Origin of the sequence: Nonomuraea sp. NPDC050556, from assembly GCF_044457355.1 — a bacterium.
GTDB lineage: Bacteria > Actinomycetota > Actinomycetes > Streptosporangiales > Streptosporangiaceae > Nonomuraea.
The window spans coordinates 165,632-206,811 of record NZ_JBITGU010000008.1; the positions used below are offsets into that span (position 1 = coordinate 165,632).

At 70.3% G+C, this 41,180-nt stretch carries 46 protein-coding genes (1 of these 46 cut by a window edge); 24 read left to right on the plus strand and 22 right to left on the minus strand.

All coding sequences use genetic code 11. The features are described from left to right. Positions 1–356, minus strand: partial view of a LysR family transcriptional regulator gene (locus ACIBG8_RS52955; RefSeq protein ID WP_397351036.1) — the 5' portion only. It extends 577 nt beyond the left edge of the window; the window shows 356 of its 933 coding nt (coding positions 1–356); it begins with the start codon at positions 354–356; its stop codon lies beyond the left edge, outside the window. A 95-nt stretch (positions 357–451) separates the two neighbouring features. On the opposite strand from ACIBG8_RS52955, the gene ACIBG8_RS52960 reads away from it, so the two are divergent. Further along, the gene (locus ACIBG8_RS52960; protein WP_397351037.1) at positions 452–658 is read left to right on the plus strand and encodes a DUF6158 family protein; all 207 of its coding nucleotides are present in this window, start codon (positions 452–454) and stop codon (positions 656–658) included. Then, on the plus strand, positions 655–879 hold the full coding sequence (locus tag ACIBG8_RS52965; protein ID WP_397351038.1) for a hypothetical protein: 225 nt from the start codon (positions 655–657) through the stop codon (positions 877–879). Before ACIBG8_RS52960 ends, ACIBG8_RS52965 begins: the two co-directional genes overlap by 4 nt. Here the strand turns inward: ACIBG8_RS52965 and ACIBG8_RS52970 are convergent. The 3 genes from ACIBG8_RS52970 to ACIBG8_RS52980 are packed head-to-tail and all read right to left on the minus strand — an operon-like array spanning position 873 to position 3,840. After that, positions 873–1,973 (minus strand): hypothetical protein, encoded by a 1,101-nt coding sequence (locus ACIBG8_RS52970; RefSeq protein WP_397351039.1) that lies wholly within the window; start codon positions 1,971–1,973, stop codon positions 873–875. The two genes, ACIBG8_RS52965 and ACIBG8_RS52970, sit on opposite strands and share 7 nt — an antisense overlap. A 57-nt stretch (positions 1,974–2,030) precedes the next feature. After that, positions 2,031–2,732, minus strand: a complete 702-nt coding sequence (locus ACIBG8_RS52975; protein ID WP_397351041.1) for a response regulator — start codon at positions 2,730–2,732, stop codon at positions 2,031–2,033. Continuing rightward, on the minus strand, positions 2,722–3,840 hold the full coding sequence (locus ACIBG8_RS52980) for a sensor histidine kinase (protein ID WP_397351042.1): 1,119 nt from the start codon (positions 3,838–3,840) through the stop codon (positions 2,722–2,724). Before ACIBG8_RS52980 ends, ACIBG8_RS52975 begins: the two co-directional genes overlap by 11 nt. 199 nt (positions 3,841–4,039) lie before the next feature. Here ACIBG8_RS52980 and ACIBG8_RS52985 point away from each other — a divergent pair, with 199 nt between their 5' ends. From ACIBG8_RS52985 to ACIBG8_RS52995, 3 genes are read left to right on the plus strand one after another with little or no spacing between them, the layout of a single operon-like run. Next, positions 4,040–5,119 carry a sugar ABC transporter substrate-binding protein gene (locus ACIBG8_RS52985; protein WP_397351223.1) on the plus strand — a complete coding sequence of 360 codons (1,080 nt, stop codon included), beginning with the start codon at positions 4,040–4,042 and terminating at the stop codon, positions 5,117–5,119. A gap of 1 nt (position 5,120) precedes the next feature. Next, positions 5,121–5,891, plus strand: a complete 771-nt coding sequence (locus ACIBG8_RS52990) for an ATP-binding cassette domain-containing protein (RefSeq protein WP_397351043.1) — start codon at positions 5,121–5,123, stop codon at positions 5,889–5,891. After that, the gene (locus ACIBG8_RS52995) at positions 5,888–7,138 is read left to right on the plus strand and encodes a sugar ABC transporter permease (RefSeq protein WP_397351044.1); all 1,251 of its coding nucleotides are present in this window, start codon (positions 5,888–5,890) and stop codon (positions 7,136–7,138) included. The genes ACIBG8_RS52990 and ACIBG8_RS52995 overlap by 4 nt, the downstream gene beginning before the upstream one ends. A gap of 104 nt (positions 7,139–7,242) precedes the next feature. Here the strand turns inward: ACIBG8_RS52995 and ACIBG8_RS53000 are convergent, their stop codons facing one another. Beyond that, complete coding sequence (locus ACIBG8_RS53000; protein WP_397351045.1) at positions 7,243–9,765, minus strand: ATP-binding cassette domain-containing protein; 2,523 nt, start codon at positions 9,763–9,765, stop codon at positions 7,243–7,245. A gap of 18 nt (positions 9,766–9,783) precedes the next feature. Between ACIBG8_RS53000 and ACIBG8_RS53005 the strand changes: the two genes are divergently transcribed. Beyond that, positions 9,784–10,401, plus strand: a complete 618-nt coding sequence (locus ACIBG8_RS53005; protein WP_397351047.1) for a TetR/AcrR family transcriptional regulator — start codon at positions 9,784–9,786, stop codon at positions 10,399–10,401. On the opposite strand, the gene ACIBG8_RS53010 is transcribed toward ACIBG8_RS53005, so the two are convergent. Continuing rightward, positions 10,343–10,945, minus strand: coding sequence for an AAA family ATPase (locus ACIBG8_RS53010; RefSeq protein WP_397351048.1), 603 nt, complete (start codon positions 10,943–10,945; stop codon positions 10,343–10,345). The two genes, ACIBG8_RS53005 and ACIBG8_RS53010, sit on opposite strands and share 59 nt — an antisense overlap. Positions 10,946–11,173: 228 nt before the next feature. On the opposite strand from ACIBG8_RS53010, the gene secY reads away from it, so the two are divergent. After that, positions 11,174–12,463 (plus strand): preprotein translocase subunit SecY, encoded by a 1,290-nt coding sequence (secY, locus tag ACIBG8_RS53015; RefSeq protein WP_397351049.1) that lies wholly within the window; start codon positions 11,174–11,176, stop codon positions 12,461–12,463. A 685-nt stretch (positions 12,464–13,148) separates the two neighbouring features. Here secY and ACIBG8_RS53020 read toward each other — a convergent pair. From ACIBG8_RS53020 to ACIBG8_RS53035, 4 genes are read right to left on the minus strand one after another with little or no spacing between them, the layout of a single operon-like run. Beyond that, complete coding sequence (locus ACIBG8_RS53020; protein ID WP_397351050.1) at positions 13,149–13,835, minus strand: response regulator; 687 nt, start codon at positions 13,833–13,835, stop codon at positions 13,149–13,151. Continuing rightward, positions 13,832–15,433 (minus strand): sensor histidine kinase, encoded by a 1,602-nt coding sequence (locus ACIBG8_RS53025; protein ID WP_397351051.1) that lies wholly within the window; start codon positions 15,431–15,433, stop codon positions 13,832–13,834. Before ACIBG8_RS53025 ends, ACIBG8_RS53020 begins: the two co-directional genes overlap by 4 nt. Positions 15,434–15,469: 36 nt before the next feature. Next, positions 15,470–15,859 (minus strand): PPOX class F420-dependent oxidoreductase, encoded by a 390-nt coding sequence (locus ACIBG8_RS53030; protein WP_397351052.1) that lies wholly within the window; start codon positions 15,857–15,859, stop codon positions 15,470–15,472. Positions 15,860–15,876: 17 nt separating this feature from the next. Beyond that, positions 15,877–17,052, minus strand: coding sequence for an ROK family protein (locus ACIBG8_RS53035; protein ID WP_397351053.1), 1,176 nt, complete (start codon positions 17,050–17,052; stop codon positions 15,877–15,879). Positions 17,053–17,134: 82 nt separating this feature from the next. Here ACIBG8_RS53035 and ACIBG8_RS53040 point away from each other — a divergent pair, with 82 nt between their 5' ends. Continuing rightward, entirely contained in the window at positions 17,135–17,974 is an 840-nt protein-coding gene (locus tag ACIBG8_RS53040) for a sugar phosphate isomerase/epimerase family protein (RefSeq protein WP_397351054.1), read from the plus strand. Here the strand turns inward: ACIBG8_RS53040 and ACIBG8_RS53045 are convergent. After that, entirely contained in the window at positions 17,964–18,590 is a 627-nt protein-coding gene (locus tag ACIBG8_RS53045) for an NAD(P)-dependent oxidoreductase (RefSeq protein WP_397351055.1), read from the minus strand. The two genes, ACIBG8_RS53040 and ACIBG8_RS53045, sit on opposite strands and share 11 nt — an antisense overlap. A 63-nt stretch (positions 18,591–18,653) precedes the next feature. Here ACIBG8_RS53045 and ACIBG8_RS53050 point away from each other — a divergent pair, with 63 nt between their 5' ends. Beyond that, a complete protein-coding gene (locus ACIBG8_RS53050; RefSeq protein WP_397351056.1) occupies positions 18,654–18,998 on the plus strand; it encodes a winged helix-turn-helix transcriptional regulator in 345 nt (114 codons plus the stop codon). Here the strand turns inward: ACIBG8_RS53050 and ACIBG8_RS53055 are convergent. Then, complete coding sequence (locus ACIBG8_RS53055; protein ID WP_397351057.1) at positions 18,985–19,887, minus strand: phosphotriesterase; 903 nt, start codon at positions 19,885–19,887, stop codon at positions 18,985–18,987. The genes ACIBG8_RS53050 and ACIBG8_RS53055 overlap by 14 nt on opposite strands. 139 nt (positions 19,888–20,026) lie before the next feature. Here ACIBG8_RS53055 and ACIBG8_RS53060 point away from each other — a divergent pair, with 139 nt between their 5' ends. Together ACIBG8_RS53060 and ACIBG8_RS53065 are read left to right on the plus strand one after the other, a co-directional pair. Beyond that, positions 20,027–20,455 carry a TIGR02611 family protein gene (locus tag ACIBG8_RS53060; protein ID WP_397351058.1) on the plus strand — a complete coding sequence of 143 codons (429 nt, stop codon included), beginning with the start codon at positions 20,027–20,029 and terminating at the stop codon, positions 20,453–20,455. 46 nt (positions 20,456–20,501) lie between these two features. Continuing rightward, complete coding sequence (locus ACIBG8_RS53065) at positions 20,502–21,386, plus strand: TolB family protein (RefSeq protein WP_397351059.1); 885 nt, start codon at positions 20,502–20,504, stop codon at positions 21,384–21,386. Here the strand turns inward: ACIBG8_RS53065 and ACIBG8_RS53070 are convergent. Then, a complete protein-coding gene (locus ACIBG8_RS53070; RefSeq protein WP_397351060.1) occupies positions 21,377–21,697 on the minus strand; it encodes a GroES family chaperonin in 321 nt (106 codons plus the stop codon). The genes ACIBG8_RS53065 and ACIBG8_RS53070 overlap by 10 nt on opposite strands. 130 nt (positions 21,698–21,827) lie before the next feature. Here ACIBG8_RS53070 and ACIBG8_RS53075 point away from each other — a divergent pair, with 130 nt between their 5' ends. Genes ACIBG8_RS53075 through ACIBG8_RS53085 form a run of 3 tightly spaced genes read left to right on the plus strand, consistent with a single transcriptional unit; the run spans position 21,828 to position 23,934 of the window. Then, positions 21,828–22,682, plus strand: a complete 855-nt coding sequence (locus ACIBG8_RS53075; RefSeq protein ID WP_397351061.1) for an NAD-dependent epimerase/dehydratase family protein — start codon at positions 21,828–21,830, stop codon at positions 22,680–22,682. Next, the gene (locus ACIBG8_RS53080) at positions 22,679–23,365 is read left to right on the plus strand and encodes a spherulation-specific family 4 protein (protein ID WP_397351062.1); all 687 of its coding nucleotides are present in this window, start codon (positions 22,679–22,681) and stop codon (positions 23,363–23,365) included. The genes ACIBG8_RS53075 and ACIBG8_RS53080 overlap by 4 nt, the downstream gene beginning before the upstream one ends. 5 nt (positions 23,366–23,370) lie before the next feature. Next, a complete protein-coding gene (locus ACIBG8_RS53085) occupies positions 23,371–23,934 on the plus strand; it encodes a DUF1349 domain-containing protein (RefSeq protein ID WP_397351063.1) in 564 nt (187 codons plus the stop codon). Here ACIBG8_RS53085 and ACIBG8_RS53090 read toward each other — a convergent pair. Continuing rightward, positions 23,921–24,865: an endonuclease/exonuclease/phosphatase family protein gene (locus tag ACIBG8_RS53090; RefSeq protein ID WP_397351064.1), complete on the minus strand. Its 945-nt coding sequence runs from the start codon at positions 24,863–24,865 to the stop codon at positions 23,921–23,923. The genes ACIBG8_RS53085 and ACIBG8_RS53090 overlap by 14 nt on opposite strands. 91 nt (positions 24,866–24,956) lie before the next feature. Between ACIBG8_RS53090 and ACIBG8_RS53095 the strand changes: the two genes are divergently transcribed. Continuing rightward, positions 24,957–26,210, plus strand: a complete 1,254-nt coding sequence (locus tag ACIBG8_RS53095) for an ArgE/DapE family deacylase (protein ID WP_397351065.1) — start codon at positions 24,957–24,959, stop codon at positions 26,208–26,210. Here ACIBG8_RS53095 and ACIBG8_RS53100 read toward each other — a convergent pair. Both ACIBG8_RS53100 and ACIBG8_RS53105 read right to left on the minus strand, forming a co-directional pair. Next, on the minus strand, positions 26,161–27,468 hold the full coding sequence (locus tag ACIBG8_RS53100) for an FAD-dependent oxidoreductase (RefSeq protein ID WP_397351066.1): 1,308 nt from the start codon (positions 27,466–27,468) through the stop codon (positions 26,161–26,163). The two genes, ACIBG8_RS53095 and ACIBG8_RS53100, sit on opposite strands and share 50 nt — an antisense overlap. Positions 27,469–27,509: 41 nt before the next feature. Beyond that, positions 27,510–27,836 carry a rhodanese-like domain-containing protein gene (locus ACIBG8_RS53105; protein WP_397351067.1) on the minus strand — a complete coding sequence of 109 codons (327 nt, stop codon included), beginning with the start codon at positions 27,834–27,836 and terminating at the stop codon, positions 27,510–27,512. A 37-nt stretch (positions 27,837–27,873) separates the two neighbouring features. On the opposite strand from ACIBG8_RS53105, the gene ACIBG8_RS53110 reads away from it, so the two are divergent. Beyond that, a complete protein-coding gene (locus tag ACIBG8_RS53110; protein WP_397351068.1) occupies positions 27,874–28,497 on the plus strand; it encodes a TetR/AcrR family transcriptional regulator in 624 nt (207 codons plus the stop codon). Here ACIBG8_RS53110 and ACIBG8_RS53115 read toward each other — a convergent pair. From ACIBG8_RS53115 to ACIBG8_RS53125, 3 genes are read right to left on the minus strand one after another with little or no spacing between them, the layout of a single operon-like run. Next, the gene (locus ACIBG8_RS53115; protein ID WP_397351069.1) at positions 28,454–29,251 is read right to left on the minus strand and encodes an ABC transporter ATP-binding protein; all 798 of its coding nucleotides are present in this window, start codon (positions 29,249–29,251) and stop codon (positions 28,454–28,456) included. The genes ACIBG8_RS53110 and ACIBG8_RS53115 overlap by 44 nt on opposite strands. Next, positions 29,251–30,255: a FecCD family ABC transporter permease gene (locus ACIBG8_RS53120; RefSeq protein WP_397351070.1), complete on the minus strand. Its 1,005-nt coding sequence runs from the start codon at positions 30,253–30,255 to the stop codon at positions 29,251–29,253. The genes ACIBG8_RS53115 and ACIBG8_RS53120 overlap by 1 nt, the downstream gene beginning before the upstream one ends. Next, positions 30,252–31,283: a FecCD family ABC transporter permease gene (locus ACIBG8_RS53125; protein WP_397351071.1), complete on the minus strand. Its 1,032-nt coding sequence runs from the start codon at positions 31,281–31,283 to the stop codon at positions 30,252–30,254. Before ACIBG8_RS53125 ends, ACIBG8_RS53120 begins: the two co-directional genes overlap by 4 nt. A 72-nt stretch (positions 31,284–31,355) precedes the next feature. Here ACIBG8_RS53125 and ACIBG8_RS53130 point away from each other — a divergent pair, with 72 nt between their 5' ends. Together ACIBG8_RS53130 and ACIBG8_RS53135 are read left to right on the plus strand one after the other, a co-directional pair. Further along, on the plus strand, positions 31,356–32,306 hold the full coding sequence (locus tag ACIBG8_RS53130; protein ID WP_397351072.1) for an ABC transporter substrate-binding protein: 951 nt from the start codon (positions 31,356–31,358) through the stop codon (positions 32,304–32,306). A 28-nt stretch (positions 32,307–32,334) separates the two neighbouring features. After that, entirely contained in the window at positions 32,335–33,312 is a 978-nt protein-coding gene (locus tag ACIBG8_RS53135; RefSeq protein ID WP_397351073.1) for an ABC transporter substrate-binding protein, read from the plus strand. On the opposite strand, the gene ACIBG8_RS53140 is transcribed toward ACIBG8_RS53135, so the two are convergent. Both ACIBG8_RS53140 and ACIBG8_RS53145 read right to left on the minus strand, forming a co-directional pair. Continuing rightward, the gene (locus ACIBG8_RS53140) at positions 33,296–35,704 is read right to left on the minus strand and encodes a helicase-associated domain-containing protein (protein WP_397351074.1); all 2,409 of its coding nucleotides are present in this window, start codon (positions 35,702–35,704) and stop codon (positions 33,296–33,298) included. The two genes, ACIBG8_RS53135 and ACIBG8_RS53140, sit on opposite strands and share 17 nt — an antisense overlap. Positions 35,705–35,784: 80 nt before the next feature. Then, positions 35,785–36,288, minus strand: coding sequence for an ATP-binding protein (locus tag ACIBG8_RS53145; protein ID WP_397351075.1), 504 nt, complete (start codon positions 36,286–36,288; stop codon positions 35,785–35,787). A 233-nt stretch (positions 36,289–36,521) separates the two neighbouring features. On the opposite strand from ACIBG8_RS53145, the gene ACIBG8_RS53150 reads away from it, so the two are divergent. The 6 genes from ACIBG8_RS53150 to ACIBG8_RS53175 all read left to right on the plus strand — a co-directional run bounded on the left by ACIBG8_RS53150 (position 36,522) and on the right by ACIBG8_RS53175 (position 40,058). Further along, complete coding sequence (locus ACIBG8_RS53150) at positions 36,522–37,343, plus strand: helix-turn-helix domain-containing protein (RefSeq protein ID WP_397351224.1); 822 nt, start codon at positions 36,522–36,524, stop codon at positions 37,341–37,343. Then, positions 37,344–37,580, plus strand: coding sequence for a DUF397 domain-containing protein (locus ACIBG8_RS53155; protein WP_397351076.1), 237 nt, complete (start codon positions 37,344–37,346; stop codon positions 37,578–37,580). It begins immediately after the preceding gene. A gap of 109 nt (positions 37,581–37,689) precedes the next feature. Continuing rightward, complete coding sequence (locus ACIBG8_RS53160) at positions 37,690–37,932, plus strand: hypothetical protein (protein WP_397351077.1); 243 nt, start codon at positions 37,690–37,692, stop codon at positions 37,930–37,932. Positions 37,933–37,972: 40 nt separating this feature from the next. Beyond that, positions 37,973–38,716: a hypothetical protein gene (locus tag ACIBG8_RS53165; protein ID WP_397351078.1), complete on the plus strand. Its 744-nt coding sequence runs from the start codon at positions 37,973–37,975 to the stop codon at positions 38,714–38,716. A 200-nt stretch (positions 38,717–38,916) separates the two neighbouring features. Beyond that, complete coding sequence (locus tag ACIBG8_RS53170; protein ID WP_397351079.1) at positions 38,917–39,792, plus strand: hypothetical protein; 876 nt, start codon at positions 38,917–38,919, stop codon at positions 39,790–39,792. Next, positions 39,792–40,058, plus strand: coding sequence for a sigma factor (locus ACIBG8_RS53175; RefSeq protein WP_397351080.1), 267 nt, complete (start codon positions 39,792–39,794; stop codon positions 40,056–40,058). Before ACIBG8_RS53170 ends, ACIBG8_RS53175 begins: the two co-directional genes overlap by 1 nt. A 289-nt stretch (positions 40,059–40,347) precedes the next feature. On the opposite strand, the gene ACIBG8_RS53180 is transcribed toward ACIBG8_RS53175, so the two are convergent. Next, positions 40,348–40,935 carry a histidine phosphatase family protein gene (locus tag ACIBG8_RS53180; RefSeq protein WP_397351081.1) on the minus strand — a complete coding sequence of 196 codons (588 nt, stop codon included), beginning with the start codon at positions 40,933–40,935 and terminating at the stop codon, positions 40,348–40,350. Positions 40,936–41,180: the final 245 nt, after the last annotated feature.

Here is a 41,180-nt window from a genome sequence, read left to right on the forward strand (position 1 = left end):
GACACCGTGCGCTGCGCGGCCAGCCGGTCGACCAGGCCGCCCAGGATGGCGCCGTTGGTGGCGCCGATGCGGTAGCCGTATTGACTGGAGTTGGCGAATCTCACCGCCTCGTCCTGCAGTTCCTTGACGGCGGGGAGCAGCACCCGCGCCCTGGCCAGCACCATCTCGCCGAGCGGGGTGGGCCGGGCACCGGTGCGGTCGCGGTCGAAGAGCGTGCCGCCGAGCGCCCGCTCCAGGCGTTTGAGCTGGGCGGTCAGTGCGGGCTGCGCGACTCCGAGCTGGGTGGACGCCTTGGACACGCTGCCCGAATCAGCGATGGCGCGAATGATCCTCAGATGCCTGAGCTCGAGGTCCATAACCGGAAGGTAAGACGGGTCTCGCCAAGCTGCAATGCCCGCATGTCAGGAAATGTGACAGAAATTGTGGAAGCTTATTCGGGTAAGAGACCCCCATGACGACTATGGGTATCGATCCACAGCAGCTGACGGACGAGGTTCTCCTGCGCGAGCTGCGCCATCTCCACGCCACCCGGACCGAGACATTCCTCCACGGACCCGACGACGCGCTCGCCAACCACACCACGCGCACCGGCGAACTCGAAGCCGAATACCTGCGCCGGCATCCCCAACGCGAGATCGACCCGGGAAGGCTCCGATGATGGCCCGCGACCACGACGTCCAGGCGCTGTCCGACACCGACATCACCGTCTACGAAGCTGTCGCGGGCGGGGCCTCCACCCGCGACGAGGTGGCGCGCTCCGCCGACCTCCCCGAGGAGTCGGTACGGCAGAGCCTGGCCAAGCTCGTCGCCCAGGGCCACGTCGTCCCGCAGGGGGACGGCTTCGCCCTGGGCGAGCACACCTTCGGCCTGGACTACTGACGCCCGCGCCGCTTCATCAGGAGCGGGATCGGCGCGGTCGACATGGCGAAGGCGTAGGCGGCGAGCGGGATGACGATCGCCACCCCGGACATCGACATCACGCTCGAACACGGCAGGTCGGCGCCCATGCTGGCCAGCAGCACCATCAGCCCTGCCGCCATCGCCACCCCCGAGGCGGCCGAGATGACCAGCCCCACCAGCCGGTCGAAGACGAGCAGCTTGCCCACGGGCCCCTTGCCGTGCTCGTCGACGACGTCCTCGGCCGGCCTGACGTACGACTCGCGCAGCCTGCCGTACATGGTGCAGCTGACCGTGACGGCGGCCAGGATGAAGGTCAGCCCGAGCACGGCGAGGGCGATGGTGGTGACCTGGTCGTCGACGGCCCGGCGGGCCGCTATGTCCTGCCGGGTGTAGACGGAGTACTGGGTGCCGAGCACGGCCGAGGCGGCGTTGCGCACGGCGGTCGGGTTGGCGCCCGAGTCGAGGGTGAGCTGCAGGCCCTGCAGCTCCAGCGGCTGGAACAGCTGTGCGGCCGCCTTGGGCGTCATGCCGACCGTGCCCCTGGGCATCATCCTGGCGTCCATGTCGACGTCGATGAGCCCGGAGACGTGCAGCTTGACCGGGGTGCCCTTGGCGCTGGCGAAGGTGACGGTGTCGCCGATGCCGACGTTGAGCCGCTTGGCCGTGTCCTGATAAAGCACGATGTCTGATTGCGACGTGGGCAGGTGCCCCTCGATGAGCGGCAACATCGGCAGCCCGGAGTCCGGCAGCGCCACGGCCTGCAGCCCGGGGCTTCGGGGCGGGGCGCGGAACAGGTGCACGGGCCCGCCGCGCACCTCGCGCACGGCGTCGAGCCCGGCGATGCCGCGCAGCTTGGCGAGCTGGTGCGTCGTGGGCGGCCGCTCGTCGATGGCCGCGGGGAAGCTCGACGGCAGGACCACGAGGTCCATGCGCTCGCTGGAGAAGCACTGGGTGAAGCGGCCCTGCTCGGCGCCGTTGTTGAGCAGAGCTGCGACGATGAGGACCGATCCGGTCACCGCGGCGATCAGGCACAGTGCCAGGGAGACGACGTGTGACTTGACGCAGGTGGCCATAACGTTCCTTTCCGAGGGGTACGGAAATAACGCTATGTGACAGATATTCGCCGAATGTCACTCTGTCGGAGGATCTCCGAGCTCAGTGGTTCGCTGGGTTCTCATCGGAACGCTGATGATCCCGTGCTGGTACGCGTAGACGATGATCTCAGGACGGTGGCTGAGCCCCAGCTTGCACAGGATGCTGTCGACATGTGAGCGTACCGTCACGGGCGACAGGGACAGAATCTCCGCGATCTCGGCGTTGGGCAGGCCCGTGGCCACGAGCTGGAAGATCTCGCTCTCGCGCGGCGTCAGCTCCCCGGGCGGCGTGCTCTGGGCGGGCACCTCGTTGAGCAGCCGGTCGACCAGCCGCCTGGCGATGCGGGGGTCCACGACGACCCGCCCTTTGCCGACCTGCCCGAGGCAGCTCAGCAGGGTCTCCGACTCGGTGGCCTTCAGCAGGAAGCCGTCCGCCCCGGCCCGCAGGCCGTCGTTGACCATCTCGTCGTCGTCGAACGCCGACAGCAGAACCACGGCGGTCTGAGGGAACTCTGCCTTGATCAGGCTCGTGGCCTCGATGCCGCCCATCCCGGTCATCTGCACATCCATGAGGACGATGTCGGCGGGCGACTCGCGCAGCGCCCGCAGGGCGTCCGCCCCGTCGGACGCCTCGCCGGTCACGATGATGCTGGGCGCGGACTCCAGGATCATCCGCAGCCCGGCCCTGACCAGGTCCTGGTCGTCGACGAGGAGGACCCTCCTCTTCTCAGGCCGCATCGCGCAGCCCCCTTTCGTGCGGCAGGCGGACGGTGAGCGCGAACCCGGCGGGCCGCAGGCGGCTCGTCTCCAGCGCGCCGCCGAGCCCCCGCACCTGCTCGCGCAGCCCGGTCAGGCCGTGGCCGCCGCGCACCAGCCGGAGCCTGGCCCCGCCGCCGTCGTCCTCGACCGTCAGCCCCGTGCCGGTCTCGTCGGCTTCCAGGCGGACCGTCACCTTCGCCCCAGGCCCCGCGTGTTTGAGCGCGTTGGTCAGTCCCTCGCGCACGATGGTGTGCACGATCTGCCGCTGCTCCTTCGGCGGGGTCCCCTCGATCCGCAGATCGACGTGGAGGCCCGCCCGTTCCATGCGGGTCACCAGGGTCTTCAACCTGCCGGGCCAGGGGAGTGGCGACTGGCTGCGGAACATGGCCACCATCTCCCGCATGTCCGACAGCGCCACCTGCCCGGCCTCGACCACGTGCCGGATCGCCTGCTCGGCCGCCGCCGGGTCGCGCCCCATCGTCAGCCGGGCGCCCTCGGCCTGCACGACCATCACGCTCACGTTGTGCGCGATCGTGTCGTGCAGCTCCCGCGCGATGCGCACCCGCTCCTCGGTCACGGCGGCGCTCACGTCGTTCTCTGCCGCCTCCTCGGCCAGCAACGCGCGTTCCCTCAACGCCTGTACGGCCAGCCGCCTGGTGCCCGTGTTCCGCCCGCTCGTCCAGATGAGCACGATGGCCAGCAGGAGCGCCAGCAACATCGGCGGCGTCGAGTCCGCCGGGTAGCGGATGATCCACACGATCTGCCCCAGGCAGGCCGCGACCATGGCGGTGAGGGCGAGCCGCAGCGAGCAGAGCGCGGCCACCGAGAACAGCGACACGACCAGCCCGACGTCGGCGACGATGATCGGCCATCCGAGCGCGATCTGCAGGCACGCCACGGCGGACACGACCACGAACACGGTCAGCGGATACATCCTGCGCCACAGCAAGGGCAGCAGCGTCCCCGCGGAGAGCAGCAGCTCGACCACCGGAGCGTCGCCCACCGTGACGACGCTCATCGCCCCCACCGGCACCATCCACGCAACATCCAACAACAGCGGATATTTCTCGACAAAGCTGTCGTGCATTGAATGATCATAGATATGCGCAGGTCAGCGCCCTGAGGAGGGTCCCGATCTTGGCGTGTCCCGAAAAGACCCGACATTGCCCGGCAAAGGTGTGGCAAGTGCGCGGGGATTACCGCCCGTCACCGGGTACGGCTCGGCCAGACACGTCCGAATCGGGGGGTTCGTGGTGAAAGCACAGGTCATTGGTGGTGCGCTGTTGATGGTCAGCCTTGCCGCCTGCGGTACGGCAGGGCAGTCCGGCGGTAGCAGCGGAGCCTCGCCGTCCGGGAGTTCGAGCGCGATCGGCACGGTCGACCAGGGTTTCAAGATCGGCCTGCTGCTGCCCGAGACGAAGACGGCGCGTTACGAGAAGTTCGACAAGCCGTACATCACCGAGGCGATCAAGGGCCTCTGCCCCAAGTGCGAAGTGGTCTACAACAACGCCAACCAGGACCCGAACCAGCAACAGCAGCAGGTCGACTCCATGCTGACCAACGGCGTGAAGGTCCTGATCGTGGACGCCGTCGACGCCAAGGCCATCGCCTCGTCGATCACCAAGGCAGCGGGCCAGGGCGCCAAGATCCTCGCCTACGACCGGCTGGCCAGCGGCCCCATCGACGGCTACACCTCCTTCGACAACCTCCAGGTCGGCAAGATGCAGGGCGAGGCCCTGCTCGACGCGATCAAGGCGGGCGGCGACCCCAAGCGCGGCCCGATCGTCATGATCAACGGCTCGCCCACCGACCCGAACGCGGGCGACTTCAAGAAGGGCGCCCACTCGGTGCTCGACGGCCAGGTGACGATCGGCAAGGAGTACGACACCCCGGACTGGAGCCCCGACCAGGCCAACACCGAGGCGGCCGGCGCCTTCACCGCGCTTGGCGCCGACAAGGTCATCGGCGTCTACTCCGCCAACGACGGCATGGCCGGCGGCATCGCCAAGGCCATGTCGAACGCGGGCGTCAAGGCGGGCACCCCGCTGACCGGCCAGGACGCCGAGCTCGCCGCCATCCAGCGGATCCTGCTCGGCACCCAGACCATGACGATCTACAAGCCGATCAAGCCGGAGGCGGAGAACGCCGCCCAGATGGCGGTCGCCCTCGGCACCGGCCAGGCCGTGACCGGCACCACGACCGTGGACAACGGCACCAACAAGGCCATCCCCGCCCAGATCATCACGCCCATCGTGGTGACCAAGGACAACATCAAGGACACCGTGGTCAAGGACGGCTTCTGGACCGTGCAGGAGATCTGCACCCCGGCCGTCGAGGCCGCCTGCAAGGCGGCGGGGCTCGAGTAACGTGGCCCCCGTCCTGTCCCTGGAAGGCATCTCCAAGAGGTTCGGCGCCGTGCAGGCGCTGAGCGACGTCGAGCTCGAGGTCAACGCGGGCGAGGTCGTCGCGCTGGTCGGCGACAACGGCGCGGGCAAGTCGACCATGATCAAGGTGATCGCCGGAGTGGGACCGCCCGACGAGGGCGTCATCCGCTTCGACGGCAGACCGGTCACGATCGGCAGCCCGTCCGCCGCGCAGACGCTCGGCATCGCCACCGTCTACCAGGACCTGGCGCTGTGCGACAACCTCGACGTGGTCGGCAACCTCTACCTCGGCAACGAGCTCAGCCGCCTCGGCGTGCTCGACGAGGTGGCGATGGAGAAGCGCTCGCGCGACCTGCTCAACACGCTCTCGATCAAGATCCCGAGCGTGCGGATCCCGGTCGCCTCGCTGTCCGGCGGCCAGCGGCAGACGGTCGCCATCTCGCGCTCGCTGCTGGGCGAGCCCAAGGTGGTCATGCTCGACGAGCCGACCGCCGCGCTGGGCGTCGAGCAGACCGCGCAGGTGCTCGACCTGGTCGAACGGCTGCGCACCCAGGGGCTCGGGGTGATCCTCATCAGCCACAACATGGTCGACGTGAAGGCCGTGGCCGACAAGATCGCTGTGCTCAGGCTGGGGCGCAACAACGGCTTCTTCGACGCGCGCAGCACCACGCAGGAAGAGATCATCTCGGCGATCACGGGGGCGACCGACAACGCCGTCTCCCGCCGCAGGGCACGACACGGGGAGCAGCCATGACCGAGCCGCCTGCGGGGCCTGCCGCCGAAGCCCAGGTCGACCCGCGGCTGCTGGTCCGCGAGCAGGGGTTCGCCGGATACCTCGGCGAGTTCAAGCGGCGGGTCAAGGGTGGCGAGCTCGGCTCGCTGCCCGTGGTGGTCGGGCTGATCGTCATCTGGCTGATCTTCCAGACGCTGAACAGCCAGTTCCTGTCGGCGCAGAACCTGTCCAACCTCAGCGTCGACATCGTGGCGACCGGGCTGATCTCGGTCGGCATCGTGTTCGTGCTGCTGCTCGGCGAGATCGACCTGTCGGCAGGGGCGGTGAGCGGCGCCTGCGCAGCGGTGCTCGCCGTACTCAACGTCAACAATGGCTGGAACCCTTTCCTGGCCATCGTCGTCGCCGTCGCGGTCGGGGCGGTGATGGGGCTGATCCACGGCTTCTTCTTCGCCAAGATCGGCGTGCCGTCGTTCGTGGTGACGCTGGCCGGAATGCTCGCCTGGACCGGATTCCAGCTCTGGGTGCTCGGGCCCAACGGCACGATCAACCTGCCGGACAACGGGCTGGTCTCCGAGCTGACCAGCACCTACTTCGGCTACGTGATCGCCGCGTACGGCCTGGCCGCCGTCGCGACCGCGCTGTTCTTCTTCGTGTCGTGGGTGGGCAACAACCGGCGCAGGGCAGCGGGCATCCCGACCCGCACCATGGGCGACCTGGTCTTCCGTACGGCGGTGCTGGGCGTCGTGGCCTTCGGCGCCGCGTACGTGCTCAACCTCTACAAGGGCCTGCCGCTGGCGCTCCTGATCTTCCTGGCGGTGGTGGTGATCACCGACTTCGTGCAGCGCCGTACCCGCTATGGGCGCAGCATCTTCGCGGTCGGCGGCAACATCGAGGCGGCCAGGCGGGCAGGTATCAACGTCGCCTTCATCCGCATCTCGGTGTTCGTCATCTCCGGCTCGTTCGCCGCGATCGGCGGCATCTTCGCCGCCTCCCGCATCTCGTCGGCGAGCCAGGCGACCGGGCAGAGCAACGTGCTCATGATGGCGATCGCGGCGGCGGTGATCGGCGGCACGTCGCTGTTCGGCGGGCGCGGCACCACGTACTCGGCGCTGCTGGGCATGCTGGTCATCCAGTCGATCGCGTCGGGCATGGCGCTGCAGGGCGTGAGCAACTCCATCCAGTTCATGGTCACCGGCGCCGTGCTGCTGGCCGCGGTGGTCATCGACTCCGTCTCGCGGCGCAGCCAGAAGGCGTCCGGGCGGGCGTAGAGCGCTCACGACCCTCCAGAGAGGAGACCCTCCATCTCCTTTTGAGGGGAGATATGTGTTGGGAGGTCTCTTTTGTGAGGTGTTCTTTGAGACCTCCCCCGTTTCTAGACGCGACCGCCACTATCGAGTGATTTGACGAGATATTTCGCCGTCTGGGTGGAGGCCTCGGCCAGCGCGGCCGGGGTGCCCTCGAACACCACCTCGCCGCCCCGCTTCCCGGCGCCCGGTCCCATGTCGATGACCCAGTCGGCGTGCTTGACCACGTCGAGGTCGTGCTCCACCGCGATCACCGTGTTGCCGCCGTCGACCAGCCGGTCGAGCAGGGCCAGCAACGTGTCGACGTCGGCCATGTGCAGGCCCGTGGTCGGCTCGTCGAAGACGTACACGTTGCCGCTCTCGCGCAGCCGGTGCGCCAGCTTCAGCCGCTGACGCTCCCCGCCGGACAGCGTGCTCAGCGCCCGGCCGAGCGTGAGGTGGCCGAGGCCGAGCTCGGACAGGACCGGCACGCCGTACTCGTCTGCCGTCATCGCCAGCACGTCGGCGATCGTGCGGCCGTCGAGAGTGTGCGACAGCGCCTCCGCGCTGTAGCGGGTGCCGTGGCAGGCCTCGCACGTCGTCGTCACCGGGTCCATGAACGCGAGGTCGACCTTGATCTCGCCGCGGCCCTCGCACACCGGGCAGGCGCCCTTGGAGTTGTGGCTGAACAGCGCCGCCTCGACTCCGTTGGCCTTGGCGAAACTGCGGCGGATCTGGTCCATCAGGTTGAGGTAGGTCGCCGTGGTGGCCCTGATGGACGCGCCGATGGGCGACTGGTCGACGAACAGCGCGCCGGGCGGGAGCTGGGAGACCAGCGTGCTCTTGCCGGAACCGGCCACGCCGGTGACCGCCGTGAGCACGCCGGTCGGCACGCCTACCGTCACGCGCTTGAGGTTGTGCATGCTCGCGTTGCTGATCCTCAGCCATCCGGTGGGCTCGCGGTAGGCGGGTTTGAGCCCGGTGGGTTTCTTGAGCCTTTTGCCGGTGAGCGTGCCTGACCTGGTCAGTCCGGTGACCGTACCCTCGAACACCACCTCACCGCCCTGCGCGCCCGCGCCCGGTCCCATGTCGACGACGTGGTCGGCCAGGGCGATCACGTCGCGATCGTGCTCGACGACGAGCACGGTGTTGCCCTTGTCGCGGAGCTCCAGGAGCAGCTCGCCCAGGCGGGAGACGTCGGCGGGGTGCAGGCCGACGCTGGGCTCGTCGAAGATGTAGGTCATGCCGGTGAGGCTGCTGCCCAGGTGGCGGACGGTCTTGAGCCGCTGGGCCTCGCCGCCGGACAGCGTGCTCGTGGCCCGGTCCAGCGTGAGGTAGCCGAGCCCGATCCCGTCGATCCTCCTGAGCGCCCGCACAGCCTCAGCCACCACAGAGCCCCACGCGGACCCGCCCCCCTCACCCCCGGCGCCCGCAGGGCCGCGCACCGTGCCGCCCCCGTTGGCCCTGGCGGCTGCGGGATCGCGTTTCCCTTCGAGCCCCTTGGCTCCGGCGGTGTCGCGTGCCCCGTCGCCCGCGGGGTCGCGTACGGCGTCGCCCCCGTCGGCCTCGGCCGCCACGTCGCCCCGCTCGCACGTGGCGCCCGCGGGGCTGTGTGCCGTGTCGCTCCCTTCGGCGTCGGCCCCAGCGGGGTCGAGTGCCGTGTCGCCCCTGTTGGCCTTAGCGGCGGAGTCGCGTTTCGCGTCGAGCCCCCCGGCACCGGCGGTGGCGCGTGCCCCGTCGGCTTCGGGTGTTGAGAGCACCTCGATGAGGTCGCCGATTTCCATTGCGCAGTAGTCGGCCAGGTTGTGTTCGCCGATCCTGGAGGCGAGCGCCGCCGCGTTGAGTCGCGCGCCGCCGCACTCCGGGCACGGCGCCTCCACGACCACGCGCTTGTCCGTCGCGTCCGTGTCGCGGTTGAGGGAGAGCCGGTTGAACCGGGTGATCAGCCCCTCGTAGGCGTTGGTGCCGCTGCCTCGGGGCACCCGGATGCCGCTGCCGTACAACAGCAGGTCGCGCTCCTCCGCGGTGAAGTCCTTGATCGGCTTGTCCGGGTCGAACAGGCCGGAGCGGGCGTATAGCTGCCACGTCCACGTGCCGACCGCGTGCTGCGTCAGCGCGCCGTCGTTGAGCGACAGCTCGTCGTCCACCATGCGGGACGGGTCGGCGCGCACGGTCCTGCCGAGGCCGTCGCACTCGGGGCACATGCCGCTGGGGTCGTTGAAGGAGTAAGCGCTGGACTCGCCCGCCGACGGCATGCCGTACCGCGAGAAGAGGACCCTGAGGATCGACAGCACCTCGGTCATCGTGCCGACCGTCGAGCGCGCGTTGCCGGTCACGCGGCGCTGGTCGACGACCACGGCGGGGGTGAGGTGCGCCATGGTGGCGGCGCGCGGGCGCTCGAACCTGGGCAGGCGGTTCCTGATGAAGCTGGGATAGGTCTCGTTGAGCTGGCGCTGCGACTCCACGGCGATGGTGGCGAAGACGATCGAGGACTTGCCTGAGCCCGAGACGCCGGTGAACACGGTGAGCCGCTCCTTGGGCAGGCTCAGCGAGACGTCCTTGAGGTTGTTCTGGCGCAGGCCGGACAGCTCTATAGCTTTGGCTATACCCATAAGCCTAAGCTATACGGTGTGACTGACACTTTGGATCGGCGGGCGCGGCGGCGGGCGGAGACGCAGGACGAGATCCTGTCGTTGGCGCTGCAGGTGATGGGGGAGGAAGGCGTCGCCGGGCTGAGCCTGGCGACGGTGGCCAGGCGGTTGGGGGTGAAGCCGCCTTCGCTGTACAAGTACTTTCCGTCGAGGCATGCGGTCTATGACGCGTTGTTCCTGCGCGGGCAGCAGGCCTACCTCGACGCCGTCCGGCGGGGATCGGCGTCGTCGGCGGGGTTGGAGGGGCTGGGGGCGGCGCTGGAGTCGGGGGCGCGGTGGATCATGGAGAACCAGGTGCTGGCGCAGTTGCTGTTCTGGCGGCCGGTTCCCGGATTCGTGCCGACAGCTGCGGCTTACGAGCCTGCTCTGGAGATCCACCGCCACATGTCCGGACTTATCAGGGAAGCGGTGGCATTGGGGGAGCTGGGGCCTTTGGCGGCCTCCGAGGAAGGGCTGGCGCTGGCGCCCAGCCTCATCGCCGGGCTCATCACGCAGCAGCTCAGCAACTCGCCCGCGGACTCCTACGAGACAGGCGTCTTCACCCGGCTGGTTCCGCGCATCCCGTCGATCCTCGCGGCGGCATACCCGCCTCGGTGAGCTGGTCGTCGATCGGTCTGGCGGCTGCCCGGTTGTCGATCTCCAGGTGGTCGACCACCGGCGGCTCGTCCACCCTGATGGCCTTGAGGTAGGCGTCGAAGGCTTCGAGCTTGCCGTGATCTCTGTCCAGAGCCCTCGCGGTCAGCCGTTCGCGCAGGGTGGGGCCGTCGGAGCGTACCCAGACCAGGTGGACCGGCGGGCCGCCCAGCTCCTCGGCCCACGCCTGCCACCTGGTGCGGTCGTGGACCTGGGAGGTGAAGGGGCCGTCCAGCATCACCGGGCAACCGGTCTCCCTGATGGTTCTCGCCAGCCTGGTGAGGCCCTGGTACTCCAGGTGCTTGACGTGGTCGTCGTACCAGGCGCCTTCCCTCTCGCCGTACGGCCTGCCGTACGCGTCGAGCACCTTCGCGACGAAGTCGCCGTACACGGTGTCCTTGTCGAGCAGGGCGGGGACCGGGGTGAGCCGGGACAGGAGCGCCCTGGCCACGGTCGACTTGCCCGCCCCTGGCGGCCCGCTGACCACCCACAACGCACCGCGCTTCACGGTCGGCCCTTCACACGCTGATCCACTTCACGCCCCCTGAGAGCTCCTTAGAGAATGACTCCTCGTCTCGAGAGCGCCCTCGACTCTCCGGAGAGGAGACCCTCCTATCTCTGCGCCGCACTCAGCGGCCCTGCTCCGCTTCTACGGTCCTTTCTACGCTGATCTGCGTACACGGGAGCCGCTTGCGCGCTGACGACGCGCGGGGGGTTCGCGGACAGACTCGGCGGCATGCTGAGCCTGTTCACCCGAGCCTTCCGCGTGCCCGACCTCCGGAAGAAGATGTTGTTCACTCTGGGGATCATCGTGTTGTTCCGGATCGGGCAGATCATGCCCGCGCCCGGGGTGGACGTGGTGTCCGTGCGGGAGTGCCTCGGCGGGGCGCGCGGCGGGGTGATGGACATGCTGCAGCTGTTCAGCGGGGGCGCGATGCTGAAGCTGTCGGTGTTCGCGCTCGGCATCATGCCGTACATCACGGCCAGCATCCTGGTGCAGTTGCTGACGACGCTGATCCCGCGGCTGGAGGCCCTGCGCAAGCAGGGGCAGTCGGGGCAGGCGCGGATCACCCAATACACGCGGTATCTGACCGTCGGCCTCGCCACCCTCAACGCCACCGTGATCGTGGCGCTGGCCAGGAACGGCACGCTGATGTCCGGATGCGCCAAGCCGCTGCTGCACTCGACCTCGCTGCTGGCGGTGGTCGTGGTCGTGGTGACGATGGTGGCCGGCACGTGCGTGGTGATGTGGTTCGGCGAACTGATCACCGACAGGGGGATCGGGAACGGAATGTCCATCCTGATCTTCACCCAGGTGGTTGCGGTGTTCCCGTCGTACCTTTCGACGATCTACCTGCGCAGCCCGGTGGCGCTGGTGGTGATGCTGGTGGCCGGGGTGGTCCTGGTGGCGACGGTGGTCTTCGTCGAACAGGCCCAGCGCCGGATCCCTGTCACATACGCACGCCGTTTGGTAGGACGCCGAATGTACGGCGGGACGTCCACTTACATCCCCCTGAAGGTCAACCAGGCGGGGATCGTTCCGGTCATCTTCGCCTCGTCGTTGCTGGCGCTGCCGTCGATGGCGGCCCCGATGCTGGGCGACTCCTTCGGTGGTTGGATCCAGCGCTATCTGGTGGCCGGAGACCACCCCCTGTACATGACGGTCTACACGTTGCTGATCGTTGGGTTCACGTATTTCTACGTGTCGATCACCTTCAACCCGGTGGAGGTGGCCGACAACATGCGGAAGTACGGCGGTTTCGTCCCAGGAATCCGCCCGGGACGGCCGACAGCCCAGTACCTGGCCTACGTTCTGTCCCGGCTGACCGCGCCGGGGGCGGCGTATCTGGGTGCTTTGTCGCTGATCCCGTTGCTGGCCTTCGCCGTCCTCAAGGATCCTTCGACGCAGGCCAACTTCCCGTTCGGGGGGAGCACGGTGCTCATCATGGTGAGCGTCGGCCTGGACACCGTGAAGCAGATCGAAGCCCAACTCCAACAACGCAACTACGAAGCCCTCCTCCGCTAACCACCCCGCCTACGCTCCGCAACTCTTGCCCGCCGCCCGCCGCCCGCCGCCCGCCGCCCGCCGCCCGCCGCCCGCGACCCTGGCCCGCGAGCCGCGCCCGCCGCTCGCGAGCGACGCTTGTGACCCCGAAAACCCGACCGGCCCTCAACCCGCGCCCCTCAACCCGCGACCCGCGCCCCGCGACCCGCGCCCCGCGCCCCGCGCCCCGCGCCCCGCAACCCACGCCCGCAACCCGCGACGCGGCGCTCGCGAGTCGCGCCCGCGAGCCGCGCGAGCCACTGGCGACGCGGCGCCCGCCACTCGCGAGCGACGCTCGCGACCCGAAACCCGCGACTCCGGCCCTCACCCGCGCCCCCAGCCTCACGACCCGTGCCCCACCCACCCTCACGACCCGCGCCCACAACTCGCGACGCGGTGCTCGCGACCCCGATCCCGCCACCGTCGACCCGCAACCCGCTGCCGCGATCCACGACCCCGCGCCTCCCATCGCGCACCCCCGCCTGAGAGCGTCGACCTGCGATCCTCGTCTGGGGTCTTTCTGGGCGGTCCTTGGTGAGGAGCTCGCTACCCATCGGCCCGCCTCTTGGCCACTGGCCCGCCTCTGGGCCTCTTGGCACCGGCCCGCCTCTAGGCCTCTTGGCACCGGCCCGCCTCTGGGCCTCTTGGCTGGTCCTGGGTTGGAGGGTTAGGGGAGGGTGAGGCCGGCGCGCATGGCGAAGACGACGAGTTGGGCGCGGTCCCTCGCGTGGAGCTTGATCATGGCTCGGCTCACGTGGGTGCGGACCGTGTCCGGGCTGATGACCAGTTCCCCGGCGATCTCGTCGTTGGAGCGGCCGGTGGCCACCCACGCCACCATCTCCCGTTCGCGTGGTGTCAGCGTGTCCAGGCCCTCCACCGGCGCCACTCCGTGCCTGCCGAACAGGTCGATCACGCGCTTGGTGACCGCGGGGGACAGCAGCGCCTCACCCGACGCCACCACGCGGATCGCGCCGACCAGCTCGTCGGGGGCGCTGTCCTTGAGGAGGAAGCCGCTGGCCCCGGCCTGGAGGGCGGCGAAGACGTACTGGTCCAGGGCGAAGGTCGTCACCACCACCACCTTCGTGCCCGTCAACGTCGGATCGTCGGCGATGGCGCGTAGGGTGTCGAGTCCGTCCATGCCCGGCATGCGGATGTCGAGGAGCAGGACATCTGGGGTGGTGGTTTTGAGGAGCTTCAGGGCTTGGGCGCCGTCTGAGGCTTCGCCGACGCACTCGAGGTCGGGCTCGCGTTCGATCAGTGCTCGCAGGCCCATACGGACCACGGCCTGGTCGTCGGCGATCGCCACTCGGACCTGCCGTCCCACGCTTTCCTGCGGGGATTCCACCCCGGTCATGCCTCCCACACGCCACGGTCCCCGCGCCGCACACCATCCGCGACCACCTCGTGGTCCGCTGTCAGGTCGTGGGCGGTCAAGGGGTTCGTCGCCGCGTTCAGGTCGGTCACCGCGTTTGGGTCGGTCACCGCGTTGAGGTCAGTCACCGCGTTGAGGTCAGTCACCGCGTTGGGTCCTGTCGACCCATGGGGACATGCGGCTGCATCTGGGCGGGTCGCCGCATCGGGCAGTACCGCCACGTCGGGGTGGCTCGCTCGGGCGGTCTGCGCCACCGGGTCGAGGCGGGTCGCCGCGTCGGGCAGGCGAGTTGCTGAGGCGGCGTGTGCTGACTTCGCGATGGAGGGAGCCGTCTGTCGGGGTGTGGTGGTCTCGGGGGTTTCGAGGGGGTTCTGGGGGGTTCGGGGCTGGGGGAAGCGGGCTTCGACGGTGAAGCCGCCGTCCGGGCGGGGGCCTGCCGTGAAGTGGCCGCCTGCGGCTGTGACGTGGGCGCGCATGCCCTTCACGCCCCGTCCCTCCGTCACGCCCTTCCACGGTACGGCGGTGCCGTGGTCGGCGACCTCCAGGACGAAGGCGCACGGGTCGTTGGCCAGCCGTACCGAAGCGCTGGCAGTGCCCGCGTGGCGCAGGACGTTGGTGAGGGACTCGCGGACCACACGGAAGACCGTTCCGCGCAGGTGGGCGGGGATGGGGGAGGCGGCGGGCTCGAAATCCACCCGCAGCCCCGCTGCCCGCACGCCGTCGATGAGCTTCACCAGGTCGTCCGGGTCGGGGGCGGGGTCGATGGTGTCGAGGGCGGCGCGCAGGTGGGCCAGGGCTTCGGTGCTGGTGTCGCGGATGGCTTCCAGGGAGGCGCGGGCCTGCGCCGGGTTCTCGTCGAACATCAGCAGGGCGAGTTTGGCCTGCATGGCGATCGCGGCCAGGCCGTGTCCTGCCGCGTCGTGCACCTCACCCGCGATCCGCGCCCGCTCCACGGCCAACTGCCCCTGTTCGGCATCGCCGTCCGTGACCCGTGCGTCGGCGTCGAAGGGTGTCCGGAGGTCGAGTTGGGTGGTGTCAGGAGGGGAGGCGAAGAGGCGTCCGTAGGCGGCGCCGTCCTTGAAGGACACGGTCCCGTGGGTGCCGTAGGTCGTGGCGCCGGGTGCAGGCGGGGGCAGGGTGCTGTGGCCGGACGGAGTGCCGTGTGTGGCGGCGTGTCCGGGTGGGGCGCCCAGCGCCGTGTGCGCATCCAGGGCACCGCGCGCGGGCGGGGCGCCCAACGCGGTGTGCGCATCCAGGGTGCCGCGCGCATCCAGGGTGCCGCGCGCGGTCAGGGTGCCGCGGGCGGGTGGGGTGGCCTGCGTGGTGTGGGTGGCCAGGGCGTCGCGTCCTGCTGGGGTGCCCTGGGCGGGTGGGGTGGTGGTGTAGGTGGTGTCCGGCGGTGGGGAGGGGTTGGCGGCCGCTGCGGCCGCCGCCCGTGCCTGGGCCAGCCCGCTGAACGACCACGGAACGGCCAGCCACCCCGCCCACGCCAGCATCACCACCACGGGCACGTCGCCCGCCCTGGTGAGCCGTGACAGCGTCCGCCGCAGACGGCCGCTCTCGTGCCTGTGCTCGGTCACCGTCCCCCGCCCGGTCAGACTGGTATCGCTCCGATCCTAGACGGTCCTGTTCGACGGCGGCCCATCCAAACCCCACGTAATGATCTTGACAGGCCGGATCCTGAGGAGCTCCCGGCTGAACCCGGGCACCGGCGGCTCCACGTCGGTCAGCGCCTCGGCCACCCCCCGGATCTCCACCCCCCGCACCGTCCACGGGTTGAACGAGACCAGGTCGTCCACGACGAGGGCGACCGTGCTCCCCGCCTGGACGTTGCGGAACTTCTTGGACTCGCCCAGCCCGTGCCCGCCGATGTCGATGCACTTCTCATCGGGGTTGTAGAAGAATCCGACAGGGCTGTTCTGCACCTGTCCCGTCGGCGACACGGTTGCCAGCCGCCCCAGGCTCTGGGTGGCGAAGTAGTCGAGTTCTGCCTGCGTGAAGGTCATGTCCCCAGCGTGCAACCTCAAGCGCGCTTGAGGTCAAGCACCTCGCGATCGACCACCCCGGGCGCCAGCGCGTGCTCGATCACCATGACCGCCGCGCCGATCACGCCCGCCCGGTCGCCCAGCTCGCTGGTGCGGATCGACAGGTGCTGCGTCGCCAGCGGCAGCGACCGCAGGTAGATCACCTCGCGCACCCCGGCGAGCACGTGCTCGCCCGCCTCGGCGATGTCGCCGCCGATGACGATGACGGCCGGGTTGAAGAAGTTCACGATCGTGGCCAGCACGTCGCCCACCTCGCGCCCGGCCTGCCTGATGAGCTGGACGGCCTGCGTGTTGCCCGAGCGGACGAGCCCGACGACCTCCCGGCTGTTGGACGCGGGAACCCCCGCCTCGGTGAGCCGCGCGGACAGTGCCGCGCCTCCGGCCACGGCCTCCAGGCAGCCGGTGTTGCCGCAGCGGCACACCACGTCGGCTGCCGACGAGACGCGCACGTGCCCGATGTCGCCCGCCGCGCCCTGGGCGCCCCGGTGCAGGCGGCGGTCGGAGATGATGCCGCAGCCGATGCCCGTGCCGATCTTGACGAAGATCAGCTGGTCGGCCTCCGGCCTGGCCGCCCGGTGCTCGCCGAGCGCCATGATGTTGACGTCGTTGTCCACGAGTACGGCGGCGCCGAGCCGTTCGCCCAGCCACTCGGGCACGGGGAACGCGTCCCAGCCCGGCATGATCGGCGGGCTGATCGGCCGCCCCGAGGCGTGCTCCACCGGTCCGGGCAGCCCGACGCCCACCCCGCACACCTGGTCCAGGGTGTGCCCGCTCTCGCGCAGCAGCTCCAGGCACGTGTCGACGAGCCAGGAGAGCACCGGCTCGGGCCCGCGGTCTATGGGCAGGTCCGCGGTGCGTTCAGCGAGGATCGTGGTGCCCAGGTCGGTCACCGCGACCCTGGCGTGGGTGGCGCCGAGGTCGGCGGCGAGGGCGACGCGCGCGGCCTGGTTGAAGGTGAAGGCGACGGCCGGGCGGCCGCCCGAGGAGATGGCGTCCTCGGCCGGCACGATCCACTGCCTGCTGAGCAGCGCGTCGAGCCGCTGCGAGACGGTGGACCTGGCCAGGCCGGTGATCTCGACCAGCTCGGCGCGGGTGCGCGCCTGCCCGTCGCGCAGGATGGCCAGCAGCGCTCCCGCGCCCGTTTCGTTGAGCATGCCCTTCCGTTCTCTCGCCCTGAGGGATATATCGGATTGAATCATGCTTTTGCGTGGCCTTCGGCGGAAGAAGGGGCAGCTTATGCCGCTCATCGGAGTCAACACCTGGGTGTGGGCGTCACCGCTCACCGACGGCGAGCTGGCCGTGCTCGCGCCCCGGATCAAGGAATGGGGCTTCGACCTGGTCGAGCTCCCCGTCGAGCGGCCGGGCGACTGGGATCCTGCCAAGGCGGCCGAGCTGCTGGAGGAGCTGGGGCTGCTGGCCACCGTCGTACTCGTGATGCCGCCGGGCAGGGAGCTCGTCGCCGCGGACACGATCGCGGAGACCCAGAACTACCTGCGCCACTGCGTGGACGTCGCGGTCACCGTCGGCAGCCCGGTGATCGGCGGCCCGGCGTACGCCTCGGTCGGCCGTACCTGGAGGATGTCGTACGGCGAGCGGCAGGCGGCCTACGCCGAGCTGCGGGAGAACCTCGGGCCGGTCGGCGCGTACGCGGCCGAGCGCGGCGTCACGGTCGCCGTCGAGCCGCTGAACAGGTACGAGACGAGCCTGCTCAACACGGTCGAGCAGGCGCTGGAGGCGCTGGACGGCCTGCCGGGAGTGGGGCTGGCGCTGGACGTCTATCACCTGAACATCGAGGAGCGCGATCCCGCCGCGGCCATCAGGGCGGCTGGGGAGAGGCTCGCCCACCTGCAGGTGTGCGCCAACGATCGAGGGGCCCCCGGCGCCGACCACCTCGACTGGCCCGCGCTGAAGGCGGCGGTCGAGGCGGCCGGGTACGAAGGCCCCTGGGTGATCGAGTCGTTCACGGCGCACAACCGGACGATCGCGACGGCGGCGTCCATCTGGCGCCCGCTCGCGGAGAGCCAGGACGCGCTGGCCGTCGACGGGCTGGCGTTCCTGAGGGCGCTTATCGGCTGACGACGGTGATGCGGCGGCCGACGGCGTTGTTCTGCTCCAGCTCGTCCACCAGCGCGGCCGCGTAATCCTCGGCGGTGCAGAAGCTGTTGCCCTCGGCGTCCGAGAGGAGCTGGTCGCCGCCCAGCTCGTAGGAGCCCGTACGCTCGCCAGGCGCGATCACGGCGGACGGCGAGATGTAGGTCCAGTCCAGGTCGCCCGCCTCTGCCCGGATCACGCCGAGCAGCTCGCCCTGCGCGAGGGCCTCCTGCTTGTACATCTCGGGGAACTCGGGGGTGTCGACGAGCCGCTTGCCCGGCGCGACCTCCAGGCTGCCCGCGCCGCCGACGACCACGAGGCGGCGCACTCCCGCCTTGCGCAGGCCGTCCAGCACGCCGCGACCGGCGGCGAGCAGCGGGCCGGTGGTCTCCGAGCCGTCGCGCGGCGGTGCGATCGCCAGCACGACGGCGTCCTGGCCGGCGGCGAGCGCGGCGATGGCGGAGGCGTCGTGCGCGTCGGCCACGTGCGTGCCGTTGGCGCCGCTGCGCGAGACCCCGGTCACCTCGTGACCCCTGGACGTGGCTTCTGCCGCGACGCGGCTCCCGATCATGCCGTTGGCACCGATCAACAGAATCTTCATGTCGGTGACAGTATCCAACAGATACTGGTTACTTCAACGGAACCTTGCTACCTTATGGAAACTATGGAGAACGGTGACGCTTTCGACCCCAACTGCCCGACCCGTCTGATCCTCGACCGCATCGGCGACAAGTGGTCGGTTCTGGTGGTCCTCAGCCTACGCAAGGGACCCCTGCGTTTCACGGAACTGCGCAACCTCATCGGCGGCGTGACGCCGAAGGTCCTCACCCAGACCCTGCGCGCGATGGCCACCGACGGGCTGCTCACCAGGCACGTGTACGCCGAGGTGCCGCCGAGGGTGGAGTACGAGCTGACCCCGCTCGGCCTGTCCCTCTACGAGCCCATCCAGGCGGTCACGGACTGGGCCGAGGCCAACGTGCACAAGGTCATGGAGGCTAGGAACCAGTGAGCCAGCGCATCGGGTTGGTGTGGGTGAGCTGGTGGATGGTCTCCTCGGAAACGCCCGCCTCGCGCAGGCGCGGCAGCAGGGTGTGGAAGACGTGCGCGTACCCGGGACCGGCGTAACGCTGCAGCTGTGAGACGCGGCACGTGCCCGTGCTGAGCAGCAGGCGCTCGCCCAGCCCCTCCTCGATGAGCCCGAGCGCGATCCGGCACGCGTGGTCCGCCCCGAGCCCGAGCGAGCCGATGCTCACGTACGCACCAGCCTCGGCGATCTTGCGGGCCACCGCGTGGTCGGCCCCGGCGTACCCGACGCTGACCTGCGAGCCGGGAAGCCCCTGGCCGAGCAGGATCTCCAGCATGCCCAGGCCGTCCTGCCCGTAGGTGGCCACGGGCAGGTGGGTGGTCAGTGAGGCGCGCGCGGCCGCGACCAGGCAGCGCTCCTCGACGGGGGTCGCCTCGGCGCCCCAGCAGCCGACCTCGCCGATGACGCCGGGGAAGACGCCGGTGCCGTCCAGGCCCGAGGTGATCTCGTCCATGAGCCGCTTGGTCAGCGTCTCCACGTCGGTCTCGCCGACGTGCGTGAACGGCTCGGTGAACAGGCCGGTCGAGGCGATGACGGGCACCCTGCTGCCGGCCGCGATGCGGGCGAGCGCGGCGGCGTCGCGTCCCATGCCCAGGCAGGTGAGGTCGACCACGAGGTTGAGCTGGTCGGACTGGCGGAGCTCGCGCAGCTCGGCCGTGACGGTCTGCTCCTCGTCGAGCCAGCGGTGCGGGTCGGAGTCGATACCGACGGCCCAGCGCATGTCGATGCGCAGGTGTTCGTGGGGGAGTACGGCACCGGTGATCGCCGTGGCCCTGATGGGGCCGGTGACGGTGCGAAGCATGACCTCGGGCATGCACGACATTAACCGATATTTGCTCCCAGACCACCAGGTCGGGAGAAAACTTTACCTCCGGGTCGTTTGTCAGCCCGTAAGCGGCTCGCAAGGGGTTGCGCGGATAATGTGGGATGTAACCGACCGTCACGGGGGGATCGTGGGCCTGCAGGAATCAGAGACGGGCGACGCCGACAAGCTGAAGGACGAGGCCGCCAAACGGTCGTGGCTGGACGGTGTCCGGTCGACGCGGACGGGCGCGCTCACCCTGAAGATCGTCATCGGGGTCATCGGCTCGATCATGGTGATCGGCGGCCTGATCATGGTGCCGTTCCCGGGGCCCGGCTGGCTGGTCGTCTTCGGCGGCCTCGCCGTACTCGCCACCGAGTTCCACTGGGCGCACAAGGTCCTGGAGTTCGGCAAGCGGATCCTGCACGCCTGGACCGAGTGGTACAAACGCCAGGGCCTGATCATCAAGATCCTGGTCCTGCTGGTCACCGTCTGCGTCGCCGCCGTGATCGTCTACTTCGGCATGCGCACCCTCGGGATCGACCTCATCGACTGGGGACGCAAGCTCCTAGACCGATAGTGATGGATGGGGCCACATCAGCCCCGCGCGTGCCTAAGCTGCCCGCGTGATCGTCGCTGCCATCCTCGCCGTCGCCCTGTCCGTCCCGCTGCCCGGCACGGGCGTGCGGCTCGCGGAGAAGACCGGAGATCCCGTACGGCTGAGCGCCTACGGCCTGGGCGCCAAGCAGGTCTACCTGCGCGGCACCCAGGGCTTCGTCAGGCAGAAGGCGCTGAGCGAGGTGGCCGTCTCGCCCGACCAGACCAAGGCGGCGGGCGTGCCCACGAGCTACAAGGACGGGCGCGACGGCCTGGTCCTCATCGACCGTGCCACCGGCAGGTCCGTCCGGGTGCCCACGGTGAAGATGCCGCTGACCGCCTCCTACGCCTCCTGGTCGCGCGACGGCTCCAAGGTGGCGCTGACCGTCGAGCGCAAGACGGCCGGCAAGTGGCGCTCTGTCGGCTACACCGTCGTCGACGTCGCCAGGCGCACCGCGATCACGGTCACGCCCGCGGGGCTGGACGCCAGGGCGACCCTGTGGTGGAGCCCCGACGGCACCCTGGTCTCCCGCTACAAGACCGGCGTGCGCTTCTACCGCGCCGCCGACGGCAAGACGGTCAGGACGTACCTGAAGACGGGGCTGCCGACCGGTCCCGAGGATCCGTTCTCACCGTCGGGCAAGCGGCTGGCCACCTGGTGCCCGGCCCGCTACACCGAGCACGTCTGCCTGGCCGACCCGGCGACCGGCGCGATCGCCCAGCGCGTCGCCGTACGGCCCGCCGCGTTGTTCGGGTGGTGGGACGAGACGCACCTGATCGCGGCGCTGCCCAAGGGCGCGGCCTACGAGCTGGCCGTCGTCGACCTGACGGGCAAGACCACCCGCGTGCTCGGCGGGGTGCCCGCCAAGGCGTGGAAGGCCGGGTTCTGGGTGAACTTCGTCCGTCAGAGGTAGAGGCCGGTGCCGTGGTCGGTCTCCTGGGTGGCCACGGCGTGCAGGTCGCGCTCGCGCATCACCAGGTAGACCTGCGTGTGCAGCTCGACCTCGAACTGGTCCTCCGGGTTGATGAGCACCTTGTCGCCGACCTTGACCGAGCGCACGTTGGTGCCGACGCCGCAGACTTCGCCCCAGGCCAGCCTGTTGGCCATCTTCACGGTGGCGGGGATGACGATGCCCGAACCGCTGCGGCGCTCCTCGGCGTCCTGCTCCAGCCGGATCATCACCCGGTCGTGCAGCATCTGGATCTCGAACTTGGGGTCTGGCACAGGGGCAGTTTACGTCCGGGTTTGCAGGAACGTGCAATCGGCGTCCGCGGAGGGAGCGGGTCGGCTATAAATTCCCCTACGCCGACGGCGTCATTAAATAAATGTCCAATTATGCGAGTATCTGCAGGTCGTGGGGCTTTTGATTCTGCTCTTAGGTGCATCTGGATTTGTCGGGAAAAGCGTCCTTTCGGCGCTGGGGGAGAGCGCGGTCACGCGAGACCGGATCGATCTGGTCACAGCGCCCCACTCCGACCTCGTCGAGCTGCTGGACGAGGTGTCGCCCACCGCGGTCGTCAACTGCTGCGGCGCCACCACGGGCGACGCCGTCGAGCTGACCAGGGCCAACGTGATCGCCGTGGCCAGGCTCGCCACAGCGATGCGTACGGCGGCGCCCGGCGCGCGGCTGGTGCACGTCGGCAGCGCGGCCGAGTACGGCTCCGTGCCGATGGGCCCGGCCATCACCGAGACGAGCGCGTGCCGCCCGGTCAGCGACTACGGGCTGACCAAGCTGGTGGCCACCGAGCTGCTCGGCTCGGCCGACGGGCTGGAGACCGTCGTGCTCAGGCTGTTCAACGTGATCGGGCCCGGCGCACCGCCCGATTCGCTGCCCATGAGGTTCGCCGCCCGGCTGCGCGAGGAGGGCGACCTGGTGGTGGGCGGGCTGGAGGTCTACCGCGACTTCGTCGACGTGCGCGACGCCGCGGCGGCGATCGCCGCGGCCGCCACCGCGGAGGGGCCGCTGCCGCCGGTGCTCAACGTGGGCAGCGGGCGGGCGACAGCCGTACACGACCTGATCGGGACGCTGGTGGAGATCGCCAGTCCGGGCACCAGGGTTCTGGCGGGCGCGCAGGGGTCGCCCGCGGTGCCCTGGCAGTGTGCCGACGTCACGGCGGTGGAGGGCGCGCTCGGCTGGCGGCCGGAGAGGTCGCTGCGCACGTCCCTGGCCGACCTGTGGGCGTCGCTGGAGGAGGTGGTTCCGGCATGACGGAGCGGATGACGGAGCCCCGGGTCCAGCGCGGCTCCGAGACGCTGCCCCGCGAGGCGTGCGTGCCCGCCTACTTCCATCCCGAGCGCGACACCGACGCCTGGAAACGGCTGCTGGCGAACCCGCCGCGGCTGGTCGTGCTCAGGCCAGGCGAGGAGAAGGACGCCGCCTACCCGCCGGTGATCAGCCGGCTGGTCGCGGCGGGCACCGAGGTGCTCGGCTACGTGGACACCGACTTCGGCCTGCGCGACATCGCCGAGGTCCGCGCCGACCTGCGGCGCTACCGGGCGTGGTACGGCCTGCGCGGCGTCTTCCTCGACCAGGTGGCCGCGAGCGAGGACCGGCTCGGCCACTACCGGGAGGTAGTGGAGGGGGTGCGGGGGACGCTCGTGCTCAACCCCGGCGTCTACCCCGATCCCGGCTACGCGGACCTGGCCGACGTGCTGGTCACCTTCGAGGGGCCGCTGTCGGCGTACAAGGCGATGCGCGAGCCGCTCTGGGCGCGCGGGCTGGCCAGGGGGCGCTTCTGCCACCTGGTCCACGACGTGCCGTCCAAGGCGTTCGACCCGACGCTGCGCAGGGCCATCAGGCACGCGGGCACCGTCTACGTCACCGACCGCACCGGCGACCAGCCCTGGGGTGATCTGCCCGCTTACTACGGCAGGCCTGTCGTGGCAGGATAAATCGCATGATCATGGCGTTCGGCGCATCGGACTGGCAGTGGATCAACCCGCCCCGTCAGTGGGTCGCCGACGACGGCCTCAGCCTGTTCTGCGAGCCGGGCACCGACCTGTGGCGGAAGACCCACTACGGCTACACCTATGACACCGCGCACCTGTTCGGGCGGATCGTGCCCGGGGACTTCCGGCTGACGGTGACGCTGGAGGGCGACTACGCCGAGCAGTACGACCAGGCGGGCGCCGTGTTGCGGATCGACGAGCGCACCTGGATCAAGGCGGGCGTCGAGTACGTGGACGGCGGCTACACGCTCAGCACGGTCGTCACGCGGGAGCGGTCCGACTGGTCGGTGGTGCCGCTGCACTCGGTCGCCGACCACGTGACGTTCGACCTGGAGCGGGTGGGCGACGCGGTGACCGTGCGCTACGGGCTGGACGGCGAGCGGCCCGACCACCTGCTGCGCCTGGCCCACTTCCCGGCCGAGGCGCCGGTGTTCGCCGGGGCGATGGCCGCGGCCCCCGCCGGGAAGGGGTTCACGGTGCGGTTCAACGAGGTGCGCGTCACGGCAGCGTGAGCTCGGCGAACACGGGGCGGTGGTCCGTACCGCGCAAGGGGTGGACGCTGTAGGAGCGCACGGCGATGCGGCGGTCGGCGAGCACGTGGTCGATCACCACGCCGGGGACGTGCCCGTCCTGCGGCCAGGTGGCGGTGAAACCCTGGCCGGTGACCTCCCCGGCGTCCTGGTAGCCGCTCGCCAGCAGGTCGCGCACCGGGCCGTGGTCGAGGGTGGCGTTGAAGTCGCCCGCGAGGATCCGCAGCGGCCCGCCCGCCCTCGGCAGCGCCCTGAGCCCCGCGCTCCAGCACGCCGCCCGGCGCGCCAGCTTGGGCGCGCACGGGTGCACGGAGACGATCTCCAGCCCGTTGGTCGCGGCTCTGGCCTGGTTGAACACGCCGTTCGTGATCAGCGGCTGCTCGGTGAGCGGAGAGGCGGCGTAGATGCCGGAGCCGCTCGCCCCCTCCCTGGAGCGGTCGACCGCGTAAGGCATCAGCTCGCGCAGTCCCGCGTCGTCGAGTCGCTGACGTGCCTCCGGCGTGAGCTCCTGCAGCGTGAGAATGTCCGGCTTCAACTGCCTGACCAGCGCCATCAGCCCGGCCGTGTCCGCCTGGCCGACCATGAGGTTGGCCGCCAGCACCCGCAGTTCCCTTCCCCGCGCCGGAGGCGCCGCGTTCGCGAAGGCGCGGGGCAGGGCCACGGCGGTCAGCGCGACCGCCGTGACGCCTGCGACCACGATCGGCGTCCACCTGCGCGACAGCAGCGACAGCAGCAGCGCCACCACCGCGCCGATCGCCACATAAGGGGTGAACGCCACAAGGGGCACCCATGGCCAGACCTCGTCCAGCACGCCGGTCAGCCTGAGCAGCGCCCACAGCGCGAACGGTGCGAGCAGCAGCCAGACCAGGACGCGCCCCCGCCTGCGCCCCGGCTCGATCGTCGTGTCCGTCAAGATCTCGTGCCTCCTCGGATCTGTATTGCCCCACGCCCATGATCGGGTTCACGTGTGCAGATTTGGCGGAGGAGATGTCAAGGTATGTCCCATGTCTGATGTGGAAGCCAGGGTCCTCGCCGCGATCGACGAAGCCGAGACCGTGAACCTGCTGGCCGAGACGGTCAGGGTGCCGAGCGTCACCGGGACGGACGCCGAGTCCGACCTGATGCACACCTACGCCCGTCTGCTCACCGAGGCCGATCTCGACGTCGACGTCTGGAAACTCGACCTCGACGACCTGCGGTCCCGCGACGGCTTCCCCGGCACCGAGGCCCCCAGGGTCGAGGGGTACGGCGTGGCCGCCGTCACGGGCGGCGAGGGCGAACCGGCGCTCGTGCTCCAGGGCCATGTGGACGTGGTGCCGACCGGCGACCTGGCCAAGTGGGCGGGCAGCGACCCGTTCGCCGCCCGCATCACCGGCGACACCCTGCACGGCAGGGGCGCGTGCGACATGAAGGCCGGGCTGGTGGCCAACCTCGCGGTGGTGCGCGCGCTCAGGCGGGCAGGTGTACGGCTGGCCAGGCCGCTGGCCGTGCACTGCGTGATCAGCGAGGAGGACGGCGGGCTCGGCGCGTTCGCCACGCTGGCCCGCGGGCACCGGGGCGAGGCGGCCGTGATCACCGAGCCGACCAGCGGGACGGTCATCACCGCCAACGCGGGGGCGCTGACGTTCCGGCTGGAGGTGCCGGGCCGGGCGGCGCACGGGGCGACCCGGTACGAAGGGGTCAGCGCGATCGAGGTGTTCTGGCCGGTGTTCGCCGCACTCCGCAATCTCGAAAAATCCAGAAATGTCGATCTGCCGCGGATCTTTGACGGAAATGTCATGCCGTACCCCATCGAGGTCGGCACCGTGCGCGCGGGTGACTGGTCCAGCAGCGTGCCCGACCTGCTGGTCGCCGAGGGGCGGCTCGGGGTGCGGCTGGACGAGGATCCCGCGCACGCGCGGGCCGCGTTCGAGGAGGCCGTCGCGTCGGCCGACCACCCGTGGTTGCGGGAGAACCCGGTGCTGGTCACCTGGCCGGGCGGGCAGTTCGCCAGCGGGCGGCTCGCGCCGGGCCACGAGCTGATCGGCCAGGTCATGGGCGCCGTGGCCGACGTCAGCGGCTCCCGGCCGGTCGAGGCGGCCGCGCCGTACGGGAGCGATCTGCGGTTGTACAGCGCGGGAGGGATCCCGTCGCTGCACTACGGCCCTGGCGACGTGCGGTTCGCGCACGCGCCGAGGGAACAGGTGGAGCTGGCCGAGCTGCGCGAGGTCACACGAGCGCTGGCTCTGCTCGCTGTCCGGCGTTGCGGAGCACTCTGACCAGCGTGCTGGGGCTCAGCAGCGCGGGCGGCGGGTCCATGAGGTTGGCCACGCGCAGGAAACGCCTGCCCAGCTCGGGGTCGTGCGCGGCGGCCGCGTGGAACCGCTCCAGATAGGCGTTGACCATCCGGATCCGCGGCGTCACCTCGCCCTCCACGCCGGGCAGCCGCAGGTCGCCGCCGACCACGATGTCCCAGGGCGCGTCGATCAGGCCGGAGATCTTCTTGTAGAAGGCCTGCGGCCGCCCGCCGCCCGCCCGCGCCCACTCCAGCAGCGCCGCCGCCTCGGTCGCGGCGACCGTCATGCCCTGGCCGTACATCGGGTTGAACGCGCACACGGCGTCGCCCATGACGATCAGGCCGGTCGGCAGGTCGGTGAGCCGCTCGTAGCGCCGCCGCACGCTGGCCGGGGTGTGGTAGGCGCGCGGCTCGCCGATCGGCTCGGCTGTCACCAGGAGTTCGTGCAGGTCGGGAGCGGCGAGCGTGGCGGCGTGCGCGACGAAGCCGGGCAGGTCGAGCGGCGGCGTCGCACCGCAGTAGCCGCCCTGGGTGACCACCCAGCGGTCGCCCTCGACGGCCAGCGCCACGCCGGCGCGCGGCGTCCGCGGCGTGGGCGTGGTGATGATCACCAGGTCCCCGCCCAGGTCGCCGGGGCGGCGGCGGAACTCCCTGGTGGCGTAACGCAGGTCGACGGTCACCCGCTCCTCGTACGGCGGGGCGAATCCGAGGTCCATCAGCCACGTCGGGGCGCGTGAGCCGCGCCCCGAGGCGTCGACGACGAGGTCGGCGTGCATGTCCCTGCCGTCGGCCAGCCGGACGCCGGTGATCCTGCCGTCGTGGGTGGTCAGGTGCTGGACGCTCAGGTTGTCCTCGACGGCGACGCCGTACACGGACTTGACGCGCCGCCGTACCTGGCCTTCGAGCATCGGCCTGCTGACGAGCAGGCCGGTGAGCCCGGTGACCGCCGGGGCGAGGCGGTGGCCGTTGCTGATCCACCGCGACACGCTCTGCAGGTCCCCGGCCATGGCGCCCCTGGCGACGAGCTCGCCGGTGAGTCCTGGTAAGAGGTCTTCCATGACCTCCCTGCCCCTGGCGAGCAGCCCGTGCGCGTGGTGGCTCTGTGCCGACCCCTTGCGATGGGCGTCCCGCGCGGGCAGGGTGTCACGATCGACGACGGTGACGCGCCGGGCCACGCGGCTGAGCGCGGCGGCGGCGAGGAGGCCCGACATGCTGCCCCCGATGATGATGACGTTGTCCATGCCCTGAGAGTCGCCCCAGGGCTGGGGGACGGTCTGCGGCGTTATGCACGCTCGACGGGAAGACCGGCCTCCTTCCAGTCCTTGATGCCCTCGCGGTAGACGCGGACGTCGTTGTAGCCGAGGTCGCCCAGGCGCTTGGCGACGGCGTGGCTGTTGCCGCAGGTGGTGTCGGAGCAGTACGTGACGATCGTGGCGTCCTTGTCGGGGAGCACGGTGGCGGCGCGCTCGGCCACCTCGCTCTCGACCAGGGCGACCGCGCCGGGCAGGTGCTGCTCGGCGTAGTAGCCGCCGCCCAGGGCGTCGACCACCACGACGCCGCCCGCGTCGATGGCGCTCTTGAGCTCGTCACGGCTGATGGGTGCGGTCATTGCGGCCTCCCAGGTAAATGGACTACAGTCCGTTTGTGTGAACACCTCGGAAGCTAGCGGACCGCAGTCCGGTTCGTCAAGGGAGCTGCTCGACCTTCTGGGCGGGCCGCCCGTCAAGGAGCGGGCGGACGCGGCGCGCAACAGGGAGAAGGTGCTGGCCGCAGCCGCGAGCCTGTTCAGGCAGAAGGGCGTCGAGGCCGTCTCGATGGACGCGATCGCCGCCGAGGCGGGCGTCGGCAAGGGCACGTTGTTCCGCCGCTTCGGCGACAAGGCGGGGCTGGCGGTGGCGCTGCTCGACGAGCGCGAGCGCGAGCTGCAGGAACGCATCCTGTCCGGACCGCCGCCGCTGGGCCCCGGCGCGCCGGACGGCGAGCGGCTGCAGGCGTTCACCGACGCCTACCTCGACTACCTGTTCCTCCACGTCGACCTGGTGCGCATGTCGGAGACCGCCACGCACGGCGCGCGCTACCACATCGGCGCCTACCGGTTCTGGCACCGCCACATCGCCATCCTGATCGGCGCGGACGCCCTGGCCCACGTCCTGCTGGCCGCCCTGGCGGCAGAACCCGCCGCGATGCTGCTGGAGAGGTACGGCGAGGCCGAGGCGAAGCGCGCCGTCAGGGAAGCCGCGCGGGCGATCTGCGAGCTGCGGGGACGATGAGCGGCGTGCCCGTCTGCGGGTCGGCGATGATCTCGCACGACAGCGCGAACACCTCGGCCACCAGCTCCGGCGTGACGATGGCCGCCGGGTCGCCCTCGGCCACGATCCTGCCGCCGCACATGACGATGAGATGGGTGGCGTAGCGGCAGGCCTGGTTCAGGTCGTGCAGCACCGCGACCATGGTCCTGCCCTGCTCGTGCAGGTCGGCGCAGAGGTCGAGCACCTCGATCTGGTGGGAGATGTCGAGGAACGTGGTGGGCTCGTCGAGCAGCAGGATCGGCGTCTCCTGGGCCAGCGCCATCGCCAGCCAGACGCGCTGGCGCTGCCCGCCGGACAGCTCGTCCACGATCCGGTCGGCCAGCTCGGCCACGTCGGTGGCCGCCATGGCGGTCGCGACGGCCGCCTCGTCGGCGGGCGACCACTGGCGCATCAGCCGCTGGTGCGGGTAGCGGCCGCGGGCCACCAGGCCGGCCACGGTGATGCCGTCGGGCACGATCGAGGTCTGCGGCAGCAGGCCGAGCCGCCGCGCCACCTCCTTGGACGGCAGCGAGGTGATCACGCTGCCGTCGAGGTGCACGGCGCCGGAGCGCGGCTTCATCATCCTGGCCAGGGCGCGCAGCAGGGTGGACTTGCCGCAGGCGTTCGGCCCGATGATCACGGTGAAGGAGCCGTCGGGGATCGCCACGTCGAGCCCGGCGGCGATGACCCGCTGGTCGTAGGCGAGCGTGAGGTCGGTTCCGTTCAGCCGGGCCATCAGTGACGGTCCTTTCTCAGGAGTAGCGCGAGGTAGACGCCGCCGATCGCGGCGGTCAGCACGCCCACGGGCAACTGGGTCGGTGCGAAGAGGCGCTGGGCGGCCAGGTCGGCCACGGTGAGCAGGACGGCGCCGGTGAGCGCGGAGGCGATCATGGTGACGCCGGGGGAGCGGGTCAGCCGCCTGGCCAGCTGCGGCGCGGCCATCGCCACGAACACCACAGGACCGGCCGCCGCCGTCGCCACCCCGCACAGCAGCACCCCGGCGACGATCGCCGCGGCCCGCACGGCCTCGACCCTGATGCCGACCGCGCGAGCGGCGTCGTCGCCCATCTCCAGCATCCGCAGCGGCCTGGACACCAGGCAGCACAGCGGCGCGAGCACGGCCAGCGCGACCGCGACGGGGATCGCGTGGTCCCAGCCGCGCCCGCTGAGGCTGCCGGTGAGCCAGGCCCCGGCGTTGGCCGCGTCGTTGATGGTCGCCTTGGTCAGCATGAACGAGTCCGCCGCGATGAGCACGGCGTTGACGCCGATCCCCACCAGCACCAGCCGGTACCCCTGAACGCCGCGGCGGAAGGCCAGCAGGTAGACCGCCGCGGCCGACAGCACGCACCCGGCCAGCGAGCCCGCCGCGATCTGCGCCGCCGACCCGCCCGCGATCACCATGAGCACGCCGCCGGTGGACGCCCCGGCGGTGAACCCGATGAAGTCCGGGCTGCCGAGGGGGTTGCGGGTCAGGCTCTGGAAGATCGCCCCGCTCAGCCCGAACGCCGCGCCGACGGCGAGCCCGGCCACCACGCGCGGCGCGCGCAACTCGCCGACGATCAGCTCGGCGACCGGCGACCCCTGGCCGAACAGCGCGGTGAGGATGTCGCCGACCGGCACGGTGAACTCGCCGGTCGAGATCGCCACCAGCCCGGTGGCGACCGCTGTCACCACCAGCGCGGCGTTCGTGAACACGGCGCGGGGGGAGACCCGCCACGAATACGGTCCGACGCGCGTCACAGGGCGGCCAGCCTCTTGCGCCGGGCCAGCAGGATGAAGACGGGCCCGCCGACGACCGCGCACATGATGCCGACCTGCACCTCGCCCGGCGGCGCCACGAGCCGCCCGACGATGTCCGCCCCCAGCAGCACGACGGGAGCCAGCACGGCGGAGTACGGCAGCAGCCACCGCTGGTCCGGCCCCACCACGGCCCGTACGGCATGCGGTACGGCCAGCCCGACGAACCACAGCGGCCCCGCCCCGGCCGTCGCCGCCCCGCACAGCAGCGTGACCGCGACCGCGGTCAGCACCCGCGTCCTGCCGACCGCCACGCCCAGCGCCCTGCCCGCGTCGTCGCCCAGCGCGAGCCCGTTGAGCGGCCTGGCCAGCAGCAGGGCGAGCACGATGCCGACCGCCATGAACGGCACCAGCCGCACGATCACGTCCTCGGTCTGCGCCGCCAGCGAGCCGGTGAGCCAGAACCGCATCCGGTCGAACGCCTGGGAGTCCATACGCAGGATCGCCGAGGAGATCGCGGTGAAGACCATGCCGAGCGCCACTCCCGCCAGCGCCAGCCGTACAGGACTGGCTCCTGAACGGCTCGCCGACCCGAGCGCGTACACCAGGACGGAGGCCAGCGCGGCCCCGGCGAAGGCGAACCACACGTAGACGGCCGGGTCGGTGAGCCCGAACGCGCCGATCGCCAGCGTCGCGCCCAGCGCGGCGCCCTGGTTGATGCCGAGCAGCCCGGGGTCGGCGAGCGGGTTACGGGTCAGGCTCTGCATGAGCGCCCCGGCCAGGCCGAGCGCGGCGCCCGCACCGAGCCCGAGCACCGTGCGGGGGACGCGCAGGCCGACGATCACGGTGTGGTCGCCCGCTCCCTCCGTGCCGGTCAGCGCGTCGATCACGGTGGCCAGCGGCACCGAGCGCGCGCCCAGCGCGATGCTCAGCAGCGTGACCAGGACGAGGAGCCCGGCGGCTGCCACGAGCCCGGCGGCCAGCCCGGCCGATCGTCCCCTCGTGGTCGCCGCGATGGGAACCGCGCTCACTCCCGCCCCTCTCGTTCGTCAAGCTTAGGTAAGGCTAACCTAGCGCAGGGAAGCCTAACCTAAGGAGCGGGTATGTCATTGACCAGGCGGAGTTTGCTGCTCGGCACGCTGCTCGGCGTCACGGCCTGCGCGGCCGGACGTCCACCCGCACCCGCCGCGGCGACCGGGTGGCGGTTCGCCGACGACCGGGGCAGGAAGATCTCGCTGGCGGCCCGGCCCGCCCGCGTCGTCGCGCAGGTCAGCGCGGCGGCCGCGCTGTGGGACTTCGGCGTGCGGCCGATCGCGGTGTTCGGCCCGCACAAGCTGGCCGACGGCGCCAAGGACCCCGAGGCGGGCGACATCGACGTGACCAAGGTCGCCTCGGTCGGCAACGTCTGGGACGAGTTCAACGTCGAGCAGTACATCGGGCTGCGGCCCGAGCTGCTCGTCGCCGGGATGTACCAGGGCGACGAGCTCTGGTACGTCCCCGCGAAGTCGGCGGCGACGATCGAGAAGGTCGCGCCGACCCTCGGGATCCGGCAGCAGGGCAAGGCGGGCGACGAGCTGATCAGGCGCTACGAGGAGCTGGCCGTGGCGCTGGGCGGGGCGGGCGATCCCGCGTTGAAGGCGCGCTTCGAGGCGGCCGCTTCGCGGGTTCGTCCCGGGCCCAGGGTGCTCTTCTGTGGGGCCTCGCCCGAGCAGTTCTGGGTCTGCAACCCGGCGAGCTTCCCCGACCAGAAATACCTGCGGTCGCTGGGCCTGGACATCGTGGTGCCGGAAAAGCCCGACCAGACCGGCTACTACGAGACGCTGAGCTGGGAGAACATCGACAAGTACGCGGCGGATGCGATCTTCGTGGACGCGCGGGCGCAGTCGATGAAGCTCGCCGAGATCGCCAGGAAGCCCACGTGGTCCGAGCTGCCCGCGGTCAAGGCCGGTCACGTCTACCCGTGGCGGGCCGAAATGCGCTTCAGCTGCCAGGGCTACACGACCCTGCTGGACGAACTCTCGGAAAACCTGGCTAAGGTAGCCCCTCGTAGTTAGGTAAGCCTCACCTTAGGAGCTTGTTGTCATGAGGAGAATCCTCGTCGGCCTTGGCGCCGTTCTGACGCTGACCGCCTGCGGCGGAGGGACGGCGGCCCCCGTCACGAAGGCGACGACCGCCGCGGTCTCCTTCTCCTTCACCGACGACCGCGGCAGGAAGGTAGACCTGCCCGAGCGGCCCACCAGGATCGTCGCCCAGGTCGGCGCGGCAGCCGCCCTCTGGGACTTCGGCGTGCGCCCGGTGGCCGTCTTCGGCCCGCACAAGCTGAAGGACGGCTCCAGGGACCCGCAGGCCGGCAACGTCGACATCGCCAAGGTCACCGGCCTGGGCAACGTCTGGGACGAGTTCGACGTCGAGCGCTACATCGGCCTCCAACCGCAGCTCCTGGTCAGCAGCATGTACCTCAAGGACGACCTGTGGTACGTCCCGGCCAAGTCGAAGGAGACGATCGAGAAGGTCGCCCCCACCGCCGGCGTCATGCTGACCGGCAAGAGCGCGGCCGAGGTCATCCAGAGGTACGGCACGCTCGCGCGGCAGCTCGGCGCCGACGTGAACACCCCGGAGATCACCCAGGCGAAGAAGCGGTTCGAGAGCGCCCAGGCCGAGCTCGAGACGCTGGTCGCGAAGGGCCTGAAGATCGAGATCGTGTCGGGTAGCCCGGACGCGCTCTACGTCTCGACGCCCGAGATGGTCCCCGACTTCAAGCTGCTCAGCGACGCCGGGCTCGACGTGGTGCGGCCCAAGGTCGACGCCCAGGGCTACTTCGAGACGCTGAGCTGGGAGAACGCCGACAAGTACAAGGCCGACGTGATCCTCTTCGACAGCAGGACCCAGGCCACGCAGCTCGCCGAGATGAAGAAGAAGCCCACCTTCGCCGAGCTGCCCGCGGTCAAGGCCGGTCAGGCCTACCCGATGTGGGTGGAGACCCCTTACAGCTACCAGAAGTGGGCAGACGAGCTCGAAGGCCTCGTCGCCAATCTCAAGAAGGCTAGTAAGCTCCCCTGACCTCGACGATCTCGGCCAGCGGGAACTCCAGGTAGTCGCCCGCCTCCTCGCACCACGCGTCGAGCGCGCCGCCGCGCAGCTCGCCGTGGCTGATCGTGGCGGTCAGCCCGTCGGTGAGGGTGATGCCCGCCCGCACGCCGCGGTCCACGACGAAGCCCAGCAGCGACTGCTGGGCGGTCGGCAGCCTGGTCGCCATCCTGCCGATGATCGCCCAGGTGCGCCCGTTGTGGTCGCCGGCGCCGTTCTCCGCGGCCGTCAGCAGCCTGCGCGCGTGCTCATGCGGGTCGGGGGTGGGTTCGGCGATGACGTGCGGGGCGACGCCGAGGTCGGACAGCTCGGCCACCTGGCCGCCGGGCAGCAGGATCAGCTTGCCGTTCTGCGGCTCCTCGATGCGGGTGCGGCGGATGGCGATCTCGCCGGTGTCGGAGATCGGCACCGGCGCGTAGCCGTTCTCGCGCAACGCGGTCAGCGTCTTGTCGGCGGGCGTCGAGCTGACCAGCACGGTCGGGGCGAGCAGCCGCAGGCCCAGCCGGGTCAGCCGCCGGTGCGCCGCGATCTCGGCGAGCAGCGCCGGGTCGGAGGCCTGCACGATGCAGCCGACCGTGGTCACCGTCACCTCGCCGTGCCTGCGCGCCACGTCGTGCACGAGGTATTCGAGCGGCTGGGGGACCGTACCCACCCCGGCCAGCTCCTCAAGCAGCTCGTCGGCGTCGTAGCCGTGGTCGAGCGCGCCGCGCACGCTCTCGGTGGTGAAGCGCCACACCGAGGCGGCACCGCGCGACTCGCGCTCGGCGACCCGGTCGAGCAGCGCGGCCAGCTCGGTGGACGGCGGGCCGGTCACCACGGCGGTCAGGTCGGGGCCGAAGAGCGCGCTCCTGCGCACGCTGGCCAGCGCCCTGGTCGACGCCTCCACCAGGACGGGGTCGTGCTCGACCATCGGCACCATGTCGTCGTTCTCGTCGCCCGCGCCGGCGGTCAGCCCGGCCAGCGCCCTGCCGAGGTCGGTGAGCGCGTCGTTGGCCAGCAGGCCGAGCAGCCTGGCCTCGTCGAGCACCGCCCAGGCGCAGTCGGTGAGCAGGGCCTGGTCGAGCAGCGGGGAGTGCCAGTGCACGTTGCGCACCAGGCTGCCGCGGTCGGCGAAAGCCGTACCCGAAGGAAGGTGGGCCAGGGTCGTCACCACGGCGCGCCTGATGCGGGCGATCGCCGCGCCGGACTGGTCGTCGCCCAGCACGGTCAGGTATTTGCCGTCGACCTTGCGCAGCGACGAGCGCTCCATGCGCCACCACGCCGACAGCAGCACGCGCAGCCTGGCCGAGCCCTCGTCGAGCCGCCAGCGGTCGAAGCGGTCGGTGGGTACCATACCGCCGGACTTCTCGTCCCAGGCCAGGAGCCTGGCGACGGCGCAGATCTCCAGCAGCAGCCGGGTCTCGTCCTCGTCGCAGCCGGTCTCCTTGGCCACCCTGCGCACCTCGCGCACGCCCACCCCGCCGGTCTTGAGCAGCGGCAGCGGCGCCTTGGCCGTGTTGTCGAGCAGCGCGGCGCACCGCTCGACCACGTGCGGAGCCGACAGCGTCATCAGGTGGTCGACCTCTTCAGGGTCGACCGGCAGCGTGGCCACCTCGGGCGGGTCGGGCGTGAACGGCGGGTGGTACTCGGGGCCGCGCAGGCACAGCGCCACCTCGCGCGGCATCTCGGCCACGTGCCAGCTCGGCCGGTAGATCAGCCCGTGGTCGGCCGCCCACTTCTCGCTCGTACCGATGATCACGAAGCGGCCGCCGTCGACGTCGCGCACCGGGCCGTCCCACGCGAACTCCTCCAGCAGCCGCCGCGTGCCGTGCGGGGCGTTGCGCAGCAGCGCGCCCAGCCGCTCGGTGTCGCTCAGCACCTCGGTGACGCGGACGATGGTGCGGCGCTTGTTGCCGTGCGGCGGCAGGCCGAGGTTGCGCGACAGCGAGCGCAGGGTGTCGTTGCTGATGGTCCAGGAGTTCAGGTAGTGCTCGAGGGGCTCGCCGAGGCCGAGCGGCGCCGCCCACCAGCGGGAGACGGCCTCGGCCAGGTGGATGCCGCCGTCGTCGTCGGGCCAGGCCAGCGCGTGGTCGTAGAGGCGTTCGAGCCAGGGGGCCACCTCGTCCTCGCGGGCCCCGAGGAAGGCGGCCATCCGCTGCGTGGTGGCAGGGCCGGGCACGACGAGGCATGCCTGGGCGAGCTCCAGGCACGGCAGGGGGAGGTTGCGCATCGCCTCGATGACGGCGAAGCCGTTGCCCAGCCGCTGGGCCAGCGTGTCCAGTCGCCGCGGCCACGGGGCCGCTATCGCGTCCGGCCGGTTCTTGAGAACGCGGGCAAGCCGATCTTCCTCAAGTGTCCGCAACCAGCCGAGCAGGTGATCATCCATCGGTCAGCACTCTCATGGGGGGTCGCGCGCGGGACTCACCGTGAGCCATGAGCATCCACGGTAATGCACATCACCCCCGGTCAGGAGAGGACTGCCCAGACGATCTTCCCGTGAGGTGCGAGTGCCGACCAGCCCCAGCGGAGGCTAAGCGATTCGACGATGTGGAGCCCCAGGCCTCCGGGATCCAGAGGGCCCGAGTAACGCAGGACGGGTACCGAGGACCCTGGGTCGGTGAAGGCGCACGTGACCAGGGGGCCGCGCCGTACGAGAGACATGTGGACGGGTCTGGGCGCCCTTTGTTCGGACAGGCGCAGGCCGTGGCGCAGGGCGTTGGTCGCCAGCTCCGAGACCACCAGCTCCATGTTGTCTGACAGCTCGGCCAATCCCCAGCCGGCCAGCGTGCCCGCTGTGAAGATGCGTGCTGAGTGCACGGAGGAGGCAGCGGGCGGGAGGACGTAGGTGGCGCTGGCGGACGGGCCTGCGGTGAGGAGGTCGCGCGCCGCCTCCGGCCACCAGCCGATGGGCGGCCACCAGTCGAACCTGGTCCAGTGGCCGACCGTTTTCGTGGACTGCACGGTGATCATTCTGGGGCAAACTATCGTGCAGGTGCAAGAGCGAATGCACGTGCATCAGCGGTGTGCACGCGCTACCGTTGCCGCCATAGGTTCTCCTATAGGGGGAAATTTCAGGAAAGGGGAGTTGACTGCGGCCCGTGATCTCTTGGCCGTGAAGTGACAGACTGTGTGGCAAGGAAACGACCAAGGAGCACCACGTGTCCATTGATCCGCCGGGTTCTGGTTCGACCGTACGGCGCATCATGCTCGGTGCGAGCTTGCGACGGCTGCGTGAAGCAAAGAGGCTCACGCGCGACCAGGCCGGATTCCACATCCGCGCCTCCGAGTCGAAGATCAGCCGCATGGAGCTCGGCCGTGTCGGGTTCAAGACACGTGATGTGGAAGACCTGCTCACGCTGTACGGCGTCGTCGACGACGCGGAACGGCGTGCCCTGCTGGAAATGGTCCGCGAGGCCAACACCCCCGGGTGGTGGCACAAATACTCCGACTTTCTGCCCTCCTGGTTCTCCACGTACGTGGGCCTGGAGGAGGCCGCGAGCCTGATCCGCACCTACGAGGTGCAGTTCGTGCCCGGCCTGCTGCAGACGGCGGCGTACGCCCAGGCCGTCTTCCAGCTCGGCAACCCCGATGCAACCCCTGAGGACATAGAACGCCGTGTGCATCTGCGCATGCAACGGCAGGAACGCTTCACCGCGAAGGACGGCCCGCGCCTGTGGGCGGTCATCGACGAGGCGAGCCTCAGGCGGATCATCGGCGGGAGAGAGGTCATGTCCGAACAGCTTCAGCATCTGCTGCACGTCGCCGGCCTGCCCAACATCACCCTGCAGGTGATGCCCTTCAAGTACGGCATGCACGCCGCTGAGGGTGGGGCGTTCAGCATCATGCGGTTTCCCGAGTCCGACCTGTCGGACGTCGTCTACGTCGAACAGCTCTGGGGTGCCCTGTACCTGGACAAGCGTGAGGACATCGATCCGTACCTCACGGCCATGGAGCAGCTGTGCGTGGAGAGCACCACGCCGGGAGGCACGGTTGAGCTCATCGACGGTCTTCTCAGAAAGATGTAGATGGAGCACACCTACAACGGCATGCCCGCGACCGACCTCACCGAGGTCTCGTGGCGCAAGAGCCGCTACAGCAACTCGCAGGGCAACTGCGTGGAGCTCGCGGAGCTCCCCAACGGCGGCATCGCCGTACGCAACTCGCGATTCCCCGAAGGCCCGGCCCTGATCTACACCCGCGACGAGATCCGTGCGCTGGTGCTGGGGGTCAAGGACGGAGAGTTCGACGGCCTGCTGGTTTGACCGGTCCATCGCTGGGTGTAACACCCTTTTAACCTCCGGCGCAGCCACTTAACGGGGGTGCGCCGGAGGCGTAACCGTTTCCGCCGATCGCACCGGCAGGATCGGTCGCATGCTCGACAACATGACGCTCTATCCCATAGCCGACGACGTTCTGATCGCTCCCGGGGGCAAGGTGGTGATCCGTACGTATGGCGTGGGGTCCGCCGTGGGTGTCTCCTACCGCACGTGGGTGACGGGGGTGCGCGAGCACCCTCGTTACTGGCATTGGGGGCACTTCGAGGACGCGGCCAGCGGGCATCGCAAGGTGCTCGAGTGGCTGACGGGACGGGGTCCGCAACCGGTGGCCGCTTGATAGGCTTCCTGCCAAGCAATCGCTTGGCCGAGGAGGCGCTGTGCGGCGAGGGATCCACCTGTTGGAAGAGGTCGACTTCCGGCCCATGAACTCCCGCAAACCGCTGGAGTACCTGACGTGGCTGACCCGGTACAAGGAGGAGGACCTGCACCGGGAAGCGCCGGAACTCACCGAGGGGATGTCGATCAGGTCGCGCGAGATCGACCTGGTCGGGGCGTTCTACGCGGTCGGGATCACCGGGCACCCCCAGTTCAAGGCCGTCACGCTGTGGGACTGCCACGGCGGGTGGGACGGGGGGTGGCGGCAGATGATGGAGATCTACTCGGGGGTGGACAGCAAGCTCTTCCTGTCCGACATCGACGACCTGCGGTTCTCGGCGTTCTCGCGGCCGTTGGGGGCGGTGCACGGGTCGCCGTCGCTGTCTTCCGTGTCACCATCCGAGTTCTACCTGTTCGAGAGCGCTACGGTGCGGCCTGGGGCGGCGCTGGAGTACCTCGACGCGGTGCGGTCGGAGCGGCTGCCCGTGCTGGCTGACCATGGGCATCGGCTGGTGGGGTTGTACGAGGTGCTGTTCTGCGACACCGAGGTGGTGACGGTGTGGGGGATGTCGCTGGACGATCACCTGGGGATGCAGCGGGCGCGGGACGCGGCGCTGGGGCTGGATGACGAGGTGGAGGGGGATCCGCGGTTGCTGGAGTGGAGCAAGAGGGCGCGGTCGTTCCTTACGGGGACGTGGCGCGAGACCCTCCTCGCCCCGTTCCCCGGATCCCGGCTCGCCCCCTGACACGTTCGCCGATACGGCGGCCGGCCACGGTCGCCCGGTGAGCGTAACCCTCCCGAAGACCCCAGCCCCGTACGGCGGGCGGCGCGTCTCCCGGCTCCGCCGTACCTCAAAAACAGACGCGGGTGGCGTGTTCCTCGGCTCCGCCGTACCTCTCGAAAAAACCGACTCATCGGGATAACGTCAGGGCTGCGGAGGCAGCCATGAGCGACTTCAACGGGCGCGCGTACGACACACCCGACGATCACGTGGCCTCGTGCCAGGAGTGCGGTGCCGCGCTGGCGCTGCTCGGCACCGGCGACCCTGCGGCGCAGCCACCCCCGCGCCTGCGCGACGCGGTCCTGTCGAAGGCGCGGCGCACCAGGCAGGAGGCCGCGGCGCAGGTGGCGGCGCTGGCCGTACCCTACGCTGCCCAGGTCGCGCTGATGGAGGAGCTCCTCGACGGGCTGTCGCACGACCAGTGGGAGGCTCCGGTCGTCAAGCACGGCACCGTACGCGGGATGATCGGCCACCTCGCGGAGAACGACGCCAGAGCGGCCCACTTCATGGGCGTGTCCACGGCACTGCCCGAGAGAGCCGAGACGCGGTGGCGCAGGCAGGCGACCGGACTGCTCGAACGGGTGTCGGTCAACGCCGAGCCGCTCCTGGCCGTGGAGATGGCGCTGGCCGGGCGGCGCCCCGTCCGAGGGACCCTGCGCCAGGCCCTGATCCAGCGCACGTTCGAGACCTGGACCCACGCCGACGACATCAGGACCGCCCTCGGCCGCCCCAGCGCCGTGCCGCCGGGGGAGACGCTGAACCTGATCGCGTCGTTCGGCCTGGCCCTGCTCCCCAAGGCGATGCCGCGGCGGGACGTGGTCGCCACGGTCGTCCTGACCGGCCCGGGCGGCGGGTCGTGGACCCTGCCGCTCTCCCCGGCGCCGACCAGGCCCGGCGTGCTGGTCTCCGCCAACGTCGTCGACTTCTGCCGTCTCCTGGCCGGGAGGTGGTCGCCGGACACGTTCCCGTACGCGGCGGAGGGCGACCCGGCGCTGGCCCGCGAGCTGATCGCGGCCGCGTCGACGCTGGGGTGTGACTGATGGCCGGCGACCTCGAACTCCACGCCAGGCTCGTCGGTGGTGACCTAACCGCGCTGGGGGACCTTTACGACGAGCACAGCGCTTTGGTGTACGGCGTGGCGTTGCGGGTCACGGGGAGCGAGTCGCAGGCGGAGGAGATCACGCAGGACGTGTTCGCGGCGTTGTGGCGGCGGCCGTTGGCGTTCGATCCGGGGTTGGGGTCGTTGAGGGGGTGGCTGGCCAGCAGGACCTTGCACGAGTCAGCAACCCGCAAGGTCCGCCACTGACCTCACTCATCGCGCCGTGCGTCCCCCCACAACCTCAGCCATCGAGTGGTTTATCCCCCCACAACCTCAGCCATCGAGTGGTGTATCCCCCCAAGACCTGAGCCCTTGAATGGTGTGTCCCCCACGACCTCAGCCATTGAATGGGGTGTCCCCACAGCAGGGTCACCCCCCACAGCAGGGCCACCCCCCACAGCAGGGTCACCCCTCCACGACAGGGCTGTCCCTCCACAACCCGCAAGCCCCTTAACTGACGCCAGCCCTCCACTGGGCCGTCCCCCACGACCCGACATCACCCACTCACAGGGGCATTCCAGCCAATGATCACCGGCTCGGCGTGCTCGAAGCCCAGCCGGGAGTAGGTGCCGGTGTCGAGCTTGAAGAACCGCCCATCCTCAGGCGGAAGCCCCAGCCAGCGCGCCGCGAACACCCGCAGAAAGTGCCCGTGCGCCACCACAGCCACATCCCCCTCGACCTGCCGAGCCCTGGCAATCACCCGATCAGCCCGAGCCCCCACCTGAGCAGCACTTTCCCCAGGATGCTCCGCATCCCCAGGAATCACCCCATCCCGCCACAGATACCACCCAGGGTGGGTCTCACGGATGGTCGCCGTAGTGATCCCCTCATAACCCCCGTAGTCCCACTCCCAGAGATCAGGATCAACCTCGTAGCCAGCCAGTCCAGCCAGCTCAGCGGTACGCCGAGCCCGAACCGCCGGACTAACCAACACAAGATCGAAGCTCCGAGCCTTAACCACAGGCACCAACGCAGCCGCCTGCTCCTCCCCATTGGCCGTCAGGGGCAGATCAGTCCGCCCGGTGTGACGCCCGTTCCGACTCCACTCGGTCTCACCATGCCTGAGCAGCAACATTTCGTTCATAACCACACATCATCTTCCACCCCCGTTTTCTTCCCACCCCCAACCCCACCTTCCCGCGCCCCAACCCCTACGAGCCGCCACCACCCCCGCCCATAGCCGCACCAATGCCCGCTCGCAGCCATCGACCCCGACTACCGCCCTCAGCCACTGCCCTCAGCCACTGCCCTCAGCCACTGCCCTCAGCCACTGCCCTCAGCCACTGCCCTCAGCCACTGCCCTCAGCCACTGCCCTCAGCCACTGCCCG

Bases quoted from the DNA above. Each gene is read 5' to 3' on its own strand.
- ACIBG8_RS52960 (WP_397351037.1), top strand. From the start codon at position 452: ATGACGACTATGGGTATCGATCCACAGCAGCTGACGGACGAGGTTCTC.
- ACIBG8_RS52965 (WP_397351038.1), top strand. From the start codon at position 655: ATGATGGCCCGCGACCACGACGTCCAGGCGCTGTCCGACACCGACATC.
- ACIBG8_RS52970 (WP_397351039.1), bottom strand. From the start codon at position 1,973: ATGGCCACCTGCGTCAAGTCACACGTCGTCTCCCTGGCACTGTGCCTG.
- ACIBG8_RS52975 (WP_397351041.1), bottom strand. From the start codon at position 2,732: ATGCGGCCTGAGAAGAGGAGGGTCCTCCTCGTCGACGACCAGGACCTG.
- ACIBG8_RS52980 (WP_397351042.1), bottom strand. From the start codon at position 3,840: ATGCACGACAGCTTTGTCGAGAAATATCCGCTGTTGTTGGATGTTGCG.
- ACIBG8_RS52985 (WP_397351223.1), top strand. From the start codon at position 4,040: ATGGTCAGCCTTGCCGCCTGCGGTACGGCAGGGCAGTCCGGCGGTAGC.
- ACIBG8_RS52995 (WP_397351044.1), top strand. From the start codon at position 5,888: ATGACCGAGCCGCCTGCGGGGCCTGCCGCCGAAGCCCAGGTCGACCCG.
- ACIBG8_RS53000 (WP_397351045.1), bottom strand. From the start codon at position 9,765: ATGGGTATAGCCAAAGCTATAGAGCTGTCCGGCCTGCGCCAGAACAAC.
- secY (WP_397351049.1), top strand. From the start codon at position 11,174: ATGCTGAGCCTGTTCACCCGAGCCTTCCGCGTGCCCGACCTCCGGAAG.
- ACIBG8_RS53020 (WP_397351050.1), bottom strand. From the start codon at position 13,835: ATGACCGGGGTGGAATCCCCGCAGGAAAGCGTGGGACGGCAGGTCCGA.
- ACIBG8_RS53030 (WP_397351052.1), bottom strand. From the start codon at position 15,859: ATGACCTTCACGCAGGCAGAACTCGACTACTTCGCCACCCAGAGCCTG.
- ACIBG8_RS53035 (WP_397351053.1), bottom strand. From the start codon at position 17,052: ATGCTCAACGAAACGGGCGCGGGAGCGCTGCTGGCCATCCTGCGCGAC.
- ACIBG8_RS53040 (WP_397351054.1), top strand. From the start codon at position 17,135: ATGCCGCTCATCGGAGTCAACACCTGGGTGTGGGCGTCACCGCTCACC.
- ACIBG8_RS53045 (WP_397351055.1), bottom strand. From the start codon at position 18,590: ATGAAGATTCTGTTGATCGGTGCCAACGGCATGATCGGGAGCCGCGTC.
- ACIBG8_RS53050 (WP_397351056.1), top strand. From the start codon at position 18,654: ATGGAGAACGGTGACGCTTTCGACCCCAACTGCCCGACCCGTCTGATC.
- ACIBG8_RS53055 (WP_397351057.1), bottom strand. From the start codon at position 19,887: ATGCCCGAGGTCATGCTTCGCACCGTCACCGGCCCCATCAGGGCCACG.
- ACIBG8_RS53080 (WP_397351062.1), top strand. From the start codon at position 22,679: ATGACGGAGCGGATGACGGAGCCCCGGGTCCAGCGCGGCTCCGAGACG.
- ACIBG8_RS53085 (WP_397351063.1), top strand. From the start codon at position 23,371: ATGATCATGGCGTTCGGCGCATCGGACTGGCAGTGGATCAACCCGCCC.
- ACIBG8_RS53095 (WP_397351065.1), top strand. From the start codon at position 24,957: ATGTCTGATGTGGAAGCCAGGGTCCTCGCCGCGATCGACGAAGCCGAG.
- ACIBG8_RS53100 (WP_397351066.1), bottom strand. From the start codon at position 27,468: ATGGACAACGTCATCATCATCGGGGGCAGCATGTCGGGCCTCCTCGCC.
- ACIBG8_RS53105 (WP_397351067.1), bottom strand. From the start codon at position 27,836: ATGACCGCACCCATCAGCCGTGACGAGCTCAAGAGCGCCATCGACGCG.
- ACIBG8_RS53115 (WP_397351069.1), bottom strand. From the start codon at position 29,251: ATGGCCCGGCTGAACGGAACCGACCTCACGCTCGCCTACGACCAGCGG.
- ACIBG8_RS53130 (WP_397351072.1), top strand. From the start codon at position 31,356: ATGTCATTGACCAGGCGGAGTTTGCTGCTCGGCACGCTGCTCGGCGTC.
- ACIBG8_RS53135 (WP_397351073.1), top strand. From the start codon at position 32,335: ATGAGGAGAATCCTCGTCGGCCTTGGCGCCGTTCTGACGCTGACCGCC.
- ACIBG8_RS53140 (WP_397351074.1), bottom strand. From the start codon at position 35,704: ATGGATGATCACCTGCTCGGCTGGTTGCGGACACTTGAGGAAGATCGG.
- ACIBG8_RS53145 (WP_397351075.1), bottom strand. From the start codon at position 36,288: ATGATCACCGTGCAGTCCACGAAAACGGTCGGCCACTGGACCAGGTTC.
- ACIBG8_RS53150 (WP_397351224.1), top strand. From the start codon at position 36,522: ATGCTCGGTGCGAGCTTGCGACGGCTGCGTGAAGCAAAGAGGCTCACG.
- ACIBG8_RS53155 (WP_397351076.1), top strand. From the start codon at position 37,344: ATGGAGCACACCTACAACGGCATGCCCGCGACCGACCTCACCGAGGTC.
- ACIBG8_RS53160 (WP_397351077.1), top strand. From the start codon at position 37,690: ATGCTCGACAACATGACGCTCTATCCCATAGCCGACGACGTTCTGATC.
- ACIBG8_RS53170 (WP_397351079.1), top strand. From the start codon at position 38,917: ATGAGCGACTTCAACGGGCGCGCGTACGACACACCCGACGATCACGTG.
- ACIBG8_RS53175 (WP_397351080.1), top strand. From the start codon at position 39,792: ATGGCCGGCGACCTCGAACTCCACGCCAGGCTCGTCGGTGGTGACCTA.
- ACIBG8_RS53180 (WP_397351081.1), bottom strand. From the start codon at position 40,935: ATGAACGAAATGTTGCTGCTCAGGCATGGTGAGACCGAGTGGAGTCGG.